The sequence below is a fragment of the Streptomyces sp. NTD91 genome (assembly GCF_059510455.1).
On sequence record NZ_JCAJZW010000007.1, the window covers coordinates 1 to 55661 of the forward strand.

At 71.4% G+C, this 55661-nt stretch carries 57 protein-coding genes and 1 riboswitch (1 of these 58 running past the window's edge); of the genes, 33 read left to right on the forward strand and 24 right to left on the reverse strand.

What is annotated here, in order from left to right:
- Positions 1–107: 107 nt before the first annotated feature.
- The 10 genes from clsA (at position 108) to AC5WRT_RS10285 (ending at position 10380) form a co-directional block, all read left to right on the forward strand.
- Positions 108–716 carry a cardiolipin synthase ClsA gene (gene clsA / locus AC5WRT_RS10240; protein WP_496092660.1) on the forward strand — a complete coding sequence of 203 codons (609 nt, stop codon included), beginning with the start codon at positions 108–110 and terminating at the stop codon, positions 714–716.
- Positions 717–829: 113 nt separating this feature from the next.
- Positions 830–3325: a sugar phosphate nucleotidyltransferase gene (locus AC5WRT_RS10245; RefSeq protein ID WP_496092661.1), complete on the forward strand. Its 2496-nt coding sequence runs from the start codon at positions 830–832 to the stop codon at positions 3323–3325.
- A 158-nt stretch (positions 3326–3483) separates the two neighbouring features.
- The gene (locus tag AC5WRT_RS10250) at positions 3484–4392 is read left to right on the forward strand and encodes a DUF881 domain-containing protein (RefSeq protein WP_496092662.1); all 909 of its coding nucleotides are present in this window, start codon (positions 3484–3486) and stop codon (positions 4390–4392) included.
- A complete protein-coding gene (locus AC5WRT_RS10255) occupies positions 4389–4721 on the forward strand; it encodes a small basic family protein (RefSeq protein ID WP_003988855.1) in 333 nt (110 codons plus the stop codon). The genes AC5WRT_RS10250 and AC5WRT_RS10255 overlap by 4 nt, the downstream gene beginning before the upstream one ends.
- Before the next feature lie 5 nt (positions 4722–4726).
- Positions 4727–5575, forward strand: a complete 849-nt coding sequence (locus AC5WRT_RS10260; RefSeq protein WP_496100135.1) for a DUF881 domain-containing protein — start codon at positions 4727–4729, stop codon at positions 5573–5575.
- Positions 5576–5765: 190 nt separating this feature from the next.
- Entirely contained in the window at positions 5766–6593 is an 828-nt protein-coding gene (locus AC5WRT_RS10265) for a double zinc ribbon and FHA domain-containing protein (RefSeq protein ID WP_496092664.1), read from the forward strand.
- A gap of 45 nt (positions 6594–6638) precedes the next feature.
- Positions 6639–7373 carry a transcriptional regulator FtsR gene (gene ftsR, locus AC5WRT_RS10270; RefSeq protein ID WP_496092665.1) on the forward strand — a complete coding sequence of 245 codons (735 nt, stop codon included), beginning with the start codon at positions 6639–6641 and terminating at the stop codon, positions 7371–7373.
- An 85-nt stretch (positions 7374–7458) separates the two neighbouring features.
- Positions 7459–7932 carry a bifunctional nuclease family protein gene (locus AC5WRT_RS10275; RefSeq protein ID WP_004934251.1) on the forward strand — a complete coding sequence of 158 codons (474 nt, stop codon included), beginning with the start codon at positions 7459–7461 and terminating at the stop codon, positions 7930–7932.
- A gap of 254 nt (positions 7933–8186) precedes the next feature.
- On the forward strand, positions 8187–8831 hold the full coding sequence (locus AC5WRT_RS10280; RefSeq protein WP_496092666.1) for a MerR family transcriptional regulator: 645 nt from the start codon (positions 8187–8189) through the stop codon (positions 8829–8831).
- A 64-nt stretch (positions 8832–8895) separates the two neighbouring features.
- Positions 8896–10380, forward strand: a complete 1485-nt coding sequence (locus AC5WRT_RS10285; protein WP_496100136.1) for a DNA polymerase IV — start codon at positions 8896–8898, stop codon at positions 10378–10380.
- Here AC5WRT_RS10285 and AC5WRT_RS10290 read toward each other — a convergent pair.
- Positions 10302–10673: a PRC-barrel domain-containing protein gene (locus AC5WRT_RS10290; protein WP_496092668.1), complete on the reverse strand. Its 372-nt coding sequence runs from the start codon at positions 10671–10673 to the stop codon at positions 10302–10304. The genes AC5WRT_RS10285 and AC5WRT_RS10290 overlap by 79 nt on opposite strands.
- 119 nt (positions 10674–10792) lie before the next feature.
- A riboswitch (glycine riboswitch) is annotated at positions 10793–10888 on the forward strand.
- Positions 10889–11056: 168 nt separating this feature from the next.
- Between AC5WRT_RS10290 and gcvP the strand changes: the two genes are divergently transcribed.
- The gene (gene gcvP, locus AC5WRT_RS10295; protein ID WP_496100137.1) at positions 11057–13942 is read left to right on the forward strand and encodes an aminomethyl-transferring glycine dehydrogenase; all 2886 of its coding nucleotides are present in this window, start codon (positions 11057–11059) and stop codon (positions 13940–13942) included.
- A gap of 61 nt (positions 13943–14003) precedes the next feature.
- Here the strand turns inward: gcvP and AC5WRT_RS10300 are convergent, their stop codons facing one another.
- From AC5WRT_RS10300 to AC5WRT_RS10335, 8 genes are all read right to left on the reverse strand, one after another.
- Entirely contained in the window at positions 14004–14423 is a 420-nt protein-coding gene (locus tag AC5WRT_RS10300) for a TOBE domain-containing protein (protein ID WP_496092670.1), read from the reverse strand.
- Positions 14424–14451: 28 nt separating this feature from the next.
- On the reverse strand, positions 14452–15660 hold the full coding sequence (locus AC5WRT_RS10305; protein ID WP_496100138.1) for an ABC transporter ATP-binding protein: 1209 nt from the start codon (positions 15658–15660) through the stop codon (positions 14452–14454).
- Positions 15657–16517 carry a molybdate ABC transporter permease subunit gene (gene modB, locus AC5WRT_RS10310; RefSeq protein ID WP_496100139.1) on the reverse strand — a complete coding sequence of 287 codons (861 nt, stop codon included), beginning with the start codon at positions 16515–16517 and terminating at the stop codon, positions 15657–15659. The genes AC5WRT_RS10305 and modB overlap by 4 nt, the downstream gene beginning before the upstream one ends.
- On the reverse strand, positions 16514–17305 hold the full coding sequence (gene modA, locus AC5WRT_RS10315; protein ID WP_496092887.1) for a molybdate ABC transporter substrate-binding protein: 792 nt from the start codon (positions 17303–17305) through the stop codon (positions 16514–16516). The genes modB and modA overlap by 4 nt, the downstream gene beginning before the upstream one ends.
- Before the next feature lie 459 nt (positions 17306–17764).
- Positions 17765–18163 (reverse strand): TOBE domain-containing protein, encoded by a 399-nt coding sequence (locus tag AC5WRT_RS10320; RefSeq protein ID WP_496092673.1) that lies wholly within the window; start codon positions 18161–18163, stop codon positions 17765–17767.
- 84 nt (positions 18164–18247) lie between these two features.
- Positions 18248–20203, reverse strand: a complete 1956-nt coding sequence (locus AC5WRT_RS10325) for an APC family permease (RefSeq protein WP_496100140.1) — start codon at positions 20201–20203, stop codon at positions 18248–18250.
- A gap of 267 nt (positions 20204–20470) precedes the next feature.
- A complete protein-coding gene (locus tag AC5WRT_RS10330; RefSeq protein ID WP_496100141.1) occupies positions 20471–21028 on the reverse strand; it encodes a hypothetical protein in 558 nt (185 codons plus the stop codon).
- 131 nt (positions 21029–21159) lie between these two features.
- Complete coding sequence (locus AC5WRT_RS10335) at positions 21160–21690, reverse strand: universal stress protein (protein WP_496092676.1); 531 nt, start codon at positions 21688–21690, stop codon at positions 21160–21162.
- A 228-nt stretch (positions 21691–21918) separates the two neighbouring features.
- Between AC5WRT_RS10335 and AC5WRT_RS10340 the strand changes: the two genes are divergently transcribed.
- Both AC5WRT_RS10340 and AC5WRT_RS10345 read left to right on the forward strand, forming a co-directional pair.
- Entirely contained in the window at positions 21919–23517 is a 1599-nt protein-coding gene (locus AC5WRT_RS10340; RefSeq protein WP_496092677.1) for a glycoside hydrolase family 43 protein, read from the forward strand.
- Positions 23518–23654: 137 nt separating this feature from the next.
- On the forward strand, positions 23655–24713 hold the full coding sequence (locus AC5WRT_RS10345) for an endo-1,4-beta-xylanase (RefSeq protein WP_496092678.1): 1059 nt from the start codon (positions 23655–23657) through the stop codon (positions 24711–24713).
- A gap of 97 nt (positions 24714–24810) precedes the next feature.
- Here the strand turns inward: AC5WRT_RS10345 and AC5WRT_RS10350 are convergent, their stop codons facing one another.
- The gene (locus AC5WRT_RS10350) at positions 24811–25017 is read right to left on the reverse strand and encodes a DUF5999 family protein (RefSeq protein WP_030603474.1); all 207 of its coding nucleotides are present in this window, start codon (positions 25015–25017) and stop codon (positions 24811–24813) included.
- Between the two features lie 278 nt (positions 25018–25295).
- Positions 25296–25895, reverse strand: a complete 600-nt coding sequence (locus AC5WRT_RS10355) for a hypothetical protein (protein ID WP_496092679.1) — start codon at positions 25893–25895, stop codon at positions 25296–25298.
- A gap of 565 nt (positions 25896–26460) precedes the next feature.
- On the opposite strand from AC5WRT_RS10355, the gene AC5WRT_RS10360 reads away from it, so the two are divergent.
- Positions 26461–27978, forward strand: a complete 1518-nt coding sequence (locus AC5WRT_RS10360; protein ID WP_496092680.1) for a glutamate-cysteine ligase family protein — start codon at positions 26461–26463, stop codon at positions 27976–27978.
- 169 nt (positions 27979–28147) lie between these two features.
- Entirely contained in the window at positions 28148–28948 is an 801-nt protein-coding gene (locus AC5WRT_RS10365; protein WP_496092888.1) for a CPBP family intramembrane glutamic endopeptidase, read from the forward strand.
- Positions 28949–28959: 11 nt separating this feature from the next.
- Here the strand turns inward: AC5WRT_RS10365 and AC5WRT_RS10370 are convergent, their stop codons facing one another.
- The gene (locus tag AC5WRT_RS10370; RefSeq protein ID WP_496100142.1) at positions 28960–29772 is read right to left on the reverse strand and encodes a PhzF family phenazine biosynthesis protein; all 813 of its coding nucleotides are present in this window, start codon (positions 29770–29772) and stop codon (positions 28960–28962) included.
- Between the two features lie 264 nt (positions 29773–30036).
- On the opposite strand from AC5WRT_RS10370, the gene AC5WRT_RS10375 reads away from it, so the two are divergent.
- Positions 30037–30651, forward strand: a complete 615-nt coding sequence (locus AC5WRT_RS10375) for a PadR family transcriptional regulator (RefSeq protein WP_496092682.1) — start codon at positions 30037–30039, stop codon at positions 30649–30651.
- Positions 30652–30715: 64 nt separating this feature from the next.
- Here AC5WRT_RS10375 and AC5WRT_RS10380 read toward each other — a convergent pair whose 3' ends face one another.
- Positions 30716–31144: a type II toxin-antitoxin system Rv0910 family toxin gene (locus tag AC5WRT_RS10380; RefSeq protein ID WP_496092683.1), complete on the reverse strand. Its 429-nt coding sequence runs from the start codon at positions 31142–31144 to the stop codon at positions 30716–30718.
- A gap of 508 nt (positions 31145–31652) precedes the next feature.
- Between AC5WRT_RS10380 and AC5WRT_RS10385 the strand changes: the two genes are divergently transcribed.
- From AC5WRT_RS10385 to AC5WRT_RS10395, 3 genes are all read left to right on the forward strand, one after another.
- Complete coding sequence (locus AC5WRT_RS10385) at positions 31653–32228, forward strand: peptidase (RefSeq protein WP_496100143.1); 576 nt, start codon at positions 31653–31655, stop codon at positions 32226–32228.
- Positions 32229–32298: 70 nt separating this feature from the next.
- Positions 32299–33306, forward strand: a complete 1008-nt coding sequence (locus tag AC5WRT_RS10390; RefSeq protein ID WP_496092685.1) for an EamA family transporter — start codon at positions 32299–32301, stop codon at positions 33304–33306.
- Positions 33307–33501: 195 nt separating this feature from the next.
- A complete protein-coding gene (locus AC5WRT_RS10395) occupies positions 33502–34476 on the forward strand; it encodes a DMT family transporter (protein WP_496092686.1) in 975 nt (324 codons plus the stop codon).
- On the opposite strand, the gene AC5WRT_RS10400 is transcribed toward AC5WRT_RS10395, so the two are convergent.
- Positions 34458–35138: a pyridoxamine 5'-phosphate oxidase family protein gene (locus tag AC5WRT_RS10400; RefSeq protein WP_496100144.1), complete on the reverse strand. Its 681-nt coding sequence runs from the start codon at positions 35136–35138 to the stop codon at positions 34458–34460. The two genes, AC5WRT_RS10395 and AC5WRT_RS10400, sit on opposite strands and share 19 nt — an antisense overlap.
- 81 nt (positions 35139–35219) lie before the next feature.
- On the opposite strand from AC5WRT_RS10400, the gene AC5WRT_RS10405 reads away from it, so the two are divergent.
- The gene (locus AC5WRT_RS10405) at positions 35220–36551 is read left to right on the forward strand and encodes an aminotransferase class I/II-fold pyridoxal phosphate-dependent enzyme (RefSeq protein WP_496100145.1); all 1332 of its coding nucleotides are present in this window, start codon (positions 35220–35222) and stop codon (positions 36549–36551) included.
- Between the two features lie 108 nt (positions 36552–36659).
- On the opposite strand, the gene AC5WRT_RS10410 is transcribed toward AC5WRT_RS10405, so the two are convergent.
- A complete protein-coding gene (locus AC5WRT_RS10410) occupies positions 36660–37592 on the reverse strand; it encodes a DMT family transporter (RefSeq protein WP_496100146.1) in 933 nt (310 codons plus the stop codon).
- A 74-nt stretch (positions 37593–37666) separates the two neighbouring features.
- Here AC5WRT_RS10410 and AC5WRT_RS10415 point away from each other — a divergent pair, with 74 nt between their 5' ends.
- Complete coding sequence (locus AC5WRT_RS10415; RefSeq protein WP_496100147.1) at positions 37667–38569, forward strand: LysR family transcriptional regulator; 903 nt, start codon at positions 37667–37669, stop codon at positions 38567–38569.
- A gap of 3 nt (positions 38570–38572) precedes the next feature.
- Here the strand turns inward: AC5WRT_RS10415 and AC5WRT_RS10420 are convergent, their stop codons facing one another.
- Positions 38573–39043: a pyridoxamine 5'-phosphate oxidase family protein gene (locus AC5WRT_RS10420; protein WP_496100148.1), complete on the reverse strand. Its 471-nt coding sequence runs from the start codon at positions 39041–39043 to the stop codon at positions 38573–38575.
- A gap of 83 nt (positions 39044–39126) precedes the next feature.
- On the opposite strand from AC5WRT_RS10420, the gene AC5WRT_RS10425 reads away from it, so the two are divergent.
- Positions 39127–39771, forward strand: a complete 645-nt coding sequence (locus AC5WRT_RS10425) for an isochorismatase family protein (protein ID WP_496092692.1) — start codon at positions 39127–39129, stop codon at positions 39769–39771.
- On the opposite strand, the gene AC5WRT_RS10430 is transcribed toward AC5WRT_RS10425, so the two are convergent.
- Positions 39758–40258: a Rieske (2Fe-2S) protein gene (locus tag AC5WRT_RS10430; RefSeq protein ID WP_496092693.1), complete on the reverse strand. Its 501-nt coding sequence runs from the start codon at positions 40256–40258 to the stop codon at positions 39758–39760. The genes AC5WRT_RS10425 and AC5WRT_RS10430 overlap by 14 nt on opposite strands.
- Before the next feature lie 149 nt (positions 40259–40407).
- Between AC5WRT_RS10430 and AC5WRT_RS10435 the strand changes: the two genes are divergently transcribed.
- The 7 genes from AC5WRT_RS10435 (at position 40408) to AC5WRT_RS10465 (ending at position 46499) form a co-directional block, all read left to right on the forward strand.
- The gene (locus AC5WRT_RS10435; protein ID WP_496092694.1) at positions 40408–41172 is read left to right on the forward strand and encodes a HipA family kinase; all 765 of its coding nucleotides are present in this window, start codon (positions 40408–40410) and stop codon (positions 41170–41172) included.
- Positions 41169–41618 (forward strand): DUF3037 domain-containing protein, encoded by a 450-nt coding sequence (locus tag AC5WRT_RS10440; RefSeq protein WP_496092695.1) that lies wholly within the window; start codon positions 41169–41171, stop codon positions 41616–41618. Before AC5WRT_RS10435 ends, AC5WRT_RS10440 begins: the two co-directional genes overlap by 4 nt.
- A 147-nt stretch (positions 41619–41765) precedes the next feature.
- Entirely contained in the window at positions 41766–42527 is a 762-nt protein-coding gene (gene fabG / locus AC5WRT_RS10445) for a 3-oxoacyl-ACP reductase FabG (RefSeq protein ID WP_496092696.1), read from the forward strand.
- A gap of 12 nt (positions 42528–42539) precedes the next feature.
- On the forward strand, positions 42540–43310 hold the full coding sequence (locus AC5WRT_RS10450) for an SDR family oxidoreductase (protein ID WP_496092697.1): 771 nt from the start codon (positions 42540–42542) through the stop codon (positions 43308–43310).
- A gap of 199 nt (positions 43311–43509) precedes the next feature.
- Positions 43510–45090: an ABC transporter substrate-binding protein gene (locus AC5WRT_RS10455; protein WP_496092698.1), complete on the forward strand. Its 1581-nt coding sequence runs from the start codon at positions 43510–43512 to the stop codon at positions 45088–45090.
- A gap of 89 nt (positions 45091–45179) precedes the next feature.
- Positions 45180–45863: a uracil-DNA glycosylase gene (locus AC5WRT_RS10460; protein ID WP_496092699.1), complete on the forward strand. Its 684-nt coding sequence runs from the start codon at positions 45180–45182 to the stop codon at positions 45861–45863.
- Positions 45864–46040: 177 nt separating this feature from the next.
- Entirely contained in the window at positions 46041–46499 is a 459-nt protein-coding gene (locus tag AC5WRT_RS10465) for a hypothetical protein (protein WP_496092889.1), read from the forward strand.
- A gap of 15 nt (positions 46500–46514) precedes the next feature.
- On the opposite strand, the gene AC5WRT_RS10470 is transcribed toward AC5WRT_RS10465, so the two are convergent.
- Positions 46515–46970, reverse strand: a complete 456-nt coding sequence (locus AC5WRT_RS10470; RefSeq protein ID WP_496092700.1) for a hypothetical protein — start codon at positions 46968–46970, stop codon at positions 46515–46517.
- Positions 46971–47412: 442 nt separating this feature from the next.
- On the opposite strand from AC5WRT_RS10470, the gene AC5WRT_RS10475 reads away from it, so the two are divergent.
- Positions 47413–48324, forward strand: coding sequence for a Gfo/Idh/MocA family protein (locus AC5WRT_RS10475; protein ID WP_496092701.1), 912 nt, complete (start codon positions 47413–47415; stop codon positions 48322–48324).
- Here AC5WRT_RS10475 and lnt read toward each other — a convergent pair.
- The 3 genes from lnt to AC5WRT_RS10490 all read right to left on the reverse strand — a co-directional run bounded on the left by lnt (position 48242) and on the right by AC5WRT_RS10490 (position 51026).
- Complete coding sequence (lnt, locus tag AC5WRT_RS10480) at positions 48242–49816, reverse strand: apolipoprotein N-acyltransferase (protein ID WP_496092702.1); 1575 nt, start codon at positions 49814–49816, stop codon at positions 48242–48244. The genes AC5WRT_RS10475 and lnt overlap by 83 nt on opposite strands.
- Positions 49817–49944: 128 nt before the next feature.
- Positions 49945–50421: a nuclear transport factor 2 family protein gene (locus AC5WRT_RS10485; RefSeq protein WP_496092703.1), complete on the reverse strand. Its 477-nt coding sequence runs from the start codon at positions 50419–50421 to the stop codon at positions 49945–49947.
- Positions 50422–50846: 425 nt separating this feature from the next.
- Positions 50847–51026 carry a hypothetical protein gene (locus AC5WRT_RS10490; protein ID WP_496092704.1) on the reverse strand — a complete coding sequence of 60 codons (180 nt, stop codon included), beginning with the start codon at positions 51024–51026 and terminating at the stop codon, positions 50847–50849.
- Positions 51027–51224: 198 nt separating this feature from the next.
- On the opposite strand from AC5WRT_RS10490, the gene AC5WRT_RS10495 reads away from it, so the two are divergent.
- Complete coding sequence (locus AC5WRT_RS10495) at positions 51225–51482, forward strand: hypothetical protein (protein WP_496092705.1); 258 nt, start codon at positions 51225–51227, stop codon at positions 51480–51482.
- Here AC5WRT_RS10495 and AC5WRT_RS10500 read toward each other — a convergent pair.
- Positions 51460–51930, reverse strand: a complete 471-nt coding sequence (locus tag AC5WRT_RS10500) for a winged helix-turn-helix transcriptional regulator (RefSeq protein ID WP_496092706.1) — start codon at positions 51928–51930, stop codon at positions 51460–51462. The genes AC5WRT_RS10495 and AC5WRT_RS10500 overlap by 23 nt on opposite strands.
- Positions 51931–52054: 124 nt before the next feature.
- On the opposite strand from AC5WRT_RS10500, the gene AC5WRT_RS10505 reads away from it, so the two are divergent.
- A complete protein-coding gene (locus AC5WRT_RS10505) occupies positions 52055–53233 on the forward strand; it encodes a thiolase family protein (protein ID WP_496092707.1) in 1179 nt (392 codons plus the stop codon).
- Between the two features lie 3 nt (positions 53234–53236).
- Here AC5WRT_RS10505 and AC5WRT_RS10510 read toward each other — a convergent pair whose 3' ends face one another.
- Entirely contained in the window at positions 53237–54004 is a 768-nt protein-coding gene (locus AC5WRT_RS10510) for a TVP38/TMEM64 family protein (RefSeq protein WP_496092708.1), read from the reverse strand.
- A gap of 109 nt (positions 54005–54113) precedes the next feature.
- Positions 54114–55265, reverse strand: a complete 1152-nt coding sequence (locus AC5WRT_RS10515) for a glutathione-independent formaldehyde dehydrogenase (protein ID WP_496092890.1) — start codon at positions 55263–55265, stop codon at positions 54114–54116.
- A gap of 139 nt (positions 55266–55404) precedes the next feature.
- Between AC5WRT_RS10515 and AC5WRT_RS10520 the strand changes: the two genes are divergently transcribed.
- Positions 55405–55661, forward strand: the start of a protein-coding gene (locus tag AC5WRT_RS10520) for a DNA alkylation repair protein (RefSeq protein ID WP_496092709.1). 466 nt of this gene lie beyond the right edge of the window; the window shows 257 of its 723 coding nt (coding positions 1–257); its start codon is at positions 55405–55407; the stop codon falls past the right edge of the window.

Sequence of the window (55661 nt, forward strand, 5' to 3'; positions counted from 1 at the left end):
TCCTTTTAGAGCTCCGGCTCCTGGGCACTGCCCAGGAGCCGGAGCTTTTTTGCGTTGATGTAAGGTCAGGGAGCATCGTTGGCTCATTTCGCACAGGAGGCCCCCGGGTGGAGGTCCAGGAGACACGTGTCCAGACGGACCGGGTCCTCACCATCCCCAACATCCTCAGCATGGCGCGGCTCGTCGGCGTACCGCTCTTCCTGTGGCTGATCCTCAGGCCCGAGTTCGGAGGACCGAAGAGCGACGGCTGGGCTCTCCTCGTGCTGGCGTTGAGCGGAGTCAGTGACTACCTGGACGGCAAGCTCGCCCGGCGCTGGAACCAGATCAGCAGTCTCGGCCGGCTTCTCGATCCCGCCGCCGACCGGCTCTACGTTCTTTCCACACTGGTCGGTCTCACCTGGCGGGAGATCCTGCCGCTCTGGCTGACCGGCCTCCTGCTCGCGCGAGAACTGATGCTTCTGGTGATGGTGGGCGTCCTTCGCCGGCACGGGTATCCGCCGCCACAGGTGAACTTCCTCGGGAAGTCGGCCACGTTCTGCCTGATGTATGCCTTCCCGTTGTTGCTCCTCAGCGACGGCAGCGGTTGGATCGCGTCACTCGCTGCCATTTTCGGATGGGCGTTCGCCGGGTGGGGTACAACCCTGTATTGGTGGGCAGGAGTGCTCTACGTGGTACAGGTCCGCCGTTTGGTTCGGGCGGACGCCATGGCCGATTGAGCTCGGCGATTGTCCAGACTTACGCCACGATGGCCCGCCGTGGAAAAGTGCGGGACAATCTGGACGGGTGAAGTCGGCTAGACCGTCGTCTCTTGGAGGAGGACGCTTCCGACATGAAGGCCGTCGTGATGGCCGGGGGCGAAGGCACCCGCCTGCGCCCCATGACCTCTAGTATGCCCAAGCCGCTCCTGCCTGTGGCCAACCGCCCGATCATGGAGCATGTGCTACGGCTGCTCAAAAGGCACGGGCTCACCGAGACCGTCGTCACCGTTCAGTTCCTGGCATCGCTCGTCAAGAACTACTTCGGCGACGGCGAAGAGCTCGGAATGGACCTCACCTATGCCAATGAGGAGAAGCCACTCGGAACCGCCGGAAGCGTCAAGAACGCCGAAGAGGCGTTGAAGGACGATGCCTTCCTCGTCATCTCCGGTGATGCCCTGACCGACTTCGACCTCACGGAGCTGATCAATTTCCACAAGGAGAAGGGCGCGCTGGTCACGGTCTGTCTGACCCGGGTGCCCAATCCGCTCGAGTTCGGCATCACCATCGTCGACGAGGAAGGCAAGGTCGAGCGTTTCCTGGAGAAGCCCACCTGGGGGCAGGTCTTCTCCGATACCGTCAACACGGGCATCTATGTCATGGAGCCCGAGGTGTTCAACTACGTCGAACCCGATGTTCCCGTCGACTGGTCCGGTGACGTCTTCCCGCAGTTGATGAAGGAAGGCAAGCCGATCTACGGCTACGTCGCCGAGGGTTACTGGGAGGACGTCGGCACCCACGAGAGCTATGTGAAGGCCCAGGCCGACGTGCTCGAGGGCAAGGTCGACGTCGACATCGACGGCTTCGAGATCTCGCCCGGTGTCTGGGTGGCGGAGGGCGCCGAGGTGCATCCCGACGCCGTACTGCGCGGACCGCTGTACATCGGCGACTACGCGAAGGTGGAGGCCGGAGCGGAGATCCGGGAGCACACGGTCGTCGGCTCGAACGTCGTGGTCAAGAGCGGCGCCTTTCTGCACAAGGCGGTGGTGCACGACAACGTCTACGTCGGGCAGCACAGCAATCTGCGGGGCTGCGTCGTCGGCAAGAACACCGACATCATGCGTGCCGCACGGATCGAGGACGGCGCGGTCATCGGTGACGAGTGCCTGATAGGCGAGGAATCGATCGTCCAGGGCAACGTCCGGGTCTATCCCTTCAAGACCATCGAGGCAGGCGCCTTCGTCAACACGTCGGTCATCTGGGAGTCCAGGGGACAGGCGCATCTGTTCGGCGCGCGCGGGGTGTCCGGCATCCTGAACGTGGAGATCACGCCGGAGCTGGCCGTGCGGCTGGCCGGCGCCTATGCGACCACCCTCAAGAAGGGCTCCACGGTCACCACGGCCCGCGACCACTCCCGAGGCGCTCGTGCGTTGAAGCGGGCGGTCATCTCCGCGCTCCAGGCCAGCGCCATCGACGTACGCGACCTGGAGAACGTGCCGCTGCCCGTGGCCCGGCAGCAGACCGCGCGCGGCAGCGCCGGCGGCATCATGATCCGGACCTCGCCGGGTGTCCCGGACTCGGTCGACATCATGTTCTTCGACGGCAACGGCGCCGACCTGTCGCAGGGCAGCCAGCGCAAGCTGGACCGGGTGTTCGCGCGGCAGGAGTACCGGCGGGCGTTCCCCGGCGAGATCGGCGACCTGTACTTCCCGGCGAGTGTCTTCGACTCGTACACCGGATCGCTGCTGCGGAACGTCGACACGACCGGGATCGCCGAGTCGGGCCTGAAGGTCGTCGTCGACGCCTCCAACGGCAGCGCCGGCCTCGTGCTGCCCAGCCTGCTGGGCAAGCTCGGCGTGGACTCCCTGACCATCAATCCCGGTCTCGACGAGTCCCGCCCCACCGAGACGGGCGAGATGCGGCGCAACGGCCTGGTCCGGCTGGGCGAGATAGTGGCTTCCTCGGGGGCCGCGTTCGGCGTCCGGTTCGATCCCGTGGGCGAGCGGCTGTCGCTCGTCGACGAGAAGGGCCGGATCATCGAGGACGACCGCGCGCTGCTGGTGATGCTGGACCTGGTGGCCGCCGAGCGGCGCAGCGGGAGGGTGGCGCTGCCGGTGACCACGACCCGGATCGCCGAGCAGGTCGCCGCCTACCACGGCACCCAGGTCGAGTGGACGACCACTTCCCCCGACGACCTCACGCGCGTGGGCGGCGAGGAAGGCACCATCTTCGGCGGCGACGGCAAGGGCGGATTCATCGTCCCCGAGTTCAGCAGCGTCTACGACGGCACGGCCGCGTTCGTACGCCTCATCGGCCTGGTGGCACGCACGCAGCTCACCCTCAGCCAGATCGACGCGCGGATCCCGCGGGCGCACGTCCTCAAGCGGGACCTGGCCACGCCGTGGGCCGTCAAGGGCCTGGTCATGCGGCGGGTGGTGGAGGCCGCCGGGGATCGTTTCGTCGACACGACCGACGGCGTGCGGGTGGTGGAGACGGACGGTCGCTGGGTGATGGTGCTGCCCGACCCGGCGGAGGCCGTCACCCATCTCTGGGCCGAGGGCCCCGACGACGCCTCGGCCCAGGCACTGCTGGACGAGTGGTCGGCCGTCGTGGACAGCGCCGGGAGGTAGTGGAGGGCAGCGCCGACAGATGGGCGAGCGGGGCGCGGCCGGTAGGGCAGGACCCACGCACGCGCGCGTGCCGGACTAGTGTCCCCCAAGGGGGGCCTGTCCGGCACGCCGGTGGGGTCATTCGGAGTAATCGCACGCGACATGCGACGATGTGCGGCATGCCGCAGCAACCCCCCGTTCGGAGCAGCCCCACGCGGCCCCGGCGCCCGGACGCCTCCATGTCGTTGATCACCAACGTCATGGACCACAGCCTCGACGACGGCTACGCCGAGGCCGCCGCCCGGAAGAAGTCCCTTGGCGAGTGCGGCCTGCCCAAGACGCTCAGGGCGAAGCTGGGCCTCGCTGCCGGCCTCGTCCTCGCAGCGCTGGTGGTGACCGTCGGGGCGGCGCAGACGCGGGCAGCGGCTCCCGTGGTGGCCAAGGAGCGCCAGGAACTGATCGACCGCGTCGACAGCGAGACAGCGAACGCGGACAAGCTGGAGGCTACCGTCGACAAGCTCCGCGACGACGTCAGCGCGCGGCAGCGGGCGGCACTGAAGTCGAGCGGCGGCAGCGCGCAGGCGGACCTGGTGGGGGTCCTGTCGGGCGCCACCGCGGTTCACGGTCCCGGCGTCAAGCTGGTGGTCGACGATGCCAAGGAGGCCAGCACCGGCGGTGACGGCACCAATCCGCGGGAGACATCGGGGTTCTCCGACACCGGCCGGGTGCGTGACCGGGACATGCAGCGCGTGGTCAACGGGCTGTGGGCGTCCGGCGCGGAGGCGGTCTCGATCAACGGGCAGCGGCTGACCGCCCTGTCCGCGATCAGGGCCGCCGGGGACGCGATACTGGTCGACAACAGGCCGCTGGTGCCGCCGTACACGGTGCTGGCGGTAGGGGACGGGGAACGGCTCAGCACCGCGTTCCAGAACAGCGCCGACGGTCTGTACCTGCACGCCCTGGAGCAGAACTTCGGCATCCGCGCCACCATCTCCACTCAGGGCGACCTGCGGTTGCCCGCCGCACCGAGCGTGATCGTACGTACAGCACAGCCGAGCACCGAGAAGACTGAGAAGGGCACATCGTGATCGCCGTACTGGGCCTCGTCGTGGGAGTCGTGGCCGGCCTGTTGGTCCGGCCCGAGGTTCCGGCGGTCGTCGAGCCTTATCTGCCCATCGCCGTCGTCGCGGCACTGGACGCCGTGTTCGGCGGTCTGCGGGCCATGCTGGACGGGATCTTCGACGACAAGGTCTTCGTGGTGTCGTTCCTGTCGAACGTGGTCGTCGCCGCGCTGATCGTGTTCCTCGGCGACAAGCTGGGCGTGGGCGCGCAGCTGTCCACGGGCGTCGTGGTGGTCCTCGGTATCCGGATCTTCTCCAACGCCGCGGCGATCCGGCGGCACGTGTTCCGGGCGTGACAGCGATGAGCGAGCAGAACGAGCGCAGCGAGCAGCCGGAGCGGCCGGAGAACAGGCTCCGCAAGGAACTCCCCGAGGAGGTGCCCGCAAGGGCTCCTGAGCCGGCCCCCGAGGAGCAGGCGGGGGAGGCGCCGACCGGTCGGCAGCGGCTGGTCAAGAGCCTGTGGCCGCCGCGTTTCACCCGGGCCCAACTCATCGTCGCCCTGCTCCTGTTCGGGCTCGGCTTCGGGCTGGCGGTGCAGGTGGCCTCCAACAGCGACACCGACAGCGCGCTGCGCGGGGCACGTCAGGAGGACCTCGTGCGCATCCTCGATGAACTGGATTCGCGTACTCAGCGTCTTGAGGACGAGAAGCAGGGACTCGAGAAGCAGCGCCAGGAGCTGCAGAGCAGCTCCGACCGGGCCGCGGCGGCGCGCAGGCAGACAGCCGAGAAGGAGAGGCAACTCGGCATCCTGGCTGGCACCGTGGCCGCTCAGGGTCCCGGCATCACGATGACGGTCGAGGACACGAAGGGGACGGTCAAGGCTGACATGCTGCTCGACGCGATCCAGGAGCTGCGCGCGGCCGGTGCGGAGGCGATCCAGGTCAACGGGGTCCGCGTGGTCGCGGACACCTATTTCACCGATTCCGGCAACGGCGTGGGCGTCGACGGGAACAAGATCACCGCCCCCTATCGTTTCAAGGTCATCGGCAAGCCGCAGGACCTGGAGCCGGCGCTGAACATCCCGGGAGGCGTGGTGCAGACCCTGGAGAAGGAGCAGGCCACGGTCACGGTCCAGCAGTCGGGCAAGATCGTCGTGGACGCCTTGCGACAGGCGAAGCGGCCTGACTACGCTCGGTCGTCCTCCCAGTGAACCTGCGGTGCATGGGGGACGTCCGGCAGGGGCATGAGGTTGCGGGGGGTCGGCGCACCGAAGGCGTGGTGCGTGGTGGAAACTGTCTGGTGGTTACGGACGTTGTGAGAATGTCCGGCTCGGCCGGTGTAGGCAATCAGGGTTCGTCCTGCCCCACGGGCGGGTCTGTTTCGGTCAAGGGGAATCGCCCGTGAAGTTGTTTGCGAAGTTGTTCGGCAAGAGCGCGCGAGAGGGCAGCGACAACGCGACCGCTCGGCACCGCGCGCAGCCTGACGCGGAGGGCCAGCGCCCGCTGTTCCGGGACCAGGTCGCTGGTCCGGGCGGTGGCATTTCCGGAGGTCAGAGCGGGACGTCGGTTGACCCTGCGCAGTCCGGCGGCATAGGTTTCGGGCAACCGTCAGCCTCAGGTGCGGGTGGAGGGTACGCCCCCGGTCCGTACGCGTCCAACGCCCCGGCGGGGCAGCCGCAGGAGGATCCGTCCATGTCGGTCCTGGTGTGTACGAGGTGCGGTAACCGCAACGCGCAGAACGCCCGCTTCTGCTCCAACTGCGGTGCGCCGCTGCGCCCGGGGGTGGCGCCGGAGCGCGCGTCCGAGACGACGTCCACGATCTCGATCTCCGGTCTTGAGGCGTACGACGCCGAGGTCACCGGTCAGACCCAGATGCCGATGCTGTCGCCGGAGGCGCAGGCCGCGGTGGACGCGCTGCCGCGCGGCTCGGCGCTGCTGGTGGTGCGCCGCGGCCCGAACTCGGGCAGCCGCTTCCTGCTGGACAGCGATCTGACCACGGCCGGCCGTCATCCGCAGAGCGACATCTTCCTGGACGACGTCACGGTCTCGCGTCGGCACGTGGAGTTCCGCCGCTCCCCGGACGGCTCGTTCACCGTGGCCGACGTCGGCAGCCTGAACGGCACGTACGTCAACCGCGAGCGGATCGACCAGGTCGCGCTGGCGAACGGCGACGAGGTGCAGATCGGCAAGTACCGGTTGGTGTTCTACGCGAGCCGGCAGGGCATCTGACCCGCCCCCGGACCGGTGTCCGGGGGAAACCCCCAGGGAAGGTCCATGCTTCAAACACCGAGCGGCGGTGCCGGAAGCGGTACCGCCGCCAGGGACAGCGGGCTGATGAGCATCGGCACGGTGCTGAACGTGCTGCGCGACGAGTTCCCCGAAGTCACCGTCTCCAAGATCCGCTTCCTGGAGTCGGAGGGGCTCATCGAGCCGCAGCGGAGCCCCTCGGGGTACCGCAAGTTCAGCGCCAGGGACGTCGAGCGCCTGGCGCATGTGCTGAGGATGCAGCGGGACCACTATCTGCCGCTGAAGGTGATCCGCGAGCACCTGGACGCCATGGAGCGCGGGGAGGCCGTCCAGTTGCCCGTCGTCGGCCGTCAGCGCATCGGCGAGGACGTTCCGGAGCCGTCCGCGCCCACGGTGGCCCGGGTGGGCAGGGCCGAGCTGATGGCCGCGGCGGAGATCGACGAGGGCGACCTGAAGGAGTGGGAGTCGTACGGGCTCATCGCTCCGCTGGACGACGGGACGTACGAGGCCGAGGCGGTCACCGTGGCCTCGCTCGTCGCCGAACTGGGCCGGTTCGGTATCGAGCCACGCCACCTTCGGGTGATGAAGGCCGCCGCGGACCGCGAGGCCGGGCTCGTGGAGCAGGTGATGGCCCCGCTCAAGCGTCACCGCAACCCGCAGACCAGGGCGCACGCCGAGGCCCGTACGAAGGAGCTGGCGGCGCTGACGGTGAAACTGCACGCTGCGCTCGTGCAGACCGCGCTCGGGGTGCGGCTGCCCTGAACACCGTGGGCAGCCGGCGGCCGGATCGGCCACCTGTTCCCGGCCCGACTACCCAAACGTCCCGAGCACGGCCTAGGGTTGCTGTGTGAACGAGCTCGATGTCGTAGGTGTCCGGGTCGAAATGCCCTCCAACCAACCGATCGTGCTCCTGCGCGAAGTGGGAGGCGACCGTTACCTCCCCATCTGGATCGGGCCGGGAGAGGCGACGGCGATCGCTTTCGCCCAGCAGGGCATGGCCCCTGCGAGGCCGCTGACCCACGATCTGTTCAAGGACGTGCTGGAGGCCGTCGGCCAGGAGCTGACCGAGGTACGCATCACCGACCTGCGGGAAGGCGTCTTCTACGCGGAGCTGGTCTTCGCCAGCGGGGTCGAGGTCAGCGCCCGTCCCTCCGATGCCATAGCGCTGGCCCTGCGCACCGGAACGCCGATCTACGGCAGCGACACGGTGCTGGACGACGCCGGCATCGCCATCCCGGACGAGCAGGAGGACGAGGTGGAGAAGTTCCGCGAGTTCCTGGACCAGATCTCCCCCGAGGACTTCGGTACGAGCAACCAGTGATCGCGGACGGTCGGCGGGCGCCGAACCGGACACGGTGAGGCGCCGCCGGCCACGCCGTGTCCGGGCACTTGCCAACGGCCTGTGAGGCCGTCCTGCACGGTCCCCCGAGCGCATTCGGCTAGCCTTTCCCCGCGGTGGGGCACGGGAAACCACTCCTAGGGTGATTATCACTCGGCGTGCCGAGTGTGGCGATCGTTGACGCACCCGTGGTGACTGCCTACCGTCGTGAGGGCAGGTCAAGGACGGAGGTCGGCGTGAGAACCAGCGGCGACGGTACGGCTGGGGGTGCTCCCGTGCGTGGTTTCGGGGAGAACGGGCCGTACCCGGTTCACAGCAGCGCGGTGGATCACGCTCCGCAGCGGCCGACGGTCGTGCCGAACGGCGGAGGGGCGGCTTCCATGACGTCGGAGCAGATCGGCTATCGCGGGCCGACGGCCTGCGCGGCCGCGGGCATCACCTACCGGCAGCTCGACTACTGGGCACGCACCGGGCTGGTCGAGCCGAGCGTTCGGCCCGCGTACGGGTCGGGGACGCAGCGGCTGTACAGCTTCCGGGACGTGGTCGTCCTGAAGATCGTCAAGCGGTTCCTGGACACCGGGGTCTCGCTGCAGAACATCCGCACGGCCGTGCAGCACCTCAGGGAACGCGGGTTTTGCGACCTGGAGCGGATGACGCTGATGAGCGACGGCGCCACGGTGTACGAGTGCACCTCGCCGGACGAGGTCCACGCCCTCCTCCAGGGCGGTCAGGGCATCTTCGGAATCGCCGTCGGCGTGGTGTGGCGGGACGTGGAAAGCGCGCTCTCCCAGCTGCACGGCGAGCGCATCGACACCGGCGAGACCCTTGTCGGGCAGAATCCCGCGGACGAGCTGGCACGGCGGCGCAACCGGGCGGTCTGAGCGCGGGCCCCAGCCGTCCTCCCGTACCACGGCATTGTCAGTGCCGTGGTGCAGCATCGGACATGTGAGAAACGCGCCCACGATCCTGCATCTCGACATGGATGCCTTCTACGCCTCGGTGGAGCAGGCATCCAAGCCGAGCCTGCGCGGGAAGGCGGTCGTCGTGGGCGGACTCGGGCCGCGCGGGGTGGTGGCCACCGCGTCGTACGAGGCGCGGGCGTTCGGGGTCCACTCGGCGATGCCCATGGCCCAGGCGCGTCGGCTCGCGCCCAACGCCGCGTATCTCGTGCCTCGCTTCAGCCTGTACCGGGAGATCAGCGAGCAGGTGATGGCACTGCTGCGTGGGCTGTCGCCGCTGGTGGAGCCGCTCAGCCTGGACGAGGCGTTCGTGGACCTGGAGGCCGGCGGGACGGCGTGCGACGAGGAATCGGCGCGGCTGGCCGGGACGAGGCTGCGCGCGGAAATCCGGGCGGTCACCGGGCTCACCGGATCGGTGGGGCTGGCCGCCTCCAAGATGCTGGCCAAGATCGCCTCCGAGCAGGCCAAGCCGGACGGGCTGGTGGTCATCGAGCCGGGGTCCGAGCGGGCGCTGCTGGGGCCGATGCCGGTGCGGACCCTGCCGGGGGTCGGGCCGGCCACCGGGGACCATCTGCGCAGGGCCGGGATCACCACGGTCGAGGAGCTGGCCGAGGCAGGCGAGGACGAGCTGGTACGGCTGCTGGGCAAGGCCCACGGGCAGGCCCTGTACGCCATGGCCCTGGCCCACGACGAGCGGCCCGTGGTGGCCGAGCGCGAGGCGAAGTCGGTGTCGGTCGAGGACACCTACGACGTGGACATCCACGACCGGCTGCGGATCGGGCTCGAGGTGCGACGGCTCGCCGACCGGTGCGTGGGGCGGCTGCGGGGAGCCGGGCTGTCCGGGCGGACGATCGTGCTGAAGGTGCGGCGGTACGACTTCTCGACCCTGACCCGGTCGGAGACGCTGCGGGGGCCGACCGACGATCCGGCGGTGGTGCGGGAGGCGGCCGCACGACTGCTGGACTCCGTGGACACCACGGGCGGGGTCCGCCTGCTGGGCGTGGGTGTCTCAGGGCTCGCCGACTACACGCAGGAGGACCTTTTCGCGCAGGCCATGCCGGTGCCCGCGGTCGAGGAGCCGGGGCGGGGCGAGGCCGAGACGGTGGTGGAGCGGGCGGAGCCGGAGGAGCGGTCGTGGCGGGCCGGGCAGGACGTGCGGCACGCGGAGTACGGGCACGGGTGGGTGCAGGGGAGCGGGCTGGGGCGGGTGACGGTGCGGTTCGAGACGCCGCTGTCCCCTCCGGGGCGGGTGCGGACGTTCTCCGTCGACGATCCCGTGCTGGAGTCCGCCGATCCGTTGCCGCTGGTCTCGGACTCGGCCCGTTCGCCCGCTCGAGCCGGTCCCTCGAGCAGTGAACGACACGGCGCTCCGCCCCGGGCACCGGGGAGGAGTCACGTCTCCTCAGAACCCGCCAGTTTGCCGAAGTCGTGGTCCGCTACGGACGGGGGTGAGGCCACGTCCAGGCCGTAGTGGTGGTAGAGCTGGAGTTCCTGTTCGGGGGAGAGGTGGCGGCCCACGCCGAAGTCGGGGGCGTCCTTGATCAGGGCGCGGTCGAAGGGGACGTGGAGGGAGCCGTCGATCAGCTCGCTCGGTTCCAGGGGGACGAATGCGTCGCGGGAGAACAGGCCGGTGCGTATGGCCGCCCACTCGGGGACGCCGGTCGCGTCGTCGAGGTAGACCTCGTCTATGGTGCCGATCTTGGCGCCATTGCGGTCGAACGCCTTGCAGCCGATCAGGTTACGCGGATCGATCTCGGTCAGCACGGTCCCTCTCCCTCCACTTGGTCGCGACTCATCCGTAAGCACTACAAAAGAGCACATTCAGGCAGGCGGCCACTCGAGGACCCCGGTGCGGACCCCGCTGGTAGGCTGACAGCGGCTGCTGACCCCGTGCGGGAGAGTCCTCCGACCCACCTCGGAGGCGCCGAAGGAGCAAATCCTCCCCGGAATCTCTCAGGCTCACGTACCGCACGGACGAGGTCACTCTGGAAAGCAGGGCGGGTGTCGACAGCACCGGCTCTCACCGACGGTGAAAGCCGGGGCATACCCGGTGAAGCTCTCAGGTTGAGATGACAGAGGGGGAGGCCGTCCGGGCACCCGTGCCGTGGTGCCCTTCGAAGGTCGCGTCAGACCAGGAGGCCTCCGCAATGACCGCCCACCGCATTCCGCTCTCGGAGCTCGAAGCGGGCATCCCGTTCGAGCAGCGCCACATCGGGCCCGACCAGGAGGCGCGGGCCAAGATGCTCGCGCACGTCGGATACGGCTCGCTGGACGAGCTGACCGCCGCAGCGGTCCCGGATGTGATCAAGAACGCCGGCGCCCTCGACCTGCCGGGCGCCCGCACCGAGGCCGAGGTGCTCGCCGAACTGCGCGCGCTCGCCGACCGCAACCAGGTCCTCGACTCCATGATCGGCCTGGGGTACTACGGGACGTTCACGCCGCCCGTCATCCTGCGCAACGTCATGGAGAACCCGGCCTGGTACACGGCCTACACGCCGTACCAGCCGGAGATCTCCCAGGGCCGGCTCGAAGCGCTGCTGAATTTCCAGACCACGGTCGCCGACCTCACCGGCCTGCCCACCTCCGGTGCCTCCCTCCTCGACGAGGGCACCGCCGCCGCCGAGGCCATGGCGCTGTCCCGGCGCATGGGCAAGAACAAGAAGGGCCTCTTCCTGGTCGACGCGGACACCCTGCCGCAGACCATCGCGGTCATCCAGACCCGTGCCGAACCGGCCGACGTCGAGGTCGTCGTCGCCGACCTCTCCGCGGGCATCCCGGCCGAGGTCGCCGCGCGCGAGATCAACGGCGTGCTGATCCAGTACCCGGGCGCCTCGGGTGCCGTACGGGACATCAAGCCGGTCATCGACCAGGCGCACCGGTTGGGCGCGCTCGTCACCGTCGCCGCCGACCTGCTCGCCCTGACCCTGCTGACCTCTCCGGGCGAGCTGGGCGCCGACATCGCCGTGGGCACCACCCAGCGCTTCGGCGTGCCGATGGGCTTCGGCGGTCCGCACGCCGGCTACATGGCCGTGCACGAGAAGTTCGCGCGCAGCCTCCCCGGCCGTCTCGTGGGCGTCTCCGTCGACGCCGATGGCAACAAGGCCTACCGCCTCGCGCTGCAGACCCGTGAGCAGCACATCCGCCGCGAGAAGGCCACCAGCAACATCTGCACCGCGCAGGTGCTGCTCGCCGTGATGGCCGGCATGTACGCCGTCTACCACGGTCCGGAAGGCCTCAGGACCATCGCCCGCCGCACGCACCGGTACGCCACCCTCCTCGCCGAGGGGCTGAAGGCCGGTGGCGTGGAGATCGTGCACGGTGCCTTCTTCGACACCCTCACCGCGCGTGTGCCCGGCAAGGCCGCCGAGGTCGTCGCCGCCGCCCGGGAGAACGGCGTCAACCTGCACCTGGCCGACGCCGACCACGTCTCGATCGCCTGCGACGAGACCACCAAGCGGGCCCAGCTCGCCGCCGTGTGGTCCGCCTTCGGCGTCGAGGCCGACATCGAGGCGCTGGACGCGACGGCGCAGGACACCCTCCCCGAGGCGCTGCTGCGCACCGACGCCTACCTCACCCACCCGGTCTTCCACCGGCACCGCTCCGAGACCGCGATGCTGCGCTACCTGCGCCGGCTCGCCGACCGCGACTACGCGCTCGACCGCGGCATGATCCCGCTGGGCTCCTGCACCATGAAGCTCAACGCGACCACCGAGATGGAGCCGGTCACCTGGCCCGAGTTCGGCCAGCTGCACCCGTTCGCCCCCGCCGAGCAGGCCGAGGGCTACCTCACGCTCATCCACGAGCTGGAGGAACGTCTCGCCGAGGTCACCGGCTACGACAAGGTGTCCCTGCAGCCGAACGCCGGTTCCCAGGGCGAGCTGGCCGGCCTGCTCGCCGTACGCGGCTACCACCGGGCCAACGGCGACGAGCAGCGCACCGTCTGTCTGATCCCGTCCTCCGCGCACGGCACCAACGCCGCCAGCGCCGTGATGGCCGGCATGAAGGTCGTCGTGGTCAGGACCGCCGAGGACGGCGAGATCGACGTCGAGGACCTTCGGGCGAAGATCGAGCAGTACCGCGACGAGCTGGCGGTGCTCATGATCACCTACCCGTCCACGCACGGTGTGTTCGAGGAGCACGTCGCCGACATCTGCGCGCAGGTCCACGAGGCCGGCGGCCAGGTGTACGTCGACGGCGCCAACCTCAACGCCCTGGTCGGCCTCGCCAAGCCGGGCCACTTCGGCGGTGACGTCTCGCACCTGAACCTGCACAAGACCTTCTGCATCCCGCACGGCGGCGGCGGCCCCGGTGTCGGCCCGGTCGCGGTCCGCTCGCACCTGGCGCCGTACCTGCCGAACCACCCGCTCCAGCCGGCCGCCGGCCCGGGGACCGGCGTCGGCCCCATCTCGGCGGCCCCGTGGGGCTCGGCGGGCATACTGCCCATCTCCTGGGCCTACGTCCGTCTGATGGGCGGCGAGGGCCTCAAGCGGGCCACCCAGGTGGCCGTGCTGTCGGCCAACTACATCGCCAAGCGCCTGGAGCCGCACTACCCGGTGCTCTACACCGGCCCCGGCGGCCTGGTCGCGCACGAGTGCATCATCGACCTGCGCCCGCTGACCAAGGCGACCGGCGTCAGCGTGGACGACGTGGCCAAGCGGCTGATCGACTACGGCTTCCACGCGCCGACCATGTCCTTCCCGGTGGCCGGCACGCTGATGATCGAGCCGACCGAGTCCGAGGACATCACCGAGCTTGACCGGTTCTGCGACGCGATGATCGCCATCCGCGCGGAGATCGAGAAGGTCGGCACGGGCGAGTGGCCGACGGAGGACAACCCGCTGCGGAACGCCCCGCACACCGCGGCCGCGCTCGGCGGTGAGTGGAAGCACGCCTACGGCCGCGAGGAGGCCGTCTTCCCGGCCGGTGTCTCGGCCGCCGACAAGTACTGGCCGTCGGTGCGCCGCATCGATCAGGCCTTCGGCGACCGCAACCTGGTCTGCTCCTGCCCGCCGCTGGACGCGTACGAGGACTGAGCGGGCGCTCCTCCGCACGGGCCCCGTCCGCACCACCACACCGGGCGGGGCCTTCGGCGTGTCATGCGGAGGCGAGGGACACCCCGGTCGCCTTGACGAGGGCCACCACGTCCGAGCCCACGAAGAGGCCGAGGTCGGCGACCGCGTCCTTGGTGATCGCCGCGGTCAGTTCGCCGCCGTCGACGGAGATGTGCACCGTTGCCATGACGGTGCCCGTCCTGAGGCCGGTGACCGCGCCGGGAAGCTGGTTGCGGATCGACAGGCCCTCCACCCGACGGGCGGCCACGGAGACCTCGGTCGACTTCACCAGGGCGCGGACGGACGAGCCGGGGGAGAGGGCCAGCTCCTCGGCGGATTCCTTGGTGATCGCCGCCACGAGATGCTGGCCGCCCTCCAGACGGAGCTTGACGATGGCCATCGCCTCGCCCGGGTGGACCTCGGTGACGGTGCCGGGAAGCTGGTTGCGGATGCTCAGGGTCATGGACACTCACGGTAGAGCGCCCGCCCGTTCAGGCCGGGTACGCGTGCGTCTGCGTCGCTTTGACCGTCGCCCAGACAGCAGACCCCGGGTGCAGGTCGAGGTCGGCCGCGGCCACCGCGGTGAGATCGGCGGCGAGAGCAAGTTCGCCCGCGAGGTCGGCGCGGATCTGGTCACCGTGCGTCTCCAGGCCCGCCACCTCGCAGCGCCAGAGGTTACGTGCGCTGGCACCGGTGGGCCGGTCCCGGAACAGGGTGACGGCGGACGGCGGGAACGCCACGAAGGCCGGACCGGACAGCTCCTCGGTGGTCGTGATGGCGGGTCCGGCGTCGAGCCGTACGGTGTGGCCGTCGGCCCGGCCGCGGTAGAGGTTGAGGCCGACGAGCTGGGCGATGTAGTCGGTGCGCGGACGACGGGCGATGTCAGCGGGAGGGCCCTCCTGGACGATGCGGCCGTACTCGAGGACGACCAGCCGGTCCGCGAGCACCATCGCGTCCAGCGGGTCGTGCGTGACCAGGACGGCCACGGCCTCGAACTCGGCCAGGTGTCGGCGTAGTTGGGCGCGGACCTCCAGACGGGTGCGGGCGTCCAGCGCGGCCAGCGGCTCGTCCAGGAGCAGCAGCCGGGGGTGGGTGGCCAGGGCGCGGGCGAGCGCCACGCGCTGGGCCTGTCCGCCCGAGAGGCGGCGGGGCTTGGCGCCCGCGTGGGCGGTGAGGCCCATGCGGTCCAGCCAGGCCGCCGCCTGGGCGCGGGCCTCCGCCTTGCTCGCGCCGTGGCAGCGGGGGCCGAAGGCGACGTTGTCCAGGGCGGACAGGTGGGGGAAGAGCAGGTAGTCCTGGAAGACGACGCCGACCGGGCGTGACTCCGGGGGAGTGCGGTCCAGATCGGTGCCGTCCAGGAGCAGGTGGCCGGCAGTGAGCGGGGTGAGGCCGGCGAGGGCGCGCAGGGCAGTGGTCTTGCCGGCGCCGTTGGGGCCGAGGAGGGCGACGACGTCACCGGGGGCGGCGCTGAGGGCGATGTCCAGACGGAAGCCGCTGCGGTCCACCAGGAGACGGGCGTCCAGGCCGTGCGCGGGCGGGTGCGGGCGTGTGGCGGGGCCCCGACCTTCGGCCGGGTTCGGATCCCCACCCGCACCCTCCGTGCGGCCCTCGTCTTCGGCTCCGGGTGCCGCCGGGCGTGCTGCGGTCTCACCGGTGTCAGCGGCCACGGCGTCTGACCGCGCGGGACGGGCGTTCGTCATGATGAGATCATCCAGCGGTCTCGCAGGCCTGCCAGTACCGCGATCGAGACCGTCAGCAGGACCAGGCTGAGGGCGATCGCGGCATCGGGGTCGTCCTGCAGGGCGAGGTAGACCGCGAGCGGCATGGTCTGGGTGCGGCCGGGGAAGTTGCCCGCGAAGGTGATCGTCGCGCCGAACTCACCGAGCGCGCGCGCCCAGGCGAGGACCGCGCCCGCCGCGACGCCGGGCGCGATCAGTGGCAGGGTCACCCGGCGGAACGCGGTGAAGCGGGACGCGCCCAGCGTGGTCGCCGCCTCCTCGTACCGGGGGTCGGCGGCGCGGAGGGTGCCCTCGACGCTGATGACCAGGAACGGCATCGCGACGAACGCCTCCGCGAGCACGACCCCGGTGGTGGTGAACGGCAGTGTGATCCCGAACCAGGCGTCCAGCAGCCGGCCGACCACCCCGTTACGGCCGAGGGCGAGGAGCAGGGCCACACCGCCGACCACCGGTGGCAGGACCAGGGGCAGCGTCACCAGGGCCCGTACGAAACCGCGGCCGGGGAACTGAGTGCGGGCCAGCAGCCAGGCCAGCGGCACGCCCAGGACGAGGCTGACGGCCGTCGCCGCCGTGGCGCTGACCAGCGACAGCTGGAGCGCCTGCCACACTTCGGCGCTGGACAGCTGCTCCGGCAGGCCGCGCCAGGGCGCGCGGACGAGCAGCGCGAGAAGCGGCACCAGCAGGAACGCCAGCGCCAGCAGGCCCGGCAGCAGCAGCGGCAACGGCACCCCCCGCCGGCCCCCCGCGCCGCCGCGGCGGCGCCGCGGCCGGCTCGTGCGCGGGCCGGTTGCGGCGCCGGGTTCGAGAAGCGAGGTCACGGCCTGAGGAATCCGGTCTCGCCGAGCACCCTCTGGCCCTCCGCGGAGCGCACGAGGGCGATGAACGCCTTGGCGGCCGCGACGTTCGGCGCGTTCTTCAGCGGGACGATCGGATAGTCGTTGACGGCCTCGGCGGACTCGGGGAACTCCACGCCCGCCACCTTGCCACCCGCGGACCTCACATCGGTCCTGTAGACGACCGCGGCGTCCGCCTCCTTCAGCTCCACCTTGTTCAGGGCGGCCTTGACGTCCTGCTCGTAGGAGACCGGGGTGAGCTTGAGCCCGGCGGCGTCCAGGGCCTTCTGGGCGGCGGCGCCGCACGGCACGTCCCTGTCGCACAGGACGACCTTGAGGCCGGACCTGGTGAGGTCCTTCAGGGAGGCCACCTTGTGCGGGTTGCCCGGCAGGGTGGCGATCTCCAGCTGGTTCCGCGCGAAGGTGGCCGGGGTGCCGGCTGCGTCCTTCTTGCCCGTCACGAGTGCCATGGTCCTGGAGCTGGCGGCGGCGAAGACGTCAGCCGGGGCACCGCCGGTGATGCCGGCGGCGAGCGTGTCGCTGCCGCCGAAGCTGAAGCTGACCTTGGTGCCGGGGTGCTCCTTCTCGAACTCCTTGCCCAGGGTCGTGAAGCTCTCCTTCAGGGAGGCGGCGGCGAACACGGTGACGTTGCCGGACAGCTTCGGGGAGGCGGCGTCCGACGCGCCCGACGTCGTGTCCTTCGCGTCCGAGGATGAGGAGCAGGCGCTGAGGGCCATGAGGGCGGCGGCTCCCGCACCGGCCAGCTGCAGCATCCGCGGGGTCCGGCGCGCGGAAGGGGTCTTCACGGTTCTACTCCTCGCGTTCTGCGGAACAACGGTCGCGCCCTGTCCCGGCCGGAGAGACCGGCCGTTCGGTGATGATACTCCCGCATCTGCCAGGCATAAGTCTGCTGTTCCCTCGCATGAGCCGCGAACTTGTGATGTGGGGCTCGCATGTGCGTTGGTACGGGACGGGCCGGTTGCCGCGCTGGACGCGCTCGCAGATGACGCTCGCCCGGCTCATGGAGCCCCAGCGCTCAGCCGGCCCGCGGCAGTACGACGTCCGCACCGACGCGGGACCCGGTGTCACCCGCGGATCGAGCCGTCGCGCGACCGTCGCCGTGATCCCGCAGGACCCGTGCCGGGCCCGGCACGGGTCCTGCGGAAGCACCGGCTCGGAGACGGCCGTGGCCGGCAGGGTGTCGTCGACGGGGGATGCCCAGCAGGACGGGGTCAGACCCGGTCGACGTGCACGTTGGTGGACTTCACGCGCGCGGTGGCCTCCATGCCGACCTCCAGGCCCAGTTCCTCGACGGCCTCGCGGGTCAGCAGCGAGACCAGCCGGTGCGGGCCGGCCTGGATCTCCACCTGGGCGGCGACGTCACCGAGCTTGATCGCCGTGACGATCCCGGGGAAGGCGTTGCGGACGGAGGTGTAGGAGGTTTCCTCCTCGCCGCCGCCGCCCGCCTTCGCCAGTTCGACCGAGAACGCGGCCAGGTCCCTGCCGTCGATGAGCCGCCGTCCGGCCTCGTCGCGATGGGTCGCCACCCGGCCCGCGTCGGCCCAGCGGCGGGCGGTGTCGGGGCTCACGCCGAGCAGCCGAGCCGCCTGGCCGATCGTGTAGGACTGCATGCCGGCCACGATAGGTCCACGGCAGGCGAACCGTGGACGGGGCCGGCTTCGGTGACCCGGCGACTGCTCCGAGGTCCGCCGCTCTCACCCGGTGTGCACCCGGGGACGGCGTTCCCGGTCCGGCTCCGCCTCGCGCAGGACCTCACGGGTGACCGGGGCGACCTCGCCCTGGCCGAAGAGGAAGAAGCGCAGGAAGTTGGCGAAGGGGTTGCCCTCGGTCCACTCGAAGTAGATGTGAGGGGTGCAGTCCGTCATGTCCCGGGCGTGCAGGAGGAGGGCCGCCAGGGCGTTGGAGATGGAGGAGTGCTCCAGAGTGAGCACGCGGTAGCGCTCGTGCAGGACCTCGCCGCGCACGGTCATGCTCGCCTCGAACTCGGAGGGATCGGTGATCTTGACCTCGACGAAGACGAAGTCCTCCTGCTCGGGCATGTCGTTGTCGGCCCGGATCTGCTCGATCTTGTCGCGGTACTCGGCCTTGTCCCGGTGGCCGGGCTCGTTCGCGATGAAACGCATCTTCCGGCTGGCCATGTCCCGGATGAATCGTTCCGCCATGGGGTCGAGCGTCACGGTGGTCACCCGGAGTTCGAAGGCGCGGGCCAGTCGGGACAGGAACGAGACCAGGATGATGCCCGCGATGAAGCAGGCGCCGATCTTCACACCGTCCGGACGCTCGATGACGTTGACGACGGTCGTGTAGAGGAACACCGCGGCGATCACGCCGAACCCGATCGCCCACTTGCGCTGCCCCGCCTTGCGCGCGGCGATGGTCACCGCGATCGCGGCCGAGCTGATCAGCACCAGCACACCGGTGGCGTACGCACCGCCCTGCTTGTCGACATTGGCGTCGAAGATCCAGGTCACCAGGAAGGCGATCAGAGTGAAGACGATGACCATGGGCCGGACCGCGCGGGCCCAGTGCGGGGCCATGCCGTAGCGCGGCAGGTAGCGCGGCATGAGGTTCAGCAGGCCGGCCATCGCGGAGGCACCGGCGAACCAGAGGATGGCGATGGTCGAGATGTCGTAGACCGTGCCGAAGACGCCGCCGAGGTACTGGTGCGCGAGGTAGGCGAGGGCACGGCCGTTGGCCGGACCGCCCGCCTTGAAGTCGTTCGCAGGGATCAGCAGGGTGGTGATGAAGCTGGTGGTGATCAGGAAGCCGCTCATGATGAGCGCGGCGGTCGTGAGCAGCTTCTTGGCGTCCCGGATCCGGCCGGTCGGCTTCTCCTCGGTGTCCCCGGGATCGCCCTGCACATGGGGCATGACGGCGACACCGGTCTCGAACCCGGACAGACCGAGGGCCAGCTTCGGGAAGACGATCAGAGCCACGCCGACCATCACGAACACGTTCCCGTGTTCCGCCGTCAGGGCGTTGGTCCAGTCGGTGACCACATGCCCGGCGGTGACGACGTGCCAGAGGCCGACGAACACGACGACCAGGTTGAGCCCGAGGTAGATGCCGACCAGGGCGACCGCCACACCGATCGCCTCCAGGAAGCCCTTGAGGAACACCGCGCCGAGCAGCGCCACGAGGAACAGCGTGATCATCATCTGGTGGCCGTGCAGGGCGCCGGTCAGGTGCGGGTTCTCCACCAGGTGGGTGGAGGCGTCGGCGGCCGACAGGGTGATGGTGATCAGGAAGTCGGTGGCCGCGAAGCCCAGCAGCGTCAGGACGAACAGCTTGCCCTTCCAGAACGACAGCAGGCGCTCCAGCATGGCGATGGAGCCCTCGCCGTGCGGGCTCTCCTCGGCCACCCGCCGGTAGACGGGCAGGGCGCCGACGAGGGTGACCAGGACCAGCACGACGGTCGCGACCGGGGACAGCAGACCGGCCGCCAGGGCCGCGATGCCCGGCTGGTATCCGAGGGTCGAGAAATAGTCGACGCCGGTCAGGCACATGACCCGGTACCAGCGCTGTCCCTTGTGCGGAGGTTCGGGTACGGCGTGCGGTCCGGTGTGGCCACCGCCCTTGCCCATGTCGGACAGGCCCTCCAGCATCCAGTTGCGCAAGCGACTGGGAGGGGGGTGCTCGGTCGTGGCCATCGGGGGGCTCTCCTGTGTGGGCTCAGCTCTGTTCCGGCCATCACGCGGACGGCGGCACCAGCGTATGCGGAGAGTGACGCCCGGGCCCATGGATCCTGGCCCCGGGGCCGTCAATCTTGCGTCAAGAATGGCGTGCGAGCGGCAGAGCCGCATCAAGAAGGGAGGCAGGAGGCGCTCGCCGGTGGTACGGCCGCGGTGTCCGCCGGTGGCGCCGCCGTTGCGTCGTCGACCACCGAGCGTCATGGCGCGGGCCTCGGACGAGCCGCCTCAGCGCAGACCGGAGGCGCGGAACACCGCCCGGGCCGTCTCGCTGTCGAGGCGGCGGGCGAGGCGGTGCAGGGCGGTCGTGCCGCAGACCAGGGTGCCGGCCGCCTCGGAGATCCGGGCGCCCTCGTCGACCAGGTGCCACAGCGCGGGGTTGCGGATCAGGACCTCCGGGTCGATCTCGATCCGGTTCCCGAGGGTGTCGCGCAGGAGCAGGCGTTGGGCCACACCCTCCAGCGGGCGTACCGCGACCAGCAGATCGGTGCGGACCCTGCGGGTGCGCAGCAGCCGGTGGGTGGCCAGCCAGCCCGCGCCGGCCGAGACCCGTACCGGGAACAGCACGAGGAACAGCAGCAGGGCGATGCCCGCCCACAGGGCACCGCGCCACCAGGTGAGGGTGCCGGACGCCAGGTCGATGAGCAGCAGCAGCGTCAGCAGCGCTCCGGCACAGCGGATCGACGTACGCACGGCAGCCACCCAGTCACGGTCGTACACGGCGGCGACGACACCGGTCGGGCACGAGCCGGTGCGCCGGGTGTGGGTGCCGTCTCGGTGCCTCATGACGTAGACGGTAGACAGTTCCCGCCCCCGCCGGGGCGCGCCTTGACGGCGCCCTGACGGCGGGGGCGCGGTTCTTGACGCGACGGCAGCGCGGCCGGCGTGCGGTACTGCCGGGGCGCACCGCACCCTCCTCACAGCCCTCGGATGTCCATGCGCAGATGCCAGGTGTTGCGCCGGTGGACGGACAGCAGTTGCGACTCCAGGGGGGACGGTGGTACGGCGAGCACCGGGCAGACGGCATGCGCCAGGCAGTGCCGGGAGACGCGGCCCGAGAAGGCACGCTGCAGACCGCGTCGGCCCGCGCCCACGACCAGGACGTCGTCCTCCCGGTCCGCGGTCGCCACCAGCGCCGGGCCCGGAGCGCCGCGTACCACGACCGCGTGCATCCGCACACCGGGGGAGTTCCCGCCGAAGATCTCCTCCAGCACCGCGGCCAGCCGCTGCCGGGCCAGCCGCTGCCAGTCCTCGACGAGCAGACCGGCGGCGGGGGAGCGGCGCGCGGCCGGGTCACCCCCCGGCGGCTCCCAGGCCAGCACCGGCCACAGTTCGGCTCCCAGCCGGCAGGCCAGCGCGGTGGCCCGTCGCAGGGCCGTGACGCTGCCCAGCGAGCCGCTCACACCGACCACCACCCGGGGGGCCGCCGAGGCGTCGAAACCGGACATCACTCCACCGTTCCTCGCGGGCGACGCCGGGGCGTCCCGCGCGCGGACGTGCCCGCCCTGCAAGGCCCTTGCTTCCTTCCATCCCACTCCCGTACCGGCGATTCGACCAGTCGGGCGAACGGTGTCTTCTTCAACGATTTCCGGCACCGATCTCCGTCCCTCGGCGATCGGCAACTCACCGCTAGGATTCGATGTCGAAATCGAAAATTTCGAGCTGGGAGGCCAGTCATGCGGACCTACGGCAACCCCGTCCTCCCCGGATTCCACCCCGACCCGAGCGTGTGCCGGGTGGGGGACGACTACTACCTGGTGTGCTCCAGCTTCGAGTACTTCCCCGGCGTGCCGATCTTCCACAGCCGTGACCTGGTGCACTGGCGCCAGATCGGCAACGTCCTCGACCGTCCGGGCCAGTTGGCGCTGCCCGACGACACGCCGGCCTCCGGCGGCGTCTACGCCCCGACGATCCGGTACCACGACGGGCTCTTCCACGTCATCACCACGAGCGTCGGCGCCGGGGGCACCTTCCTCGTCACCGCCGAGCGTCCCGAGGGGCCCTGGTCGGACCCGGTGTGGATCGACCTGCCCGGCATCGACCCGGACCTGGCCTGGGACGAGGACGGTTCCTGCTGGTGCGCCATGGCCGGGGTCACCGTGGCCCGGATCGATCCGCGCACCGGGGAGGTGCTCGAAGGCCCGCTGCCGATGTGGTCCGGCACCGGCCTGAGGGACCCCGAGGCACCACATCTGTACCGCATCGGCGAGTGGTGGTACCTGCTGCTCGCCGAGGGCGGGACCGCCCTGGGACACGGTGTGTCCGCCGCACGCGCCCGCTCCCCGCGCGGCCCTTGGGAACCGGCGCCCGGCAACCCGCTGCTGTCCCACCGCGGTGCGGGCTCGCCGATCCAGTGCACGGGCCATGCCGACCTGGTCCAGGCGGCCGACGGCACCTGGTGGATGGTGCTCCTCGGCACCCGGCCGCGCGGCTACTTCCCGGAGTTCCACGTCCTCGGCCGGGAGACCTTCCTGGTGCCGGTGGAGTGGGCCGACGGCTGGCCCCGGGTGGGCCACGTGCGCGAGCGGCATACCGCACCGACCGCCTGGGCCCCGTTCGTACTGCCCCCGGCGCGCGACGACTTCGCCTCCCCGGTGCTGGCGCCGCACTGGATAACGCCGCGCCGCAGGCCCGAGGGGTGCTGGTCGCTCACGGAGCGGCCCGGCCGGCTCACGCTGACCGCCACCGGGGGCAGCCTCGACCGCCCCGGGCACACCTTCGTCGGCCGCCGCCAGCAGCACCTCGACTGCATCGCCGCCGCACGCCTGGAGGCCGGTACGGGCCGGGCCGGGCTGTCCGTCCGCCTGGACGAGGAGCACCACTACGACCTGGAGGTGGCCGACTCGGAGCCCGCCGCTGACGACGTGCCCGCAGCAGGCACGGGAAACGGCCGCGCGGTCGACCCGGGGAACGGCCGGCGGACAGGCGGTGGTGACGGCCCGCGCCCCGGCACGCGCACCGCGGCCGTGGTCGCCCGGATCGGTCCGCTGCGGCAGCGCGTCGCCGAACTCCCGTTGCCCGCGGGCCCGGTCATCTTGGCCGTCGACATCCGGGAGACCCGGAGCCCCGGACCCGGGAGCGGTCCCGACACCCTCGTCTTCTCCGTCGGAACGGCGGAGGGATCCGTTCAACTGGCCGGACTGGACGGCCGTTATCTGTCCACTCAGGTGGCCACCGGATTCACCGGCCGTGTCATCGGGATGTACGTCACCGAGGGCAGCGCCGTCTTCGACTGGTTCGACTACGCGCCCACGACCTCCCGCACGACACCTTGACGCCTCCGATGCGCCTTCCTAGAGTCGCCGCTCGGAACGTTCGGTCGCTCAATCGAATGTTTCGAACGAGCTCTGTCGGCTTCTGCGCGTCGGCGCGGTAAAGGCCGACCACCTTCTGGAAAGTCAGGAGTCGCACCATGCCCGGAAAGAGCACGCGTCTCGGAGCCGCCGGTGCCCTGGCGGCCGCCCTGGTGGCCGCCGGTGTCGCCACCGGCCCCGCCGCGCAGGCCGCGCCGGCCCATGCACGGCAGCCGACCCTCGCCGACCTGGCCGAGCGCCACGGACGGTACTTCGGCAGCGCCACCGACAACCCCGAACTCACCGACAGCGCCTACACGAAGATCCTCGGCAGCGAGTTCGACATGATCACGCCCGGCAACGGCATGAAGTGGTACGCCACCGAGCCGCAGCAAGGAGTCTTCGACTGGACCAACGGCGACCAGATCGTCGACCTGGCCCGCAAGAACCACCAGAAGGTCCGCGCTCACACCCTCGTCTGGCACAGCCAGCTGCCCGACTGGCTCACCTCGAAGCAGTGGACCGCGAGCGCACTGCGGGCCGTGCTGAAGAAGCACATCACCACGGAGGTACGGCACTACCGGGGCGAGGTCTACTCCTGGGACGTCGTCAACGAGGCCTTCAACGAGGACGGCACCTATCGCGAGACCCTCTGGTACAAGACTCTCGGCCCCGGCTACATCGCCGACGCGCTGCGCTGGGCCCACGAGGCCGACCCGCACGCGAAGCTCTACCTGAACGACTACAACATCGAGGCGGTCGGGCCGAAGAGCGACGCCTACTACGCGCTGGCCAAGGACCTCAAGGCGAAGGGCGTGCCGCTCGACGGCATCGGCTTCCAGACCCATCTGGCGCTGCAGTACGGCTATCCCACCACCATCGCGGACAACCTGCGCCGCTTCACCGGCCTGGGCCTGGACACCGCCCTCACCGAGGTCGACATCCGGATGCAGCTGCCCGCGACCGCCGACAAGCTGGCCGAGCAGGCGAGCTGGTACGCGAATCTGACGAAGGCCTGTCTGAGCGTTCGCCGTTGCGTCGGTATCACCATCTGGGACTTCACCGACAAGTACTCCTGGATCCCGGGCGTCTTCGCGGGCGAGGGCGCGGCCCTGCCCTGGGACGAGCAACTGAACCCCAAGCCGGCGTACCAGGCGCTGCGCGAGGCGCTGCGATAGCACCCGGCTACCGACGGTAGCTGCCCCCGGACACACCTCGGGGCCGGTTCGCACCGGATGCGTGCGGCCGGCCCCTCTTGTCCTTCTCGTGCTCCGCTCAGGCGGCCGTCATCACCTGCTCCGCACCGAGCGGGCGGTGCGGAGCGATGATCCGGCCGTCGGGCAGCAGCTCACCGGTGTCCTCGAAGAGGAGGACGCCGTTGCACAGCAGACTCCATCCCTGCTCCGGGTGGTGCGCCACGAGACGGGCGGACTCCCGGTCGGCGGATTCGGCTGGCGGACACGGCGGCTGGTGCTGGCACATGGGTGGGATCTCTCGCTCTGTCGTGGTCATGGCCGTCCCCCGTGGTGATAAGTCGGTCGGAACCCAGTGTTGCCCTCTCGGCGTCGTTCCGCAGGGATTTCGCAGCACCGCTTCTCACAGGTTCATGACGCGTCACCCGCGCGGACGGTTCAGTCCAAGTGCCCTGTCATTTAGGGTGGTTCTCGGTGGCCGGAACGGGCTAGTCAGCGCAGCCCAGGGCCACTGACATGGACGTACCCCGCCGCCCTCGCGGGCAAGCGGGGCACGCGGCCGCTCGGTCAGGCGGGTGAACCGAGCACGGGCGGCCCGAGCAGCGGTACCGGGGTCGCGCGATGGGTCAGTACCGGAAGCAGCTCGGTGACCCGGAACGGGCGGTGCGCCGGTATGCCGGGCGGGGCCGGTGCGAGCGGCACGAGCAGATCGGTGTCGGCCGGGTGGCCCGCCCCACCGTCGGCGGTGATGTCGCCGTGCAGCCACAGGGTGAGCATGTACAGGCCGGGCACGGACAGCAGACGCGCCTGAAACGGCTGGGGCAGCGCCTCCGCCTGGTGCAGGGCGCGCTCGGTGGACGGGACGTACGGGCCCTCGAAGAAGTGCGAGAAGGCCCAGCCGTCGGGGGTGAGCATCGTCTCGGCCGCGGCCACCGCCCGGTCGCCGCAGCGGATCAGGAAGCGCCAGCCGGCCAGCCGGGTCGCGGACAGGCCCTGTGCGGTGATCCGGTCCAGTACGTGCACGGGCAGCGGCAGTTCGGGTGTCGTCGGCCCCTGCGCGGCGCGCAGGGAGGGGGTGCGGGCCTCACGGACCGCGGTGGGAGAACCGAGAGCGGTGAGGACGGAACGCAGGGCAGGCGCGGGGGCAGGGGGCACGTGCAGCGGCATGTGGGTCGCCTCTCGTTCGACAGGCGCGGCGGCGCGAGGAGGGTGGGGCGGACGGCGCTGTCTGCTCACGCAAGGCCGGAAGGGTGGAGGCCCGGTCGGTGAACATGGGTGCGGCTCGGCCTGCCGCCCGTCGTCGGGACGGCCTGGACACGGCAGGAGCCAGGACCGAGGCGTCAGCCTTCCGCCTTGTGGGCGAAGTTTATATGACGCGTGTTCGGCCGTTGTTTCGTCTAACTCGTTCGGGGAAGTCGCGCAAGGCGGTAATAAGCCGACGATTTGCGGGAGTTCTTCCGATTTCCGGACCGCCGTCCTGCCGCTGACCTCGCAATACGCGCCGGCAGCGGTCGGCTGGATGTCGTCGGCGTTTTTCACGAGGTGATGGGGGCACCCGGTGGTCCATCCGACCCATGCCCCGTGAATGTGCCGCGGGGAACATTCCGACAGAGTAGCGGCTGCCGGGCTCGCGCGGGGCGTTATGGATCGCTTCCGCTGGGCATCATCCCCCCTGCACCCGGGAGCCAGGCGGCCGGTTCGTCGGCCCGCTCATCCGAGGAAGGACACTTCGATGGGGGAGAAGGTCGTGGCGGGGCAGTTCGACCTGTCCGATCGCCAGCGCTACCGCGAAAAGCTCCAGAAGTGCCTTGCGGGACTGGAGCGGCTGCTGCGGGAGAAGCGATTCGACCGCCCCAAGAACCTCATGGGGGTCGAGATCGAATTGAATCTCGCCGGGTCCGACGGCATGCCGAAAATGTTGAACGGGCAGGTACTGGAGCGGATCGCGAGCCGTGATTTCCAAACGGAACTCGCCATGTTCAACCTGGAAGTCAACATCGCCCCGCACCGATTGGGCGGACGGGTATTCGACCGGCTCGCGGAGGAACTGCGCACCTCGCTCGCCTACGCCGACCGCAAGGCGGGCGAAGTGGATGCCGGCATCGTCATGATCGGCATCCTGCCCACCCTCGACCGCGACGACCTGGTCTCCTCTAACCTCTCCGAGGTCGACCGCTACACCTTGCTCAACGATCAGATCGTGGCCGCGCGGGGTGAGGACTTCCGGCTCGACATCGAGGGCGTGGAGCACCTCGTGTGCACCTCCAAGTCGATCGTCCCGGAGGCGGCGTGCACCTCCGTGCAGCTGCACCTCCAGGTCACCCCGGCCCGGTTCGCGGACGTGTGGAACGCGGCGCAGGCGGCGACGGCCGCGCAGATCGCCGTCGGCGCCAACTCTCCGTTCCTGTTCGGTCACGAGCTGTGGCGGGAGTCCCGGCCCCCACTGTTCCTGCAGTCCACCGACACCCGCCCGCCCGAGCTCCAGGCGCAGGGCGTACGGCCGCGCACCTGGTTCGGCGAGCGGTGGATCAGCTCCGCGTACGACCTGTTCGAGGAGAACCTGCGTTACTTCCCGGCGCTGCTGCCGATCTGCGACGACGAGGAACCGCTGGAGGTCGTCGGGGCGGGCGGCACACCGAGGCTCGCCGAACTCGTGCTGCACAACGGCACGATCTACCGCTGGAACCGGCCGGTGTACGGCATCGCCGACGGCGTGCCCCACCTCAGGGTGGAGAACCGTGTGCTGCCGGCCGGGCCGACCATCACCGATGTGATCTCCAACGCGGCCTTCTACTACGGCCTGGTCCGCGCTCTCGCCGAGGAGTCCCGGCCGGTGTGGACCCGGCTGCCCTTCGCCGCGGCCGAGGCCAACTTCGACGCCGCGTGCCGGTACGGCATCGACGCGCGGTTCGTGTGGCCCCGGAGGGGACGGTACGGCGGTACCGGCGAGGTCGACGCGGTCGGCCTGGTCCGCGACGAGCTGCTGCCGCTCGCCTCGGCCGGGCTGGACGCATGGGGTGTGGAGCCGGCCGACCGGGACCTCTACCTCGGCGTCATCGAGGAGCGCTGCCGGCGCCGGGTGAACGGTGCGTCGTGGCAGGCGGCCACCTTCCACCGTTGCCTCGAACAGGGCATGACCCGCGAGGCGGCCCTCGCGGCCACGACGCGGCGCTATGCCGAGCTGATGCATGTGGGCGAGCCGGTGCACACGTGGCCGGTGGGGCTGCCGGAGCCGGTGCCGCTGGGGTGAGCCGGAGCCGCGCGGTCCGAGCGTCGTACCCACCGCCGGCCCGAGCCCTCGCGGCGGGAGGCGCGCGGCGTCGTGAGGTGCGGTGCCCTGTACGCCGTCCTCATGTCTCCTTCTGCGATCCTTGCCAGCAGAGGTGGGCCCGAGGTCCATGAGCCGGACGGAGGCAGGGGTGCAGGTGGAGGCTGAGTCGGTGGCCGAATCCGGGGCGCGGCGGCGCGACCCGCGGCGGATCCTGCGGGACGAGACGCTGCTCGTCCTGGCCCTGTCGCTGGGCGCGAGCGGGGTCTCCGCGCTGATCAGCTTCGTCGGCGCGGTCACCAAGCCGGGCGGTCTGAAGGACCAGGCGGCCACCCTCAACGCGTCGGCCGCCCCCGGCCGCCCCTGGCTCGACCTGGCCTGGCAGCTGTTCGGCATCGCCACCGCGCTGGTCCCCGTCGCGCTCGTCGCCCATCTGCTCCTGCGCGAGGGCGGCAGCCTGCGCACGCTCGGCTTCGACCGCACCCGGCCCTGGCCCGACCTGGCCCGCGGCGCCGCGATCGCGGCCGTGATCGGCAGCACCGGCATCGCCTTCTACCTCGCCGCCCGCGGCCTCGGCTTCAACCTCACGGTCGTGCCCGAGGCGCTGCCGGACGTGTGGTGGAAGTTCCCGGTGCTGATCCTGTCGGCGATGCAGAACGCGATCCTCGAAGAGGTCATCGTCGTCGGCTACCTGCTGCGCAGGCTCGGCCAGTTGGGCTGGGCCCCGGGGAGCGCACTGGTCGCCAGCGCGGTTCTGCGCGGCTCGTACCACCTCTACCAGGGTGTCGGCGGTTTCCTCGGCAACATGGTCATGGGCGTGGTGTTCGTGTACCTGTACCGTCGCTGGGGCCGGGTCGGTCCGCTGGTCGTCGCCCACTCGCTGCTCGACATCGGCGCGTTCGTCGGCTACGCCCTCCTCGCGGGCAGGGTGGGCTGGCTGCCGACGGCCTGACGACCGGGCCCTCAGGCCCGCAGTTCCCCCTCGATGACCGTGACCGCGCGGCCGGTGAGCAGGGTGCGTTCACCCCGCAGGGCGGTGCGGACCAGGCCGGTGCGGCGGGAGGCCTGGAGCCCCGTGAGGTCGCCCTGTCCGAGGCGCGCGGACCAGTGCGGGGCGAGCGCGGTGTGGGCGCTGCCGGTGACCGGGTCCTCGTCGATGCCGACGTTCGGGAAGAAGCAGCGGGAGACGAAGTCGTAGCCCCGGGACGCGTCGTCGGCGCGTGCGGTGGCGATGATGCCGCGCGCGGAGAAGGCGCCGAGCGACTTGTGGTCAGGCGCGAGGCCCAGGACCGTCTTCTCGTCGGCCAGTTCCAGCAGCAGGTCGCCGACGTCGGGGCCGGTGTCGAACGCGGCGACCGGCTGTGCGCCGAGCGCCTCGGCGACACCCGGCGGGATCTCGGCCGGGGTGAGCGGGGCCGTCGGGAAGTCGAGTGTGATGGAGCCGTCCGGGGCGGGCGTGGCGATGAGCACGCCGCTGCGGGTGGCGAACCGCACCGTGCCCTCGTGGGCGCCGGTGGTGTGCAGCACATGGGCGGTGGCGAGCGTGGCGTGCCCGCACAGCGCGACCTCGGCGACGGGCGTGAACCAGCGCAGCGCCCAGTCCGCCTCGCCGCCCTCGGGCAGGCGGTGGGCGAACGCCGTCTCGGCGTGGTTGACCTCCATGGCGACGTTCTGGAGCCAGTCGTCGTCCGGGAAGACGTCGTCCAGGAGCAGGACTCCGGCCGGGTTGCCGGCGAAGGGGCGGTCGGTGAAGGCGTCCACGATTCGCATGCGCATGACGGCGACGCTAGCGCCGCTGCCGAGGTCCACCCAAGGCCAATTCACGACCTCTGGCACGTTTTCCGCACGGCGGCGCCACCCGACCGTGCCCGGGCCAGTCGGGTCGGCGGGGCGGTCCGGCACCTCGGGTTCGCCGAGCGCCCACGGGACCCGCTGTCGGGAAGGGGCTTGTCAGGCGATCGTTGCCGATATATCGTCGAGATATCGCGTACGATACGCGATGCAGACGTGACGGATCATCGATGGAATGGAGTGATCGCCATGAACACGCACGGATTCGAGCACCGGACTCGGCGCGAAGGCCCCGGTCTGCGCGGTTTCGAGGGATTCGAGCGGCGACGGGCCGCCTTCGGGCCGTTCGGTCCCGGTGGGCCGGGCTTCGGCCCTGGTGGACCCGGACCCTGGGGGCATCGGGGGCGCGGCGGCCCGAGGGGACGGGCGCGGCGCGGTGACGTGCGGGCCTCGATCCTGGCCCTGCTCAAGGACCGCCCGATGCACGGCTACGAGATGATCCAGGAGATCGCCGCCCGCAGCGGTGGCGCCTGGAAGCCCAGCCCCGGCTCGGTCTACCCCACGCTCCAGCTGCTGGAGGACGAGGGTCTGATCGCCAGCGAGAGCGAGGGCGGCAAGAAGCTCTTCACCCTCACCGAGGACGGGCGCGCCGCCGCCGACGAGGGGCCGGACGCCCCCTGGGAGGAGGCCTCGCGCGGGGTCGACTGGGAGGCCCTCGGCGAGATCCGCCAGGCCGGCTTCGGTCTGATGGAGGCCTTCGGTCAGGTCTGGAAGACCGGCAGCAAGGAGCAGCACGAGAAGGCGCTGGCCGTCATCAACGACGCCCGCAAGAGGCTGTACCTGATCCTCGCCGACGAGGACTGAGGTCTCGTGCGGCAGGGTGGGGCGCCCCGCGCGGGACCGCGCGGGGCGCCTTCGCGTCCCGGCCTCAGGCGACCAGGCCGGCCAGCCCCCGCAGCGACTCGTTCAGGGCGGCCGTCGCCGAGTCCTTCAGCTTGCCCGCCATCAGCGACACCGCGGCGCCGGTGAACTCCCCGTCGATGCGGACGCAGGTGGCGTCGCCGTCGGGTGCGAGGGTGTACCGGGTGGCGACCGTCACCGCCATCGGGCCCTTGCCTCTGATGGCGAACACCCGTGCCGGCTCCAGTTCCTCGATGGTCCAGTCGACCTCGGCCGGGAAGCCCATCAGCTTCATGTTCTCCCGGAACGTCCCGCCCACCGCCAGGTTCTCCGGGCCCCCGTCGGGGAAGCCGGTGTGGGTGGCGTTCCACTCCCCGTACGACGACCAGTCGGTGAGCCGGGCCCACACCTGCTCGGCCGGTGCCCCGATGCGTGCCTCCGCGCTGACTTCGGCCATGCGACCACCCCTTCGGATCGGGCGTAGCGGGCTACGGTGTCGCGGAACGTAGCCGCAGGAGGGCGAACATTCAATACTGATGAACCGTCAGTAAATCGCCAGGTCCGGCGGCGTCGGCCCACCCGCCGTGTCACCGCCGCGCCGAACACGTCGGAGGCGCGCGGGAGGGCGCTCTCGTCGTGGCAGTGCCGGCCCTGCCGCAACAGGTCGGCGAGCAGGGCGTCCTGCGGTGCGTACGCCCGGTCCACGCGCTGCCTGCCGTCGACCGCCGGCAGCGCCACACACCGGCGCTCGGACACCTCCCCCCCCGCACGGGGGAGGGACGAGTGGGGATGCTCGCCGCTGTTTACGGGGCGCGGGGCAAGGCGGCGCGCGCTGCCCGGCCCGGATCGGCCTGATCTCCTCCGTAAGGATGAGATGTCGAACGCCGATGTCCACTCCGTGTGGGACGCGAAGATGGTTCCGCTCGTGGATGACTCGGCCCGCTGAGGCTGATGGGGTAAGGGTTGTGCAACCCCGTACAGCCCGCCGCACCGGCCACGACGAGGCGGTCTCGCACCTGGACGACGATGCCGTGCTCGACGCCGAGCTGGCAGCGGTGGTCGCCGGTGCCCGCCGCCGGGCCGTGCGGGACGGGGACCGGCAGATCGACACCGCCCATCTGCTGCACTCCCTGCTGGAGCACGACCCCGAGGTCCGCGCGGCTGTCGGCGGCCCGCCGCAACTCGCCCGGCTGCTCGGCTATCTCGTGCAGCGCAGCATCGGCTACGGGCTGCGCTGGCAGGGCCGGGTCGAGGACTCGGGCGCGCTCGCCGTCGTCCCCGCCGTGACCGTGCCCGGCGCCCGCGATGCCAGGGACGCCGCCGGCTGGTCGCCCACCGCGGCCGCCGCCGTCGCCGGAGCCCGCGAGCGCGCCCGGCTCCGTGGCGAGTCCCAGGTCACCGGCCTCGACCTGCTCGCAGGGCTCACCGCGGACCCCGAGTCCCGGGCCGTCGAGGTGCTCCGGCGCGCGGGCATCCGTGAGCTGGACGCCCGGCCCGCACCCGGCCCGGAGCCATGCCCGGAGGACGGGCCGGCCCGCTGACGGTTCCGCACGTCCAGCTCCTGAGACAGGTGTCAACGGGGGTGACGCTCATGTCGTCGCCTGTCATCATGTGCCGGTGCATACGTCAGAGAGCAGTCAGGGCAGCCGTGGCAAGAGCGTCGGGCTCGGTCTCGCGCTCGCCTCGGCGCTGGCCTTCGGCGGGTCCGGCGTGGCCGCCAAACCCCTGATCGGGGCGGGACTCGATCCGCTCCACGTGGTCTGGCTGCGGGTGGCCGGCGCCGCCGTCGTGCTGCTGCCCGTCGCCGTACGGCACCGCGCGCTGCCCCGCCGCCGGCCCGCGCTGCTCGCCGGGTTCGGGCTGCTCGCCGTGGCGGGGGTGCAGGCCTGCTACTTCGCCGCGCTGTCCCGGATCCCGGTGGGCGTGGCCCTCCTCGTCGAATACCTGGCGCCCGCGCTGGTGCTGGGCTGGGTCCGCTTCGTGCAACGCCGGCCCGTGACCCGTGCCGCCGCGCTCGGCGTGGTGCTCGCGGCCGGCGGGCTCGCCTGCGTTGTGGAGGTCTGGTCGGGGTTGAGCTTCGACGCCCTGGGCCTGCTGCTCGCACTCGGCGCCGCCTGCTGCCAGGTCGGCTACTTCGTGCTGGCCGACCACGGCGGCGACGCGGGAAAGGAGGCGCCGGACCCGCTCGGCGTCATCGCCTACGGCCTGCTCGTCGGCGCCGTCGTGCTGACGGTCCTGGCCCGCCCCTGGACCATGCGCTGGTCGGTGCTGACCGGCACCGCCGACCTGAACGGCACCGCCGTACCGGCACTCGCCCTGCTGGGCTGGATCGTGCTGATCGCCACCGTCGTCGCGTACGTCACGGGGGTGCTGTCCGTGCGCCGGCTCTCGCCCCAAGTCGCCGGTGTGGTGGCCTGCCTGGAGGCGGTCATCGCGACGGTGCTGGCCTGGGTGCTGCTCGGCGAGCACCTGTCGGCGCCCCAGGTGGTCGGCGGCGCGGTCGTCCTGATCGGCGCGTTCATCGCCCAGTCGTCGACGCCGGCGAAGGGTTCCACCGAGCCGGTGGCGTCGTCGGGCGGCGCCGAACGCGAGTTGTCGGCACCGGGCACCGCCGCATAAGGTGCCGGTCATGCCGTCGACCGCACTCGTCCTTCCGCCCCCGGCCGCCTGAGGCGGGCCTCCGGGACACCCGCCCGCGCGCATCCGCGCCCGGGCCGGACGGTGCTGCCCGCAGACGAAGTCCGCGCGCCCCGCTGAAGCGGGCCGCCCTCGAACTTCCGCACCCTCGGGTGCGTTTCTGCGGAAGAGAAACCCTTGACGACGTCACACAGTGCTACCGGCCTGCCCGTTGGGCGCGGCCTGCTCTACCTGTTCATCACCGGTGCCGCCTGGGGCACCGCGGGTGCCGCCGCCTCCCTGGTGTACCGGACCTGCGACATGGGCGCCTTCGCCCTGTCCTTCTGGCGCTGCGCGCTGGGGCTGGTCCTGCTCCTCGCCGGACGCGGACTGCGCCCGCGGACCCGTCCGGCACCCACCGGGTCCCCGAGCCGGCGGGCCGGCCGGGTGCTGGCCACCGGCCTCGGTCTCGCGGTGTTCCAGACCGCCTACTTCGCAGCCGTGGAGTCGACCGGCCTGGCCGTGGCCACCGTCGTCACCCTCGGCGCGGGTCCCGTCCTCATCGCGCTCGGCGCCCGGCTGCTGCTGGGCGAACGGCTCGGCGCCGGCGGGATCTCGGCCGTCGGCGGGGCCCTCGCCGGGCTGGCCGTGCTCACCTTCGGCGGCTCGGCCGCGACCGTGCGGCCCGCGGGGGTGCTCCTTGCGCTCCTCTCGGCCGCGGGCTACGGCGCCATGACCCTGTTGACCCGCTGGTGGGGAAGGGGCGGTGGCGCCGACGCCGCCGGCACCACGGTGGGCGCGTTCGCGGTGACCGGCCTGTGCCTGCTGCCGTTCGCCCTGCACGACGGCCTGCTGCCGCACACCGCCCACCCGGCGCGGCTGCTGTGGCTGATGGTCTACATCGCCGCCGTGCCCACGGCCCTCGCGTACGCCCTGTACTTCGCCGGGGCGGCCGTCGTACGCTCGGCGACCGTCTCCGTGATCATGCTGCTGGAGCCGGTCACCGCGGCCGTGCTCGCCGTCGCCCTGCTCGGCGAGCGACTCACGGCCACCACCGCGGTCGGCACCTTGCTGCTGCTCGGCGCCGTCGCGGGCCTCGCGGTGAGTGAGGCACGCGACGGCCGGGAGCCGATGCCGGTTCAACTGTCGGAGGCCTACCGGGACTTCAGGTAGCCGGGCAGCTCGACACCCGGAGCCAGGTCGGTGCTGGGCAGCGGCGTGCCGTAGCCCTTCCGGAGGGGGACGACGCCGGCCCAGTACGGCAGGCCGAGGTCCTCCGGGTCGTCGTTCGCGCCGCCGGTGCGGAGCTTGGCCGAGACCTCGTCCAGGTCCAGCCGGATCACCGCGGTGGCGGCCAGCTCCTTCTTGTTCGCCGGCCGTGAGTCGGCGGAGCGGCCCGGCACGACGTGGTCCACCAGCGCGTCCAGGGCCGTCCGCCGCTCCTCGGGGTCGGTGACCTGACGGGCGACGCCGTGCACCACCACGGAGCGGTAGTTGATGGAGTGGTGGAAGGCCGAGCGGGCCAGCACCAGCCCGTCCACGTGGGTGACCGTGAGACACACCGGCAGGCCCGGATCGGTCTCGCCGGTCATCCGCAGCGGGCGGGAACCGGTGGACCCGTGCACGTACAGCCGCTCGCCGACCCGGCCGTACAGGGTCGGCAGCACCACGGGCACGCCGTCGCGGACGAAGCCGAGATGGCAGACGTACCCCTCGTCGAGTATCGCGTGCACCAGCTCCCTGTCGTACGACGCCCGGTCCGCGGACCGCGTCGGCACGGTGCGGTCGGTCGGGGTGTAGGCGGCGCCCTGGGTCTCCTCGGTCGTCCCCTGCATAGCGGTTCCTCCATGGCGGGCATCGGCGAGCGGCGGCGAGCCGCATCGACATCCAAATTGCACTAGTGCATAATATTGTTTGTGCTAGGAGAGTATCCGATTCAAGGGCGCGGCGCAGCCGAGATCGCGGCCAGCGTGGAGCATGCGGTGGGCGCCGGTGAGCTGCGGCCGGGTCAGTCCCTGCCGCCGATGCGGGAGTTGGCACAGCGGCTGGGTGTGAATCCCAACACCGTGGCGTCCGCCTACCGCACCCTGCGCGAGCGCGGGGTGATCGAGACGGCCGGCCGCCGGGGCAGCAGAGTGCGGCCCAAGCCGGCCACCACGGGCCGCGGGGAACTGCGCGTGGAGGTCACTGCCGGAGGCCGCGACCTCTCCGAGGGCAACCCCGACCCGGACCTGCTGCCCCGCCTCGCCCCCGCCCTCGCCGCGGCGGCGGAGGAGGGCGACCGGCGGCCCGTCCTCTACGGCGGCGACCCGATCGACCCCGGTCTCGTCCGCCTCGCCCGCGCCGAACTCCACGCCGACGGCATCCCCGAGGGCCCCGTGACCGTGGCGTCCGGCTCCCTGGACGCCGTCGAGCGCATCCTCGCCGCGCACCTCAGACCGGGCGACGCGGTCGCCGTCGAGGACCCGGGCTGGGGCAGCGTCCTCGACCTGGTCCCGGCGCTGGGCCTGCGTACGGTCCCGGTCGGCGTGGACGACGACGGGCCGCGCGTCGACGACCTGCGCCGGGCCCTGGAGTCCGGGGCCCGCGCCCTGATCGTCACCGACCGCGCGCAGAACCCGACCGGCGCCTCGCTGACCGCCACGCGCGCGCGTGCCCTGCGAGCGGTGCTGCGCGAGCACCCGGCGACCCTGCTGATCGAGGACGACCACGGCCACGGCATCGTCGACCTTGCGCTGCACCCCCTCGCCGGCGTCACCCGCCACTGGGCCTTCGTCCGCTCCGTCTCCAAGGCCTACGGCCCCGACCTGCGCGTCGCCGTCCTCACCGGTGACCCGGTGACCGTCGACCGGGTACGCGGCCGCCAGCGCCTGGGCCCCGGCTGGGTGAGCCTGCTGCTGCAGCGGGCGGTCGTCCGGCTGTGGTCTCAGGGCGCGGTCGACCGGACGGCGGTCGCGAAGGCGTACGGCACCCGCCGGGACGCGCTGGTCGACGCGCTCGCGGAACGCGGGGTCGTCGCGCACGGCCGCAGTGGCATGAACGTGTGGGTCCCGGTCCCCGACGAGACGGGCGCGGTGGCCCGCCTGCTGCAGGCGGGCTGGGCGGTGGCCCCCGGGGCCCGCTTCCGGCTGAACAGCGGGCCGGCGATCCGCATCACGATCTCGGCGCTCACGGAGGACGACATCAGCCCCTTGGCGGACGCGGTGGCGGCGGCGGTACGACCGTCTCCGGCCCGCGTGCACGGATGACGGCAGTCGACGGAGGGGCGCGGGGCTGTACCGCGGTGCGGCTCCGCGCCCCGTGCGCGCGGTCGGCCACAGGCGACCGGCCCTCGCACGCCCCCGTGCGCCTCTCCGTCAGGCGCTCTTCCTCCGCACCTGAGTGAGCGCGGCCCCCGCCAGAACGATCACCGCCCCCACCGGCGTCGTCCACCGCAGCGACTCCCCGAGGATCGCGACGCCGGCCGCCGTGGCGATCACCGGAATGAAGTACGTGACCATCTGCGCGGTCGTGGGGCCGACCTCGGCGACGAGCCCGTACTGGATGAGAACCGCGAGCCCGGTCCCCAGCGCCCCCAGCGCGGCGATCGCCAGTAGCGGCACCAGCGTGACATGCGTGGGGAACCCGGCCACCAGCGGCGTCACGACGGCCAGCTGGAGCGTGGCCAGCAACAGCTGCGCCCCCGTCATCGCCAGATGGGAGTTGCCCGTCCCCGCGAGCGTACGGCGGACGTAGATCCAGCCGACCGGGTAGCTCAGCGACGCCAGCAGGGCCATCGACGTACCCGTGGCGTCGAGACCGTGGAAGCCCTGCCAGGCGCCCAGGACCGTCAGCACCCCCAGGAAGCCGAGGCCCAGGCCGGCCACGCGGACCCGGGTCGGCCGGTCCTCGGAGAGGGCGACCAGGGACAGGGCCATGCCCCACAGGGGCGACGTGGCGTTGCAGATGCCGGCCAGCGTGGACGGGATCGTCAGCTCGGAGTAGGCGAAGAGCGAGAACGGCAGGGCGTTGAGGAAGAACGCGGCGACCGCCATGTGCCACCACAGGCGGGCCCCACGCGGCAGCCGCTCCCGCTTGACCGCCATCGCCGCCGCCAGCACCGCCGTGCCGAACACCAGACGACCGAGGGTGACCTGGAGCGGGGCGTATCCCTGCGTGCCCACCTTGATCAGCAGGAAACTGAAGCCCCAGATCAGGGACAGGGCCCCGAAGCGCACCCGCCAGTCCAGGCGGGCGCGGGGGCGGACGGGGGCGGGGGACTGGGTCCGAGGTGCGGTGGCCGTGCTCATGGCCTCAAGGATGCTGGCGGCAACCTCGTAGCACAATCGAGATTTCTCTCCTGATACCCCTTAGGATCGCTTACATGTTGAACCTGGAGCGCCTGCGCACCCTCGACGCCCTCGCCCGGCACGGCTCCGTCAGCGCGGCCGCTGACGCGCTGCACGTCACCACGTCCGCCGTCTCCCAGCAACTGGGCAAGCTGGAGCGCGAGGTCGGCCAGCAACTGCTTGCCAAGAACGGCAGGGGCGTGCGGCTCACGGACGCGGGAAGGCTGCTGTCGGAGCACGCGGCGCGCATCCTGTCACAGGTCGAGCTGGCCGAGTCCGATCTCGAGGCGCAACGCGGGCAGGTCGTCGGCGAGCTCAGGCTGTCCGCGTTCCCGACGGCCGCGCGCGGACTCTTCCCCGACGCCCTCGGCACGCTCCGGTCCCGGCATCCCGGACTGCGCGTGCGCTCCAGCGAGCTGGAACCGGAGCAGGGCGTCGCCGGGGTCGTCCGCGGCGACCTCGATCTCGCGGTCGTCCTGGACTGGTACAACAAGCCCATGCCCGTACCGGACGGCCTGGTCAAGGCACCCCTGCTGGACGACCCGGCCGATGTCGCCATGCCCGTCGGGCACCGGCTCGCCGGCCGTAACGAGGTGGACCTCGCCGAGTTCGCCGAGGACGAGTGGATCACCTGGGGCGAGGGCGAGTTCTGTCACGAGTGGCTGATGTTCACGCTGCGGTCCAAGGGTGTCGAGCCGATCGTCGGCCACCGCGCGGGCGAGACCCACACCCAGCTCGGCCTGGTCGCCTCCGGTCTCGGCGTGTGCATCGCGCCGCTGCTGGGCCGCCACCCGGTCCCGGACGGCGTGGTCCTCGTGCCGCTCAGGCAACGGGTGCGCCGGCACGTGTACGTCGTGTGGCGGGCGGACGCCGACCGCCGCCCGTCGATCCGGGCGGCGGTGGAGGCCCTGCGCGCCGCCGCGCAGAAGGTCGGCTGAGCCCTACCGCGGCCCCAGTTTCCGGAAGTCCCACGAGACGATCTTCTCCGGTGTCAGCCGGGCCCAGGCGTGGCGGCCGTCGTGGGGCATCTCGTCCAGGCCGAAGTTCTTCCGGGCGAACAGCGTCTCGGGCGTGTCGAGTTCCGCGCACAGCTCCCCGGTGCGCGGCACCTCGCCCACGAACTCCACCCGGCCGGACAGCTCGACCCCGCGCAACTGGTCGTACTCCTCGCCCGAGTCGACCACGACGGCCACCCGCGGATCCCGGCGCAGCTGAGCCCAGCGCCTGCTGCGCACCACCGAGTACAGCCACAGCGAGGTGCCGTCCCAGGCGAACCACAGGGCGCTGACGTGCGGGGCGCCGTCCGCCGAGACGGTCGCGACCCGGCAGGTGCGCTGACTGGTGAGGAACTCGTCCAGTTCGCCGGGCGTCATCATGATCTTCCGGCCCCGGCGCTGCTCGGTCAGGGTCATACGGCCCCCCTCTTCTCCACCTGGTGTCGGCGAACTATCGTGTCATGGCGATCCTCTGACACTACGTCAGAAAAGGAAACGGTATGCCGCCGTACGGACAGCTCAGCGCGCTCCTCGACCCCGTGAGCACCGTCCTGCTCACCGTGGAGTGCCAGCAGGGGGTCGTCGGCCCGGACGGTGCGCTGCCCGAACTCGCCCGTGAGGCCCTCTCCTCCGGCGCCCTGCGCCAGGTGGCCCGGCTGGTCTCCGCCGCCCACGAGAGTGGCGTCCAGGTGATCCACGCGATCGCCGAGCGCCGCCCGGACGGCCGGGGCGCGAGCCGCAACGCCCGGCTGTTCCGGGCCGCCGAGCGGCTTCCCGTGCAGCAGCTGAGCGGGAGTGCGGCGGTGCGCGTCGCGGCCCCGGTCGAGGTCGCCGAGGAGGACCTCGTCGTACGACGGCTGCACGGCCTGTCCCCGATCCACGGCACCGACGTCGACGCGCTGTTGCGCAACCTGGGCTGCCGCACGCTCGTCGTCACCGGCGTCTCCGCCAACGTGGCGATACCCAACGCGGTGTTCGACGCGGTCAACCTCGGCTACGTCGCCGTCGTTCCGGCCGACGCCATCGCGGGGGTGCCCGCCGACTACACCCCCGCGATGATCCGGCACACCCTCGCGTTGGTCGCCACGGTCACGACCACCGACGAGGTGCTCGGCTGTCTCGAGCGGCGGTTCAGGCCAGCTTGATGTCCTCGCCGGAGACGGTGATCTTCTGCGCGGGCAGCGGCTGGGTGGCCGGTCCCTGCTTGACGCTGCCGTCCGCGACCGAGAAGTGACTGTTGTGGCACGGGCAGATGATCGCACCGCCCGCCACGCTGCCCACCGCGCAGCCCTGGTGGGTGCACTTGGACGAGAACGCCTTGAACGTGCCCGCCGACGGCTGGGTGACGACCACGCCCTGGTCCTTGAATATCTTGCCACCCCCCTCGGGGATGTCGGAGGTCTTGGCGAGCGTGGTGCCGCCGCCGTTCTGCGACCCTGCCGTGGAGCCGGTGCTCCCCGTCCCGGTCGAGCCCGTCGATCCGGACGAGCCGGACCCGGTGTCGGCCGAGCCGGACGAGTCGTCGCTCGACCCGCAGGCCGCGAGCGCGGCGGCGAGACCCGCCGCGCCGGCCGCCGCCACGACCGTACGGCGGGCCGGTCCCGGAGCCGGATGGGGCGATGCGCTGCTCATGTGGGTTTCCTTCCGCGGAGCTTCTCGTGATCCGTCCAGGGGTACGGTGCCCGGACGCCACCCGTTCAGACGCCACCCCGATCCTTAATGTCCGGACGTGAGCCACGGCTGTCGGCCCGCTGCCGGCCGCACCCCAGTAGCCTGGGGCGATGCTCAAGGAAGTCACCGCGACCCGCTACATCACGCCCCTGCGTGAGGGGGGCTCGCTGCCGGGGCTCGTCGAGGCCGACGACTTCGGGACGTATGTCCTGAAGTTCACCGGCGCCGGCCAGGGCCGCAAGACGCTCGTCGCCGAGGTGGTGTGCGGCGAACTCGCCCGCCGCCTCGGCCTGAGGATGCCCCGCCTGGTCACCGTCCGACTGGACCCGGTCCTCGGACTCGGCGAGCCCGAACAGCAGGTGCAGGACCTGCTCAGGTCCAGCGGCGGCACCAACCTCGGCATGGACTTCCTCTCCGCGGCCCTCGGCTACGACCCGCTCGCCTTTCGGGTGAGCCGCGAGGAGGCCGGCCGGATCGTCTGGTTCGACGCACTGATCAACAACGTGGACCGGTCGTGGCGCAACCCCAACCTCCTCGTGCACCACGGGGACCTGTGGCTCATCGACCACGGCGCCACGATGATCTGGCACCACAACTGGCCCGCCGCCGAGGCCTCCGCCGCGCGCCCCTACGACGCCCGCGAACACGCCCTCGCCCGCTTCGCCCCCGACATCGCCGCCGCCGCGGCCGAGTTGGCACCGGAGGTCACCGAGGACCTGCTCGCAGAGGTCACGGCCGAGATCCCCGACGCCTGGCTCGCCGACGAGCCGGGCTTCGACACCCCGGACGACCTGCGCAGCGCCTACGCACGGCCGCTGCTCGCGCGGGCGGCCGTCATCGCCGAACGCATCACCGGCATCGAGGGGACCAAGTGAGCGAGACCCACATCCACATGGCAGGCCACGTCACCGAGCGGCACATCACCCGGGCGGGCCAGGGCGGCGACCGGGACGTGTTCGAGTACGCGCTGATCCGGGTCGTACCCCGCGTGGAGCGCGGCGAGTGCGTCAACGCGGGCGTCGTCGTCTACTGCCGGGCCAAGGGTTACGTCGGCGCCCGCACCCATCTGGACGAGACCAGACTCCTCGCTCTGGACCCCGAGGCGGACGTGGCCGGGATCCGCGCCGCGCTCGGCGCGATGGAGCGCCACTGCGCGGGCGGCGAGGAGTCCGGCCAGGCGGCGGGCGACGACGCCGGGCGCCGCTTCCGCTGGCTGATCGCGCCCCGCTCCACGATCGTCCAGCCCGGCCCGGTGCACACCGGTCTGACCACCGACCCGGCCGCCGAGACGGAGCGGTTGCTCGACCTCCTGGTGAGGTAATGGATCACATGCACCCGGTGTGCCGTTGACACCGGGTGCCAGGGCTTCTAGCGTCACGTGTGCTGAAGGTACTAAGCGGTCGCTCACCGCACGAACAAGGTCCCCGAAGGACCTGACAGGTTCTCTCAAGGGCGAGGAGAAGCAGCAATGTCCACCACTGAACAGCGGGTCGCGGTAGTCACCGGCGCGGCGCGCGGCATCGGCGCCGCCACGGCCGTACGGCTGGCCGCCGAGGGCCGTGCCGTCGCCGTGATCGACCTCGACGAGGCTGCCTGCAAGGACACCGTCGAGAAGATCACCGCCGCGGGCGGCAAGGCGATCGCCGTCGGCGCCGACGTGTCCGACGAGGCACAGGTCGAGGCGGCCGTCGCCCGGATCGTCGAGGAACTGGGCGCCCCGACCATCCTGGTCAACAACGCCGGTGTGCTGCGCGACAACCTGCTGTTCAAGATGAGCGTCTCCGACTGGGACACCGTCATGAACGTGCACCTGCGCGGCTCGTTCCTGATGACCAAGGCCGTCCAGAAGCACATGGTCGACGCGGGCTTCGGCCGGATCGTCAACCTCTCCTCCTCCTCGGCGCTCGGCAACCGCGGCCAGGTCAACTACTCCGCCGCCAAGGCCGGTCTCCAGGGCTTCACCAAGACCCTCGCCATCGAGCTGGGCAAGTTCGGCATCACCGCCAACGCCGTCGCCCCCGGCTTCATCGCCACCGAGATGACCAAGGCCACCGCCGAACGCGTCGGCATGGGCTTCGAGGACTTCAAGAAGGCCGCCGCGGGCGCGATCCCGGTGCAGCGCGTCGGCGAGCCCGAGGACATCGCCAACGCCATCGCCTTCTTCACCGGCGAGGCGGCCGGCTTCGTCTCCGGCCAGGTGCTGTACGTCGCCGGCGGACCGCTCGACTAGGGGACCAGACACATGACTTCCGCTGAACTCCCCGAGCCGTCGGGCAAGGTCGCCCTCATCACGGGCGCCAGCCGCGGGATCGGCTACGGCGTCGCCGAGGCGCTCGTCGCCCGGGGCGACCGCGTGTGCATCACCGGCCGGGGCGAGGACGCCCTGAAGGAGGCCGTCGAGAAGCTCGGCGCCGACCGGGTCATCGCCGTCGCCGGCAAGGCGCACGACCCTGCCCACCAGGCCGAGGCCGTCGAGCGCACCATGGAGGCCTTCGGCCGCCTGGACTTCCTGGTCAACAACGCGGGCACCAACCCGGTCTTCGGCCCGATCGCCGACCTCGACCTGGAGGTCGCCCGCAAGGTCTTCGAGACCAACGTGATCTCCGCGCTCGGCTTCGCCCAGAAGACCTGGCACGCCTGGCAGAAGGACAACGGCGGCGCGATCGTCAACATCGCCTCGATCGCGGGCCTCGCGCCCTCGCCGTTCATCGGTGCCTACGGCGTCAGCAAGGCCGCGATGATCAACCTGACCCAGCAACTGGCGCACGAGTTCGCGCCGAGGGTGCGGGTCAACGCGATCGCCCCGGCCGTGGTCAAGACCAAGTTCGCGCAGGCGCTGTACGAGAACCGTGAGGAGCAGGCGGCCGCCGCCTACCCCCTCGGTCGGCTCGGCGTGCCCTCCGACATCGGCGGGGCCGCCGCCTTCCTCACCTCCGAGCAGTCCGACTGGATCACCGGCCAGACGCTCGTCGTGGACGGCGGCATCTTCCTCAACGCCGGCGTCGGAGCCTGATCAGGCCTCCGGGCGTCGATTTTCGGACACATCGGCGCCCGGAACGCCATCCTGAATCCGCTCAGCGGACTGACAACGTCGTCATCGCCGAACAGGTCGCGATATCGATCAAGAAGCCCTGATTCAGGGGAGGTTCAGAGGCCCGAACGCTGCGGTATGGTCTGCCGACCCTTGGTATGGCAGATCGAGGAGCGTGCGCGTGTTCAACCGGAACCGATTCCTGCGGAGAGTCGCGGCGATCGCGTCCATATCCCTGGTCGCCACCGGCTGCAGTCTGCTGTCCGGCGGCAGCGGTGACGGCAAGGGACCCATCGTCGTGGGCACCACCAGCGCGCCCAGCACGCTGGATCCCGCCGGGGCCTGGGACGGCTCCTGGGAGCTGTACCGCAACATCTTCCAGACGCTCGTCGCCTACCCCAGCGGTGCCACCGCACCCCAGCCCGACGCGGCCGAGAGCTGCTCCTTCACGGACTCCTCCAGCCGCACCTACCGCTGCACGCTCCGCGCGGGCCTGAAGTTCGCCGACGGCGACGCGCTGAACGCCCAGGCCGTCAAGTACTCCATCGACCGCATCCGCACCATCAACGCCCCCAGCGGCCCGGCAGGCCTGCTCGGCAGCCTGGACCGGGTGCAGGTGCTCGGCGACCGCGAGGTCGTCTTCCACCTCAACCAGCCCGACGCCACCTTTCCGTTCGTGCTGGCGACGCCCGCCATGTCGATCGTCGACCCGAACGACTACCCGGCGCGCTCCCTGCGCAAGGACGACAAGGTCTACGGCTCCGGGCCGTACAAGATGCAGTCCTACGAGGAGGGCAAGCAGGCCGTCCTCGTCGCCAACGGCAACTACCACGGCTTCGCCCAGCGCCAGAACGACGCCGTGACCATCCGCTACTTCCAGGACTCGGCCGGCATGGTCAAGGCGCTGCGCGCCAAGCAGATCGACGTCACCTACCGCGGCCTCGCCGCCGACGACATCCTCGCCCTCCAGCAGCACGCCGACAGCAACCTGCAGCTGGTCGACGGCTCCGGCATCGACATCAGCTACCTGGTGTTCAACCCCAAGGACCCCTGGGCCAAGCAGCCCGCCGTGCGCAAGGCCGTCGCCCAGATCGTCGACCGGGGCGCCATCGCGCACAAGGTCTACAAGGACACGGTCGACCCGCTGTACTCGATGGTCCCCAAGGGACTGACCGGACACACCACCGGCTTCTTCGACGACTACGGCGATCCCAGCGTCCCCAAGGCCCGCAAAATCCTCTCCGACGCGGGCATCCACCAGCGCGTCCCGCTCACCCTCTGGTACACCACGGACCGCTACGGCTCCGAGACGGCGCTGATGTTCCAGGAGCTCAAGCGGCAGCTGGAGGCCTCCGGACTGTTCACCATCACGCTCGAGAGCCGCCCCTGGAAGACCTATGTCGTCGGCTACCAGAAGGGCGAGTACCCGGTGTTCGGCCGCGGCTGGTTCCCGGACTTCCCCGACGCGGACAACTTCATCGCCCCGTTCGTCGGCGAGCACAACGCGCTCGGTACGCCGTACCCGGCCCCGCAGATCACCGGCACGCTGCTGCCCCACTCGCGCGCGGAGAGCGACCGTGCCCGCACGGTCAAGGACATGGAGGAGGCCCAGCAGATCATCGTGAACGACGCGCGGCTGATCCCGCTGTGGCAGGGCCGGCAGTACATCGCCGCCAGCGAGGACATCTCGGGCGGTGAGCAGGCCCTCGACCCCTCGACGATCATGATGATGTGGACACTGCACCGCAAGACCAGCTGGTGAAACCGGCTCCGCGTGCCGGTTGTCAGTGGTCGCCTGTAGGTTCTGAGCCCTGCAAGTGACCACGCCGTAGTAGATCGAAGGACGTTGACGTGACCGACATCGCCATGCTGCCCGAGTCCTGGCGCGGGGTTCTGGGCGACGAACTGCAGCAGCCCTACTTCAAGGAGCTGACCGAGTTCGTCGAGGAGGAGCGGGCGAAGGGTCCCGTCTACCCGCCGCGCGACGAGGTCTTCGCCGCGCTGGAGGCGACGCCGTACGAGCAGGTCAAGGTCCTCGTCCTGGGCCAGGACCCGTACCACGGAGAGGGCCAGGGCCACGGCCTGTGCTTCTCGGTCCGCCCCGGCGTGAAGACCCCGCCCTCGCTGCGGAACATCTACAAGGAGATGCAGGAGGAGTTGGGCCTGCCCGTCCCGGACAACGGCTATCTGATGCCGTGGGCCCGGCAGGGCGTGCTGCTGCTCAACGCGGTCCTCACGGTCCGGGCCGGCGAGGCGAACTCGCACAAGGGCAAGGGCTGGGAGAAGTTCACCGACGCCGTCATCCGGGCGGTCGCCGAGCGTCCGGACCCGGCGGTCTTCGTCCTTTGGGGGAACTACGCGCAGAAGAAGCTGCCGCTGATCGACGAGAGGCGGCACGTGGTGGTCAAGGGCGCCCACCCCTCTCCGCTGTCGGCGAAGAAGTTCTTCGGCTCCCGGCCGTTCACCCGGATCAACGACGCGATCGCCCGACAGGGCCACGACCCGATCGACTGGCGGATCCCGAACCTGGGATGAAGCATCCGGGCGGGGGGCCGTGGGGCGCCCCACCGGGGGGCGCGAGGAACCGTGCGACCAGCCACAACGGACCCGCGGCAGCCCACTGGCCGAGAGCGCGACGGCGCTGCCTGGCCCGGAATCCCCGCGGCGCCGATTAGCGTGAGCACCACAACGGTCGACAGCCCGGAGGGCATCGTGGCGGAGCAACACGAGCAGGCGGCGCCCGACGCCGTGCTCACACGGATCGGGCAGGTCGTGATGCTGCACCACGGCGGCGACCGCGAGGAGGCCCGCAGTCGCCTGCTGACCCTGTGGGCGGAGATCGGCGAGGACGGCGACCCGCTGCACCGCTGCACCCTGGCCCACTATCTCGCGGACACCCAGGACGATCCGGAGGACGAACTGGCCTGGGACCTCCGGGCGTTGTCGGCGGCGGAGGAGGTGGCCGACGGCGGCGCTCCGCCGGGTGTGCGGGGGTTCCTTCCCTCCCTGCACCTCAATCTCGCCGCCGACTACGTGAAGCTCGGCCGCGAGGAGGCCGCCCGGAGCCATGTGCGCCGGGCGCGCGAGGCCGCCGGCGCGCTGGCCGAGGACGGGTACGGCGTGGGGGTGCGGGCCGCCATCGGCCGACTGGAGTCACGGCTGGGCGAGTGATGTCGCGGGCGCGTTTCAGCGGCCGTAGGCCTGCTCGCAGATCCGCGTCTCCGGGCTGTCCGCGCGCCAGCCGCCGTACTTCCTGCCGAGGGCGCACACGTCCGGTGCCGTACGGACGGGCTTCGACCGGTCCGGTGCGGCGGGGTGCGACCGCCGGGGGCTCTCGGTGCGCGGGTGCGGGGCAGTCGGTGGGCGGTGTACGGTCCGGGGCGCCTCGGTCCGGTGCCGGGAGGCGGCCGGAGCCGGGTGCTGCGGATGCCGGGAGGGCCCTGTCATCTCCAGCGCCTCCTCGGCCGGGGCCTGTACCGCGCGGGGCTTCGCGCTGCCGTCCGTGCGGGGCACGGCCGGGATCGAGGTGGACGTGTCCCGGGGCGGCGCGGGTACCGCGGGGCGTTGTACCGTCACACAGCCGGCGAGGGCCGAGACGGTCACGGTGACCAGGAGCGCTGCGGTGGTCGTCGTTCGATGCACCCGCGCAAGGATGCTGGTTGTGCCCTGGGGCGCGCACCAGGGAGCGAAGGATCCTGCCCCCGCACGGGTGATTGCCTGCCTCCTACGGAGGGTTCCGGTGGCGCGGGGCTGACGTTCGGACGCCGGTGGCGCCGTCGATCCGCCGGCGGATCAGCGTGGCCGTTGTGCCGGGCGTACTCCTCGATCATGGGGGTGTAGATCCAATGACCTGGCCGCCTACACCGCCGCCCGCCGCCCGCGCACCACCGCGATCGCCCGCCGGGCGGTCGGAGCCGCCCGCGTGACCATGGCCGCGACCCCGCCGTCGTCGCCGTACGCGACACCGTGATCGCGGTCGTGTCGAGGGCCGTGTCCACGCTCCTCGTGCGCGGCTTCGACGGCATCGCAGGCTGGCGGTCGCCGTATGCTGCCGGGGACACAGTCAAGCGGTAGGGGAACACACGTGAAGGTCGGCTGCATCGGGCTCGGGGACATCGCGCAGAAGGCGTACCTGCCGGTGCTCGGTACGCAGCCGGGGGTCGACCTGCACCTGCACACCCGGACGCCCGCCACCCTGGAACGGGTCGCGGACACCCTGCACCTGCCGCAGGGGCAGCGGCACGGCACGCTCGACTCGCTGCTCGCGGAAGGTCTCGACGCCGCCTTCGTGCACGCCCCGACGGGTGCCCACCCCGAGATCGTCACCCGGCTGCTGGAGGCGGGCGTAGCGACGTACGTGGACAAGCCGCTCGCCTACGAACTCGCCGACTCCGAGCGGCTGGTGGCCCTGGCCGAGCGGCGCGGGGTCTCCCTGTTCGTCGGCTTCAACCGTCGGTACGCGCCCGGATACGCACAGTGTCTGGATCATCCGCGCGAGCTGATCCTCATGCAGAAGAACCGGGTCGGGCTGCCCGAGGAACCGCGCGCGATGGTCCTGGACGACTTCATCCACGTCGTCGACACCCTGCGGTTCCTGGTACCGGGCACCGTGGACGACGTCACCGTCCGCGCCCGGGTCCGGGACGGGGCGCTGCACCACGTCGTCCTGCAGCTCGGCGGGGACGGGTTCACCGCGCTCGGCGTGATGAACCGGCTCAGCGGCTCGAACGAGGAGATCCTCGAGGTCTCCGGGCAGGACACCAAGCGACAGGTGCTCAATCTCGCCGAGGTGATCGACCACAAGGGCCAGCCGACCGCGCGCCGGCGCGGCGACTGGGTGCCGGTGGCCCGGCAGCGCGGCATCGAGCAGGCGGTGCTCGCCTTCCTGGACGCCGCGCGTGCCGGTAAGCTGCTCAGCGCCCGGGACGCGCTGGCGACTCATGAGCTGTGCGAGCGGGTGGTGCGAGCGGTGCAGGGCCGCCTCGGCGCAGCCTGAGCGCCCGTACCCCCTCGGCGGCGCAGCACGCGGCCAGCACCAGCAGCGCGCCGCCCACCGGCCAGTCGCCGTAGCGGACGTACGGCGTGACGCCGTGCGCGAGCGGTACGTCGTACACCCGGGCGGCGCTCGCGCCGGTGCCGAGCCAGGGCCCGAGTCGCTGTCCGTCCGGCCCGTACACGGCCGAGACGCCGGTGAGGGTCGCGTGCACCATCGGACGGCCGGTCTCGGCGGCCCGCAGCGCGGCCAGCGAGGCGTGCTGCGCCGGTGCCCAGCTGTCCTGGAAGGACGAGGTGGAGGACTGGCCGAGCAGGACGTCGGCGCCGTCCTGGGCCAGATGCCTGCTCATGTCGGGGAAAGCGGTCTCGAAGCAGATCAGCGGGCCGATCCGCAGGCCGTGCCCCACGTTCATCACGACCTGCTCGGTGCCGCGCCTGCGGTCCTCGCCGGCCGCCTTGCCGACCGAGGTGGCCCAGCCGAGCAGGGAGCGGGCGGGTATGTACTCGCCGAAGGGCACGAGCCGCATCTTGTCGTACCGATCGCCGGTCCGGCCGTTCGGGCCGATCAGCTCAGAACTCTTGTAGATGCCGGGCCGGTCGGATCGGCGCGCGTCCACGTTGACCAGCACGTCGGCGCCGGTGGCACGGGACAGCGCGGTGATCCGCCGGGCCAGGTCGGGCCGGTCGCCCAGGTCGAACCCGACGCTGGACTCGCCCCACACGACCAGGTCGAGGTGCTGCCCGGCGAGTGGCCGGGTCAGTTGCTCCTCGCGGTCGAAGCGCTTGTCGGCGCTGTCGCGCCCGTCGACGATCCCGGGCTGCACGACGGCGATCCGCACGTGTCCGTCGACATCGGGCCGCGGCGCCCAGGCCCACGCGGCCGAGGTCGCGGCGGCCGTGGCGACGAGGGAGGCCACGGCCGGAACCCTGGACTCGCGGACCGACACCAGCACGGCCGCCGCCACGTTCACGGCCACGATCAGGAAGCTGAGCAGCCACACCCCGCCGACCGAGGCGAGCCGCAGCGCGGGGAAGACCTGCCACTGGCTGGCGCCCAGCATGCCCCAGGGCCCGCCAAGGCCCTGCCAGGACCGCACGAGCTCCACCATCAGCCAGCCGGACGGCAGCACCAGCAGCGCGGCGGCTCCCCGCGCCGGCGTCGGCCGCTCCCCCAGGAACCGGCGCACCAGCCACCCCCAGGGCGCCCACAGCGCGCCCAGCAGCGCGGCTATCAGGAAGATGAACACGTGCAGGCTCGGCAGCAGCCAATGGTGCACGGCCAGCAGGAAGCCGAAGCCGCCGCACCAGCCGTCGTACGCCGCGCGCCGCCCGGTCGGTGCCGAGCGGGCCAGCAGGATCCAGGGGACCAGGGCGACGTACGCGAACCACCACAGCGCCGGCGCGGGGAACGCGAGCACGGGCAGGGCACCGGCGACCGCGGCCGTGGCGGAGCGACGCCACGGGGAGGTGAGCCAGTGGTCGATCGTCCTCATGCGGACCCTCCCTGCCGTGCGCTCGTTCCAGTGTGCGCGGTGGAAGCGATCTACGACAGGGGGCACCTGATCCGCCGCCGAGCCCGGTCGCCCCGCGCGGGGCGACCGCTGGTCGGGTGCGGCAGGCCCTATGCACTCGCCGGTCCCTCCTCCGGGAGCCGGCGCCACTTCTCGTGCACGACCACCTCGCGCAGGCGCCAGCCCTCATGCGTACGGAGGATTCCGAACCCGTAGCTGCCGCCGCAGACCAGGTCCGGGGCCGTGGGGCCGCCGTCGGCCGCGAAGCGCATCGGGTTGAGGTAGTCGGCGCGTACCGCGGCCGTGTCGCCGGTGTCGTGTTCCAGGAGGCCGAACCGCACCTGGCGGTTGACGATCAGATGCTGCCGCATGGAGAACAGCGCCAGGCTCTCGGCGAGCCATCCGGCGACCCGTGCCGCGTCGCCCTCGATGCCGCCGGCCGAACGGTAGTCGGCCCGCCCGTCCGCCGTGAACAGTCCCCGGTACGCGCCCCAGTCACCTTCGTCCACGGCCACCGCGTACGCGGTGATCAACTCGTCGACGGCCAGTCGGTCCATCACGGTGGCGAGCTCCGCACGCTGCGTCATCGGCACAGTGTTGGGCATGGAGGGCGCGGAGCCAAGAGGCGCGCCGGGACATTCGTCCGGATCAGCAGACCGCTCGCACGGACCGGCCGGGGGTGAGCGCGGCGTCCGTTCGCGAGCGCGCTCGGCCTGCTCCTCCGTTCCCACGGCCCGGAAGAGATCGGCGACGGGATGCTCGAAGACCGACCGGAGCCGTTCTCGCCCTCCGGACGGATGCCGGCCGTGACGACGAGCAGCGATCTGTCCCTGGGGACTCGTGATGCCCGTGCGGCCGCGGGGGGCGACGAATGACGAAGTGGAGCCGGGACACCGCCGACGGCGAACCGGCGCTCGCGGCCGGGGTGCCGGTCGAGGAGCGGTCGCATCCGGTGACGGGCGGGGTGCCGACGCGGTTGCGGTCGTGGGCCGGCACGAGGCCGCCGTCCGCGTCAGGCCGCCTCGATGACCTCGCAGCGGATCGCCTCGGCCCACTCGACCACCAACTGCTCGTACTCCGCGCGCTCCTGCGCCGACAGTGTGCCGCCCGTGCGCAGCCAGAGCGCCCGGATCTGCTCGTTCACCTCGGCGGCGGACCGCACGGAACCAGAGAGCGGGGCATCGGGGGACATGCGGACAGCCTATGGGTAAGCACTGACACTGCGCTACCACCCGGCTACACAGAAGGTATGCGGTTGGTCACCGTCACCGGCGGCACGTCCTCGGTCCGTCCGCGCCACGGTGCAGCCTCGGCCTGCCGGGCCGCCCGGCGGAAGCAGGCGCGGACGGTGGGGAAGTGCCGGAGGGGCCGACGGTGCGAGAAGCCGCCGGTGCCCTCGCTCACCCGCTTCGGCGAGCGGTGGCGGCAGGGCACGCTCGCGGCGGCCGAGGTCACGGGGCGGCATTCGGTGCGGCTGGCGGCGGGTGACGCGAGGCACCTCGCCGAGGCGTTCGTGCACGCGGAACAGTCCGGCGAGCGGGGGTGGTTCGGGGTGTGCGGTCGGCTGGGCCTCCATGATGTGCCGCGGCAGGGCCTCGGCCGGCCGGCGCCGCCCGGCGGAGCGGCTACGCCGCCGTCGGTCCGGTGATCGTCCACCCCGGCGCCTGCGGACGTGCCGTGAGGTCTTCGGAGTGCACCTCCTCGCCGCACGCCCGGCAGGTGACGACCGGGACCAGTTCGCGGCCGCAGCTGTGCTCGACGGACATGGGGAGGTCGATGCCCTTGCGGATGTGGCGGTCGCCCCACTCCTTGAGCGTCATCAGGACCGGTTGCAGTTCCAGGCCCGCCTGCGTGGCCTGGTACTCGAAGCGCTGCGGGCGCTCGCTGTAGAGGCGCTTGGTGAGGATCCCGGCGTCCACGAGCCGGCGCAGCCGCGCGGCCAGGATGTCGCGCGGGGCGCCGATGTTGCGCACGAGCTGGTCGAAGCGGCCGTTGCCCAGGCACACCTCGCGCAGCACGAGCAGCGAGTACTTCTCCCCGACCACCGCGAGGGCGTCGGCGATGGAGCAGGGGCGGGGGTCCTTCGTGGCGGCCATGGAACCCAGTCTAGATGAGGGTTTGATTTTCAAATTGAGCGAGCTATGGTGAGTTCGGATTCCCTACTCACTGGTAGCTGCCGTAGCCCGCTGCGAGCAGCCAGGCGGCCAAGGAGGCCCCGCCATGCGCGACGCAGTGATCGTCGAAGCCGTACGCACCCCCATCGGCAAGGGCAAGCCCAACGGCTCCCTCGCCCAGGTCCACCCCGTGCAGCTGCTCGCCCACACCCTGCGCACCCTCGTCGAGCGCTCCGGCGTCGACCCGGCGCTGATCGACGACGTCATCGGCGGCACCGTGGACCAGGTCGGCGAGCAGGCCATGAACACCACCCGGTACGCCGTCCTCGCCGCCGGCTTCCCCGAGACGGTCCCGGCGACCACGGTGGACCGCCAGTGCGGCTCCTCCCAGCAGGCCGTGCACTTCGCCGCGCAGGGCGTGATCTCCGGCGCCTACGACCTGGTGATCGCCTGCGGCGTGGAGTCGATGAGCCGGGTGCCGATGTGGTCCAACGTGCCCGCGGGCAAGGACCCGTTCGGGCCCGGCGTCGCCGAGCGCTACCCCGAGGGCCTGGTCCCGCAGGGCATCAGCGCGGAGCTGATCGCCGCCAAGTGGTCGCTGACCCGGGCGCGGATGGACGAGTTCGCCGTCTCCTCGCACCGCAAGGCCGCCGCCGCCTGGCAGGCCGGCTCGTTCGACGCGGAGGTCGCGCCGCTGGACGGCGTCGGCCGCGACGAGTGCGTCCGTCCCGGCAGCACCCCGGAGATCCTCGCCGGTCTCAAGCCCGCCTACCACGACCCCGCCTTCGCCGAGCGCTTCCCGCAGATCGAGTGGAACGTCACCGCGGGCAACGCCAGCCCCGTCAACGACGGCGCCTCCGCCGTGCTGATCACCTCCGGCGACACCGCGGCCCGTCTCGGCCTGCGCCCGCTCGCCCGCCTGCACAGCTTCGCCGTCACCGGCTCCGACCCGCTGCTGATGCTCACCGGGGTGATCCCGGCGACCGAGAAGGTGCTGCACAGGGCCGGCCTGAAGCTCGCGGACATCGACCTGTTCGAGGTCAACGAGGCCTTCTCCAGCGTGGTGCTCGCCTGGCAGAAGGAGACCGGCGCCGATCCGGCCAGGGTCAATGTGCACGGGGGCGCGATCGCCCTCGGCCACCCGCTGGGCGCCAGCGGCACAAGGCTGACCACCACCCTGGTCCACGCCATGCGCGAGCGCGGTGCCCGCTACGGCCTGCAGACGATGTGCGAGGCGGGCGGGCTGGCGAACGCCATGGTCCTCGAAGGCGTCCGACCGGAGTGACCCCTACCGGCCCCGCAGCCGATGGCGCGTGCGCCGGGCCACGGCCACGCCCAGCAGCGCCGGTACGACGATGCAGGCCAGCGCGATGAGGAAGGCGGGCGAGGTCGGCGCGGATGCGCGGGCCCCCGCGACGGCGTACGCGGCGGTGTTCGGGATCGAGCCGACGGCCGTGGCCAGCAGGAACGGCCACCAGCCCATGCGGGAGACGGCCGCGCAGTAGTTCGCCGCGCAGAACGGCACGCCGGGAAGGAGCCGGACCGCCAGCACGGACCGGAACCCGTGCCGGCTGAGCCGGTCGTCGGCCGCCTTCAGCCAGCGGCCCCGCAGCAGCGGGCGCAACGCACGCTGCCCCAGCACCCGACCCAGCCCGAACGCCACGCCCGCCCCGAGCACCGTGCCGACGAGCGCCGTCGCCAGCCCGAGCTGCGAACCGAACAACGCGCCCGCCGCCAGGTTGAGCACCGGGCGCGGCACGAACGCCACGGTGCACAACCCGTACGCCACCGTGAACACCACGGCCGCCGCGGTCCCGTCGAGCTGCGGCGGCCACCCGTGCGTCAGCAGCCGTTGCGGCTCGAAGGCGAGCACGCACGTGGCGGCACCGGCGAGCAGGGCGAGCAACAGCGACAGCCGCGCGTACGGAGACACCAGCGCCCGCGCGCACCGTCCGGCGAACCCGAGGCGGGGCAGGGGAGACACGGGAGCGACGAACTCCGCGGCGGCGGCCTTGGGAGAGGCCGTGACGGTGCCGGAGCGGGTGGCATCGAGCATCCGGTGACATTAACCGACGAACGCGTGTCATCGTCGCCGGGGAGGCCGCGAAGGGCCGGGCGCGTGGCGCGCCCGGACCCCTGTGCCTCGCGGTCTTCTCGGGCTCGGCTCACGCGGCGAGCGCGTGACCCGGGTGGAGTACCACCTTCGTGTAGCCCTCGACCCGCTTGTCGAACTTCTCGTACGCCTGCGGAGCCTGCTCCAGCGGCAGCTCGTGGGAGACCACGAAACTGGGCTTGGCCCGCCCGGCGATGATCAGGTCGCGCAACTGGCGGTTGTACTGCTTGACGTTGCACTGGCCCGTTCCCATCTGCTGGCCCTTCTCGAACATCCTGCCGATGGAGACCAGCAGTTGGCCGTGCTTGGCGTGCTCGTCGGGGCCGCCCGGGTCCGAGGGTACGTACAGGCCCGGCACACCGAGCATGCCCGTCGGCCGTACCGTCTCGACCAGCGCGTTCAGGACGATGGCCGGTTCCTCGTGGCTGGCGTCGTGGGCCTGGGCCTGGTAGCCGACGGCGTCGACGCCCTTGTCGGTTCCCTCACCTCCTGTCTGCTCCTTGATCTGCTCCGCCGGGTCGCCCTTGGTGAAGTCGATGGGGATGGCTCCTATCTCCTCCGCCTTGGCGAGCCGCTCGGGCACCCGGTCGACGGAGAACACCTTCGCCGCACCTCGCAGCAGTGCGGAGTAGGCGGCCATCAGGCCCACCGGTCCGGCGCCGTAGACGGCCACGCTCTCACCGGGGGACACCCGGGCGAGTTCGCAGCCGTGGTAGCCCGTCGGGAAGATGTCGGCGAGCAGCACGAAGTCCGTCTCGAACTCGTCGCCCGGGGGCAGCTTCAAACAGTTGAAGTCGGCGTACGGCACCCGCAGCAGCTCGGCCTGGCCGCCCTTGTACGGGCCCATCGCCACATAGCCGTAGGCGCCTCCGGCGAATCCGGGATTGACCGTCAGGCAGAAGCCGGTCTTCCCGGCGAGACAGTTCTTGCAGAACCCGCAGGCGACGTTGAACGGCATCACCACCCGGTCACCCTTGGACAGGGAGGTCACGCCGTTGCCGACCTCCTCGATGACGCCGAGGTTCTCGTGCCCGAAGACGATGCCCGACTCGGCCGCGGTGCGGCCCTCGTACATGTGCAGGTCCGAGCCGCATATCGCGGTCGACGTGACGCGTACGAGCACATCGTTCGGATGCTGGATCCCGGGATCCTGGACGTCCTTCACCACCACACTGAAGGGTTCCTCGTAGACGACGGCTTTCACCTGTGTCACCTCCGCCCGCTACACCACCGGTACTTCCAGGTAACGCCGCCACGGAAAGGGGTGCAACCGGCGTCGGGCAGCGGCTGTGCAGCGGTCGGCGGCGCAGAGATGAACCTGTGTTCGATAGTATCGTCCGTGCATGACCGTCACACGGACGGCCCCGCCGCACGTGCCGCGCAGTGCCCTCGCGGACACCGTTGTCGACCGGGTGACGGCCGCCTTCACGGCCGCCGCCGACCCCGGCCGGGCCGCCCCGATGCGGGCGTACATGAAGGGCGTGGCGCCCTTCCTCGGCATCCCCGCCCCGGCCCGCCGCGCCCTGACCCGCACGGCCCTCGCGGGCACCCCGCGCCCGGACGAGGCCGACTGCACCGCGATCGCGCTGCGCTGCTGGGC

Bases quoted from the DNA above. Each gene is read 5' to 3' on its own strand.
- AC5WRT_RS10360 (WP_496092680.1), top strand. From the start codon at position 26,461: ATGGGGGAGAAGGTCGTGGCGGGGCAGTTCGACCTGTCCGATCGCCAG.
- modA (WP_496092887.1), bottom strand. From the start codon at position 17,305: ATGCTGCAGCTGGCCGGTGCGGGAGCCGCCGCCCTCATGGCCCTCAGC.
- gcvP (WP_496100137.1), top strand. From the start codon at position 11,057: ATGACCGCCCACCGCATTCCGCTCTCGGAGCTCGAAGCGGGCATCCCG.
- AC5WRT_RS10340 (WP_496092677.1), top strand. From the start codon at position 21,919: ATGCGGACCTACGGCAACCCCGTCCTCCCCGGATTCCACCCCGACCCG.
- AC5WRT_RS10330 (WP_496100141.1), bottom strand. From the start codon at position 21,028: ATGAGGCACCGAGACGGCACCCACACCCGGCGCACCGGCTCGTGCCCG.
- AC5WRT_RS10320 (WP_496092673.1), bottom strand. From the start codon at position 18,163: ATGCAGTCCTACACGATCGGCCAGGCGGCTCGGCTGCTCGGCGTGAGC.
- AC5WRT_RS10500 (WP_496092706.1), bottom strand. From the start codon at position 51,930: ATGGCCGCCACGAAGGACCCCCGCCCCTGCTCCATCGCCGACGCCCTC.
- AC5WRT_RS10505 (WP_496092707.1), top strand. From the start codon at position 52,055: ATGCGCGACGCAGTGATCGTCGAAGCCGTACGCACCCCCATCGGCAAG.
- AC5WRT_RS10370 (WP_496100142.1), bottom strand. From the start codon at position 29,772: ATGCGCATGCGAATCGTGGACGCCTTCACCGACCGCCCCTTCGCCGGC.
- AC5WRT_RS10305 (WP_496100138.1), bottom strand. From the start codon at position 15,660: ATGACGAACGCCCGTCCCGCGCGGTCAGACGCCGTGGCCGCTGACACC.
- AC5WRT_RS10415 (WP_496100147.1), top strand. From the start codon at position 37,667: ATGTTGAACCTGGAGCGCCTGCGCACCCTCGACGCCCTCGCCCGGCAC.
- AC5WRT_RS10375 (WP_496092682.1), top strand. From the start codon at position 30,037: ATGAACACGCACGGATTCGAGCACCGGACTCGGCGCGAAGGCCCCGGT.
- lnt (WP_496092702.1), bottom strand. From the start codon at position 49,816: ATGAGGACGATCGACCACTGGCTCACCTCCCCGTGGCGTCGCTCCGCC.
- AC5WRT_RS10510 (WP_496092708.1), bottom strand. From the start codon at position 54,004: ATGCTCGATGCCACCCGCTCCGGCACCGTCACGGCCTCTCCCAAGGCC.
- fabG (WP_496092696.1), top strand. From the start codon at position 41,766: ATGTCCACCACTGAACAGCGGGTCGCGGTAGTCACCGGCGCGGCGCGC.
- AC5WRT_RS10300 (WP_496092670.1), bottom strand. From the start codon at position 14,423: ATGACCCTGAGCATCCGCAACCAGCTTCCCGGCACCGTCACCGAGGTC.
- AC5WRT_RS10260 (WP_496100135.1), top strand. From the start codon at position 4,727: ATGAGCGAGCAGAACGAGCGCAGCGAGCAGCCGGAGCGGCCGGAGAAC.
- AC5WRT_RS10400 (WP_496100144.1), bottom strand. From the start codon at position 35,138: ATGCAGGGGACGACCGAGGAGACCCAGGGCGCCGCCTACACCCCGACC.
- AC5WRT_RS10430 (WP_496092693.1), bottom strand. From the start codon at position 40,258: ATGAGCAGCGCATCGCCCCATCCGGCTCCGGGACCGGCCCGCCGTACG.
- AC5WRT_RS10245 (WP_496092661.1), top strand. From the start codon at position 830: ATGAAGGCCGTCGTGATGGCCGGGGGCGAAGGCACCCGCCTGCGCCCC.
- AC5WRT_RS10355 (WP_496092679.1), bottom strand. From the start codon at position 25,895: ATGCCGCTGCACGTGCCCCCTGCCCCCGCGCCTGCCCTGCGTTCCGTC.
- AC5WRT_RS10250 (WP_496092662.1), top strand. From the start codon at position 3,484: ATGCCGCAGCAACCCCCCGTTCGGAGCAGCCCCACGCGGCCCCGGCGC.
- AC5WRT_RS10380 (WP_496092683.1), bottom strand. From the start codon at position 31,144: ATGGCCGAAGTCAGCGCGGAGGCACGCATCGGGGCACCGGCCGAGCAG.
- AC5WRT_RS10350 (WP_030603474.1), bottom strand. From the start codon at position 25,017: ATGTGCCAGCACCAGCCGCCGTGTCCGCCAGCCGAATCCGCCGACCGG.
- AC5WRT_RS10410 (WP_496100146.1), bottom strand. From the start codon at position 37,592: ATGAGCACGGCCACCGCACCTCGGACCCAGTCCCCCGCCCCCGTCCGC.
- AC5WRT_RS10435 (WP_496092694.1), top strand. From the start codon at position 40,408: ATGCTCAAGGAAGTCACCGCGACCCGCTACATCACGCCCCTGCGTGAG.
- AC5WRT_RS10335 (WP_496092676.1), bottom strand. From the start codon at position 21,690: ATGTCCGGTTTCGACGCCTCGGCGGCCCCCCGGGTGGTGGTCGGTGTG.
- AC5WRT_RS10485 (WP_496092703.1), bottom strand. From the start codon at position 50,421: ATGACGCAGCGTGCGGAGCTCGCCACCGTGATGGACCGACTGGCCGTC.
- AC5WRT_RS10425 (WP_496092692.1), top strand. From the start codon at position 39,127: ATGCCGCCGTACGGACAGCTCAGCGCGCTCCTCGACCCCGTGAGCACC.
- AC5WRT_RS10490 (WP_496092704.1), bottom strand. From the start codon at position 51,026: ATGTCCCCCGATGCCCCGCTCTCTGGTTCCGTGCGGTCCGCCGCCGAG.
- AC5WRT_RS10345 (WP_496092678.1), top strand. From the start codon at position 23,655: ATGCCCGGAAAGAGCACGCGTCTCGGAGCCGCCGGTGCCCTGGCGGCC.
- ftsR (WP_496092665.1), top strand. From the start codon at position 6,639: ATGCTTCAAACACCGAGCGGCGGTGCCGGAAGCGGTACCGCCGCCAGG.
- AC5WRT_RS10450 (WP_496092697.1), top strand. From the start codon at position 42,540: ATGACTTCCGCTGAACTCCCCGAGCCGTCGGGCAAGGTCGCCCTCATC.
- AC5WRT_RS10420 (WP_496100148.1), bottom strand. From the start codon at position 39,043: ATGACCCTGACCGAGCAGCGCCGGGGCCGGAAGATCATGATGACGCCC.
- AC5WRT_RS10325 (WP_496100140.1), bottom strand. From the start codon at position 20,203: ATGGCCACGACCGAGCACCCCCCTCCCAGTCGCTTGCGCAACTGGATG.